The 52,975-nt window shown below is 69.0% G+C and carries 62 protein-coding genes and 7 pseudogenes (1 of these 69 cut by a window edge); 41 read left to right on the plus strand and 28 right to left on the minus strand.

Going from position 1 to position 52,975, the window contains the following annotated elements:
* Nucleotides 1–206 (minus strand): hypothetical protein (locus ABTY15_RS25870; RefSeq protein ID WP_350600025.1); only part of this gene is annotated, 206 nt, incomplete at its 3' end.
* 59 nt (nt 207–265) lie between these two features.
* Nucleotides 266–640: pseudogene (locus ABTY15_RS25875) on the minus strand (hypothetical protein); the annotation flags it as partial.
* Nucleotides 641–805: 165 nt separating this feature from the next.
* Between ABTY15_RS25875 and ABTY15_RS25880 the strand changes: the two are divergent.
* Both ABTY15_RS25880 and ABTY15_RS25885 read left to right on the plus strand, forming a co-directional pair.
* Nucleotides 806–1,462: a DUF6000 family protein gene (locus ABTY15_RS25880; RefSeq protein ID WP_350600029.1), complete on the plus strand. Its 657-nt coding sequence runs from the start codon at nt 806–808 to the stop codon at nt 1,460–1,462.
* A 53-nt stretch (nt 1,463–1,515) separates the two neighbouring features.
* A pseudogene (locus tag ABTY15_RS25885) lies at nt 1,516–1,864 on the plus strand (DUF5958 family protein).
* 71 nt (nt 1,865–1,935) lie between these two features.
* Here ABTY15_RS25885 and ABTY15_RS25890 read toward each other — a convergent pair.
* On the minus strand, nt 1,936–2,265 hold the full coding sequence (locus ABTY15_RS25890) for a hypothetical protein (protein ID WP_350600031.1): 330 nt from the start codon (nt 2,263–2,265) through the stop codon (nt 1,936–1,938).
* Nucleotides 2,266–2,422: 157 nt separating this feature from the next.
* Here ABTY15_RS25890 and ABTY15_RS25895 point away from each other — a divergent pair, with 157 nt between their 5' ends.
* From ABTY15_RS25895 to ABTY15_RS25910, 4 genes are all read left to right on the plus strand, one after another.
* Entirely contained in the window at nt 2,423–2,647 is a 225-nt protein-coding gene (locus tag ABTY15_RS25895) for a hypothetical protein (protein WP_350600034.1), read from the plus strand.
* 246 nt (nt 2,648–2,893) lie between these two features.
* Nucleotides 2,894–3,706: a barstar family protein gene (locus ABTY15_RS25900; protein WP_350600037.1), complete on the plus strand. Its 813-nt coding sequence runs from the start codon at nt 2,894–2,896 to the stop codon at nt 3,704–3,706.
* A gap of 182 nt (nt 3,707–3,888) precedes the next feature.
* Nucleotides 3,889–4,101 carry a hypothetical protein gene (locus tag ABTY15_RS25905; RefSeq protein WP_350600040.1) on the plus strand — a complete coding sequence of 71 codons (213 nt, stop codon included), beginning with the start codon at nt 3,889–3,891 and terminating at the stop codon, nt 4,099–4,101.
* 44 nt (nt 4,102–4,145) lie between these two features.
* Nucleotides 4,146–4,853, plus strand: a complete 708-nt coding sequence (locus tag ABTY15_RS25910; RefSeq protein ID WP_350600043.1) for a hypothetical protein — start codon at nt 4,146–4,148, stop codon at nt 4,851–4,853.
* Nucleotides 4,854–4,941: 88 nt separating this feature from the next.
* On the opposite strand, the gene ABTY15_RS25915 is transcribed toward ABTY15_RS25910, so the two are convergent.
* On the minus strand, nt 4,942–5,226 hold the full coding sequence (locus ABTY15_RS25915) for a DUF6221 family protein (RefSeq protein WP_350600046.1): 285 nt from the start codon (nt 5,224–5,226) through the stop codon (nt 4,942–4,944).
* 50 nt (nt 5,227–5,276) lie between these two features.
* A complete protein-coding gene (locus tag ABTY15_RS25920) occupies nt 5,277–5,639 on the minus strand; it encodes a transposase (RefSeq protein ID WP_502893587.1) in 363 nt (120 codons plus the stop codon).
* Between ABTY15_RS25920 and ABTY15_RS25925 the strand changes: the two genes are divergently transcribed.
* The 6 genes from ABTY15_RS25925 to ABTY15_RS25950 all read left to right on the plus strand — a co-directional run bounded on the left by ABTY15_RS25925 (nt 5,520) and on the right by ABTY15_RS25950 (nt 10,102).
* A complete protein-coding gene (locus tag ABTY15_RS25925) occupies nt 5,520–6,266 on the plus strand; it encodes a replication-relaxation family protein (RefSeq protein ID WP_502893588.1) in 747 nt (248 codons plus the stop codon). The two genes, ABTY15_RS25920 and ABTY15_RS25925, sit on opposite strands and share 120 nt — an antisense overlap.
* Before the next feature lie 97 nt (nt 6,267–6,363).
* Nucleotides 6,364–6,705, plus strand: a complete 342-nt coding sequence (locus ABTY15_RS25930; protein WP_350600052.1) for a hypothetical protein — start codon at nt 6,364–6,366, stop codon at nt 6,703–6,705.
* 312 nt (nt 6,706–7,017) lie between these two features.
* Nucleotides 7,018–8,010 carry an ISL3 family transposase gene (locus ABTY15_RS25935; protein WP_350600054.1) on the plus strand — a complete coding sequence of 331 codons (993 nt, stop codon included), beginning with the start codon at nt 7,018–7,020 and terminating at the stop codon, nt 8,008–8,010.
* Nucleotides 8,011–8,133: 123 nt separating this feature from the next.
* The gene (locus tag ABTY15_RS25940) at nt 8,134–8,637 is read left to right on the plus strand and encodes an ISL3 family transposase (protein WP_502893589.1); all 504 of its coding nucleotides are present in this window, start codon (nt 8,134–8,136) and stop codon (nt 8,635–8,637) included.
* A 45-nt stretch (nt 8,638–8,682) separates the two neighbouring features.
* On the plus strand, nt 8,683–9,249 hold the full coding sequence (locus ABTY15_RS25945) for an SMI1/KNR4 family protein (protein WP_350600059.1): 567 nt from the start codon (nt 8,683–8,685) through the stop codon (nt 9,247–9,249).
* A gap of 373 nt (nt 9,250–9,622) precedes the next feature.
* The gene (locus ABTY15_RS25950; RefSeq protein ID WP_350600061.1) at nt 9,623–10,102 is read left to right on the plus strand and encodes a hypothetical protein; all 480 of its coding nucleotides are present in this window, start codon (nt 9,623–9,625) and stop codon (nt 10,100–10,102) included.
* A gap of 230 nt (nt 10,103–10,332) precedes the next feature.
* On the opposite strand, the pseudogene ABTY15_RS25955 reads toward ABTY15_RS25950, so the two are convergent.
* Nucleotides 10,333–11,626: pseudogene (locus ABTY15_RS25955) on the minus strand (IS256 family transposase).
* Between ABTY15_RS25955 and ABTY15_RS25960 the strand changes: the two are divergent.
* From ABTY15_RS25960 to ABTY15_RS25975, 4 genes are all read left to right on the plus strand, one after another.
* Nucleotides 11,625–11,903 (plus strand): aminoglycoside adenylyltransferase domain-containing protein, encoded by a 279-nt coding sequence (locus tag ABTY15_RS25960; RefSeq protein WP_350600225.1) that lies wholly within the window; start codon nt 11,625–11,627, stop codon nt 11,901–11,903. The pseudogene ABTY15_RS25955 and the gene ABTY15_RS25960 overlap by 2 nt on opposite strands.
* Before the next feature lie 249 nt (nt 11,904–12,152).
* Entirely contained in the window at nt 12,153–12,899 is a 747-nt protein-coding gene (locus tag ABTY15_RS25965) for a hypothetical protein (protein ID WP_350600064.1), read from the plus strand.
* Nucleotides 12,896–13,234, plus strand: a complete 339-nt coding sequence (locus ABTY15_RS25970; protein WP_350600066.1) for a winged helix-turn-helix domain-containing protein — start codon at nt 12,896–12,898, stop codon at nt 13,232–13,234. The genes ABTY15_RS25965 and ABTY15_RS25970 overlap by 4 nt, the downstream gene beginning before the upstream one ends.
* A gap of 103 nt (nt 13,235–13,337) precedes the next feature.
* Nucleotides 13,338–14,543: an alpha/beta hydrolase family protein gene (locus tag ABTY15_RS25975; protein WP_350600069.1), complete on the plus strand. Its 1,206-nt coding sequence runs from the start codon at nt 13,338–13,340 to the stop codon at nt 14,541–14,543.
* Nucleotides 14,544–14,989: 446 nt separating this feature from the next.
* On the opposite strand, the gene ABTY15_RS25980 is transcribed toward ABTY15_RS25975, so the two are convergent.
* Nucleotides 14,990–15,127 (minus strand): hypothetical protein, encoded by a 138-nt coding sequence (locus ABTY15_RS25980; protein WP_350600071.1) that lies wholly within the window; start codon nt 15,125–15,127, stop codon nt 14,990–14,992.
* Here ABTY15_RS25980 and ABTY15_RS25985 point away from each other — a divergent pair.
* From ABTY15_RS25985 to ABTY15_RS39865, 5 genes and pseudogenes are all read left to right on the plus strand, one after another.
* Nucleotides 15,126–15,905, plus strand: a complete 780-nt coding sequence (locus ABTY15_RS25985) for a tyrosine-type recombinase/integrase (protein WP_350600074.1) — start codon at nt 15,126–15,128, stop codon at nt 15,903–15,905. The two genes, ABTY15_RS25980 and ABTY15_RS25985, sit on opposite strands and share 2 nt — an antisense overlap.
* Nucleotides 15,902–16,234, plus strand: a complete 333-nt coding sequence (locus tag ABTY15_RS25990) for a helix-turn-helix domain-containing protein (protein ID WP_350600077.1) — start codon at nt 15,902–15,904, stop codon at nt 16,232–16,234. Before ABTY15_RS25985 ends, ABTY15_RS25990 begins: the two co-directional genes overlap by 4 nt.
* Nucleotides 16,235–16,238: 4 nt before the next feature.
* Nucleotides 16,239–17,558 (plus strand): tyrosine-type recombinase/integrase, encoded by a 1,320-nt coding sequence (locus ABTY15_RS25995; protein WP_350600080.1) that lies wholly within the window; start codon nt 16,239–16,241, stop codon nt 17,556–17,558.
* An 87-nt stretch (nt 17,559–17,645) separates the two neighbouring features.
* The gene (locus ABTY15_RS26000) at nt 17,646–17,831 is read left to right on the plus strand and encodes a hypothetical protein (RefSeq protein WP_350600083.1); all 186 of its coding nucleotides are present in this window, start codon (nt 17,646–17,648) and stop codon (nt 17,829–17,831) included.
* 160 nt (nt 17,832–17,991) lie between these two features.
* Nucleotides 17,992–18,177: pseudogene (locus tag ABTY15_RS39865) on the plus strand (IS5/IS1182 family transposase); the annotation flags it as partial.
* Between the two features lie 40 nt (nt 18,178–18,217).
* Here the strand turns inward: ABTY15_RS39865 and ABTY15_RS26010 are convergent.
* The 3 genes from ABTY15_RS26010 to ABTY15_RS39870 form a co-directional block, all read right to left on the minus strand.
* Entirely contained in the window at nt 18,218–18,622 is a 405-nt protein-coding gene (locus ABTY15_RS26010; RefSeq protein ID WP_345515915.1) for a RidA family protein, read from the minus strand.
* 212 nt (nt 18,623–18,834) lie between these two features.
* Nucleotides 18,835–19,242 (minus strand): hypothetical protein, encoded by a 408-nt coding sequence (locus tag ABTY15_RS26015; protein ID WP_350600089.1) that lies wholly within the window; start codon nt 19,240–19,242, stop codon nt 18,835–18,837.
* A gap of 423 nt (nt 19,243–19,665) precedes the next feature.
* Nucleotides 19,666–20,732, minus strand: a protein-coding gene (locus tag ABTY15_RS39870; protein ID WP_502893590.1) for an IS630 family transposase whose coding sequence is annotated in 2 segments (ribosomal slippage) — nt 19,666–20,289 and nt 20,292–20,732 — 1,065 coding nt in all. Because the reading frame shifts where the segments join, the coding sequence is not laid out codon by codon here.
* A 319-nt stretch (nt 20,733–21,051) separates the two neighbouring features.
* On the opposite strand from ABTY15_RS39870, the pseudogene ABTY15_RS26030 reads away from it, so the two are divergent.
* Nucleotides 21,052–21,339, plus strand: a pseudogene (locus ABTY15_RS26030) (site-specific integrase); the annotation flags it as partial.
* 47 nt (nt 21,340–21,386) lie between these two features.
* Here the strand turns inward: ABTY15_RS26030 and ABTY15_RS26035 are convergent.
* Both ABTY15_RS26035 and ABTY15_RS26040 read right to left on the minus strand, forming a co-directional pair.
* Nucleotides 21,387–22,355 carry an alpha/beta hydrolase gene (locus ABTY15_RS26035; RefSeq protein ID WP_350600096.1) on the minus strand — a complete coding sequence of 323 codons (969 nt, stop codon included), beginning with the start codon at nt 22,353–22,355 and terminating at the stop codon, nt 21,387–21,389.
* A 103-nt stretch (nt 22,356–22,458) separates the two neighbouring features.
* Nucleotides 22,459–22,776: a putative quinol monooxygenase gene (locus tag ABTY15_RS26040; RefSeq protein ID WP_350600099.1), complete on the minus strand. Its 318-nt coding sequence runs from the start codon at nt 22,774–22,776 to the stop codon at nt 22,459–22,461.
* Nucleotides 22,777–22,920: 144 nt separating this feature from the next.
* On the opposite strand from ABTY15_RS26040, the gene ABTY15_RS26045 reads away from it, so the two are divergent.
* The 3 genes from ABTY15_RS26045 to ABTY15_RS26055 all read left to right on the plus strand — a co-directional run bounded on the left by ABTY15_RS26045 (nt 22,921) and on the right by ABTY15_RS26055 (nt 25,115).
* Nucleotides 22,921–23,814, plus strand: coding sequence for an AraC family transcriptional regulator (locus ABTY15_RS26045; RefSeq protein WP_350600101.1), 894 nt, complete (start codon nt 22,921–22,923; stop codon nt 23,812–23,814).
* 155 nt (nt 23,815–23,969) lie between these two features.
* Nucleotides 23,970–24,719 (plus strand): SDR family oxidoreductase, encoded by a 750-nt coding sequence (locus tag ABTY15_RS26050; RefSeq protein WP_350600104.1) that lies wholly within the window; start codon nt 23,970–23,972, stop codon nt 24,717–24,719.
* A gap of 249 nt (nt 24,720–24,968) precedes the next feature.
* Nucleotides 24,969–25,115, plus strand: coding sequence for a hypothetical protein (locus tag ABTY15_RS26055; RefSeq protein WP_350600107.1), 147 nt, complete (start codon nt 24,969–24,971; stop codon nt 25,113–25,115).
* A gap of 160 nt (nt 25,116–25,275) precedes the next feature.
* Here the strand turns inward: ABTY15_RS26055 and ABTY15_RS26060 are convergent, their stop codons facing one another.
* On the minus strand, nt 25,276–26,346 hold the full coding sequence (locus ABTY15_RS26060; RefSeq protein ID WP_350600110.1) for an epoxide hydrolase family protein: 1,071 nt from the start codon (nt 26,344–26,346) through the stop codon (nt 25,276–25,278).
* Nucleotides 26,347–26,413: 67 nt separating this feature from the next.
* Between ABTY15_RS26060 and ABTY15_RS26065 the strand changes: the two genes are divergently transcribed.
* On the plus strand, nt 26,414–26,992 hold the full coding sequence (locus tag ABTY15_RS26065; protein WP_350600113.1) for a TetR/AcrR family transcriptional regulator: 579 nt from the start codon (nt 26,414–26,416) through the stop codon (nt 26,990–26,992).
* A 261-nt stretch (nt 26,993–27,253) separates the two neighbouring features.
* On the opposite strand, the pseudogene ABTY15_RS26070 reads toward ABTY15_RS26065, so the two are convergent.
* Both ABTY15_RS26070 and ABTY15_RS26075 read right to left on the minus strand, forming a co-directional pair.
* A pseudogene (locus ABTY15_RS26070) lies at nt 27,254–27,451 on the minus strand (helix-turn-helix domain-containing protein); the annotation flags it as partial.
* A gap of 151 nt (nt 27,452–27,602) precedes the next feature.
* Nucleotides 27,603–27,980: a winged helix-turn-helix transcriptional regulator gene (locus tag ABTY15_RS26075; protein WP_350600115.1), complete on the minus strand. Its 378-nt coding sequence runs from the start codon at nt 27,978–27,980 to the stop codon at nt 27,603–27,605.
* A gap of 49 nt (nt 27,981–28,029) precedes the next feature.
* On the opposite strand from ABTY15_RS26075, the gene ABTY15_RS26080 reads away from it, so the two are divergent.
* Together ABTY15_RS26080 and ABTY15_RS26085 are read left to right on the plus strand one after the other, a co-directional pair.
* A complete protein-coding gene (locus tag ABTY15_RS26080) occupies nt 28,030–28,815 on the plus strand; it encodes an alpha/beta hydrolase (RefSeq protein WP_350600119.1) in 786 nt (261 codons plus the stop codon).
* 134 nt (nt 28,816–28,949) lie between these two features.
* A pseudogene (locus tag ABTY15_RS26085) lies at nt 28,950–29,378 on the plus strand (zinc-binding dehydrogenase); the annotation flags it as partial.
* 479 nt (nt 29,379–29,857) lie between these two features.
* Here the strand turns inward: ABTY15_RS26085 and ABTY15_RS26090 are convergent.
* Together ABTY15_RS26090 and ABTY15_RS26095 are read right to left on the minus strand one after the other, a co-directional pair.
* A complete protein-coding gene (locus tag ABTY15_RS26090) occupies nt 29,858–30,217 on the minus strand; it encodes a nuclear transport factor 2 family protein (RefSeq protein WP_350600122.1) in 360 nt (119 codons plus the stop codon).
* Between the two features lie 25 nt (nt 30,218–30,242).
* Complete coding sequence (locus ABTY15_RS26095) at nt 30,243–31,028, minus strand: SDR family oxidoreductase (RefSeq protein ID WP_350600124.1); 786 nt, start codon at nt 31,026–31,028, stop codon at nt 30,243–30,245.
* Nucleotides 31,029–31,127: 99 nt separating this feature from the next.
* On the opposite strand from ABTY15_RS26095, the gene ABTY15_RS26100 reads away from it, so the two are divergent.
* Together ABTY15_RS26100 and ABTY15_RS26105 are read left to right on the plus strand one after the other, a co-directional pair.
* Nucleotides 31,128–31,658, plus strand: a complete 531-nt coding sequence (locus tag ABTY15_RS26100) for a winged helix-turn-helix transcriptional regulator (protein WP_350600127.1) — start codon at nt 31,128–31,130, stop codon at nt 31,656–31,658.
* 439 nt (nt 31,659–32,097) lie between these two features.
* Nucleotides 32,098–32,181 (plus strand): CGNR zinc finger domain-containing protein, encoded by an 84-nt coding sequence (locus ABTY15_RS26105; protein WP_350600229.1) that lies wholly within the window; start codon nt 32,098–32,100, stop codon nt 32,179–32,181.
* A gap of 139 nt (nt 32,182–32,320) precedes the next feature.
* Here the strand turns inward: ABTY15_RS26105 and ABTY15_RS26110 are convergent, their stop codons facing one another.
* Both ABTY15_RS26110 and ABTY15_RS26115 read right to left on the minus strand, forming a co-directional pair.
* Nucleotides 32,321–33,523 (minus strand): alpha/beta hydrolase, encoded by a 1,203-nt coding sequence (locus ABTY15_RS26110; protein ID WP_350600129.1) that lies wholly within the window; start codon nt 33,521–33,523, stop codon nt 32,321–32,323.
* Nucleotides 33,524–33,750: 227 nt separating this feature from the next.
* Complete coding sequence (locus ABTY15_RS26115; RefSeq protein WP_350600132.1) at nt 33,751–34,674, minus strand: alpha/beta hydrolase; 924 nt, start codon at nt 34,672–34,674, stop codon at nt 33,751–33,753.
* A gap of 67 nt (nt 34,675–34,741) precedes the next feature.
* Here ABTY15_RS26115 and ABTY15_RS26120 point away from each other — a divergent pair, with 67 nt between their 5' ends.
* A complete protein-coding gene (locus ABTY15_RS26120; protein WP_350600136.1) occupies nt 34,742–35,218 on the plus strand; it encodes a MarR family winged helix-turn-helix transcriptional regulator in 477 nt (158 codons plus the stop codon).
* Between the two features lie 38 nt (nt 35,219–35,256).
* Here ABTY15_RS26120 and ABTY15_RS26125 read toward each other — a convergent pair whose 3' ends face one another.
* Together ABTY15_RS26125 and ABTY15_RS26130 are read right to left on the minus strand one after the other, a co-directional pair.
* Complete coding sequence (locus ABTY15_RS26125; protein ID WP_350600139.1) at nt 35,257–35,421, minus strand: hypothetical protein; 165 nt, start codon at nt 35,419–35,421, stop codon at nt 35,257–35,259.
* Nucleotides 35,422–35,531: 110 nt separating this feature from the next.
* The gene (locus tag ABTY15_RS26130; protein ID WP_350600141.1) at nt 35,532–36,407 is read right to left on the minus strand and encodes an AraC family transcriptional regulator; all 876 of its coding nucleotides are present in this window, start codon (nt 36,405–36,407) and stop codon (nt 35,532–35,534) included.
* A gap of 217 nt (nt 36,408–36,624) precedes the next feature.
* On the opposite strand from ABTY15_RS26130, the gene ABTY15_RS26135 reads away from it, so the two are divergent.
* Nucleotides 36,625–37,740 carry a serine hydrolase domain-containing protein gene (locus ABTY15_RS26135; protein WP_350600143.1) on the plus strand — a complete coding sequence of 372 codons (1,116 nt, stop codon included), beginning with the start codon at nt 36,625–36,627 and terminating at the stop codon, nt 37,738–37,740.
* A gap of 33 nt (nt 37,741–37,773) precedes the next feature.
* Here the strand turns inward: ABTY15_RS26135 and ABTY15_RS26140 are convergent, their stop codons facing one another.
* A complete protein-coding gene (locus tag ABTY15_RS26140; RefSeq protein WP_350600145.1) occupies nt 37,774–38,952 on the minus strand; it encodes a GDSL-type esterase/lipase family protein in 1,179 nt (392 codons plus the stop codon).
* 93 nt (nt 38,953–39,045) lie between these two features.
* The gene (locus ABTY15_RS26145) at nt 39,046–39,615 is read right to left on the minus strand and encodes a TetR/AcrR family transcriptional regulator (protein WP_350600148.1); all 570 of its coding nucleotides are present in this window, start codon (nt 39,613–39,615) and stop codon (nt 39,046–39,048) included.
* Nucleotides 39,616–39,843: 228 nt separating this feature from the next.
* On the opposite strand from ABTY15_RS26145, the gene ABTY15_RS26150 reads away from it, so the two are divergent.
* Together ABTY15_RS26150 and ABTY15_RS26155 are read left to right on the plus strand one after the other, a co-directional pair.
* A complete protein-coding gene (locus ABTY15_RS26150; RefSeq protein WP_350600150.1) occupies nt 39,844–40,383 on the plus strand; it encodes a Chromate resistance protein ChrB in 540 nt (179 codons plus the stop codon).
* Between the two features lie 33 nt (nt 40,384–40,416).
* On the plus strand, nt 40,417–41,028 hold the full coding sequence (locus ABTY15_RS26155) for a cation efflux transmembrane domain-containing protein (RefSeq protein WP_350600153.1): 612 nt from the start codon (nt 40,417–40,419) through the stop codon (nt 41,026–41,028).
* Between the two features lie 254 nt (nt 41,029–41,282).
* On the opposite strand, the gene ABTY15_RS26160 is transcribed toward ABTY15_RS26155, so the two are convergent.
* Nucleotides 41,283–41,789, minus strand: coding sequence for an ArsI/CadI family heavy metal resistance metalloenzyme (locus ABTY15_RS26160; RefSeq protein ID WP_350600157.1), 507 nt, complete (start codon nt 41,787–41,789; stop codon nt 41,283–41,285).
* Nucleotides 41,790–41,878: 89 nt separating this feature from the next.
* Between ABTY15_RS26160 and ABTY15_RS26165 the strand changes: the two genes are divergently transcribed.
* The 6 genes from ABTY15_RS26165 (at nt 41,879) to ABTY15_RS26190 (ending at nt 47,677) form a co-directional block, all read left to right on the plus strand.
* A complete protein-coding gene (locus ABTY15_RS26165; protein ID WP_350600160.1) occupies nt 41,879–42,262 on the plus strand; it encodes an ArsR/SmtB family transcription factor in 384 nt (127 codons plus the stop codon).
* Nucleotides 42,259–43,008 carry an aquaporin gene (locus tag ABTY15_RS26170; protein ID WP_350600162.1) on the plus strand — a complete coding sequence of 250 codons (750 nt, stop codon included), beginning with the start codon at nt 42,259–42,261 and terminating at the stop codon, nt 43,006–43,008. The genes ABTY15_RS26165 and ABTY15_RS26170 overlap by 4 nt, the downstream gene beginning before the upstream one ends.
* Nucleotides 43,009–43,043: 35 nt before the next feature.
* Nucleotides 43,044–43,463, plus strand: coding sequence for an arsenate reductase ArsC (locus tag ABTY15_RS26175; RefSeq protein WP_350600163.1), 420 nt, complete (start codon nt 43,044–43,046; stop codon nt 43,461–43,463).
* Complete coding sequence (locus ABTY15_RS26180; protein WP_350600166.1) at nt 43,460–43,960, plus strand: GNAT family N-acetyltransferase; 501 nt, start codon at nt 43,460–43,462, stop codon at nt 43,958–43,960. Before ABTY15_RS26175 ends, ABTY15_RS26180 begins: the two co-directional genes overlap by 4 nt.
* Before the next feature lie 268 nt (nt 43,961–44,228).
* Entirely contained in the window at nt 44,229–45,662 is a 1,434-nt protein-coding gene (locus ABTY15_RS26185; protein WP_350600169.1) for a glycoside hydrolase family 43 protein, read from the plus strand.
* Between the two features lie 74 nt (nt 45,663–45,736).
* Nucleotides 45,737–47,677: an autotransporter gene (locus ABTY15_RS26190; protein ID WP_350600171.1), complete on the plus strand. Its 1,941-nt coding sequence runs from the start codon at nt 45,737–45,739 to the stop codon at nt 47,675–47,677.
* Nucleotides 47,678–47,962: 285 nt separating this feature from the next.
* On the opposite strand, the gene ABTY15_RS26195 is transcribed toward ABTY15_RS26190, so the two are convergent.
* The 3 genes from ABTY15_RS26195 to ABTY15_RS26205 form a co-directional block, all read right to left on the minus strand.
* Nucleotides 47,963–49,336 carry a carotenoid oxygenase family protein gene (locus ABTY15_RS26195; protein ID WP_350600174.1) on the minus strand — a complete coding sequence of 458 codons (1,374 nt, stop codon included), beginning with the start codon at nt 49,334–49,336 and terminating at the stop codon, nt 47,963–47,965.
* A complete protein-coding gene (locus tag ABTY15_RS26200) occupies nt 49,333–49,962 on the minus strand; it encodes a TetR/AcrR family transcriptional regulator (protein ID WP_350600178.1) in 630 nt (209 codons plus the stop codon). Before ABTY15_RS26200 ends, ABTY15_RS26195 begins: the two co-directional genes overlap by 4 nt.
* Before the next feature lie 318 nt (nt 49,963–50,280).
* Nucleotides 50,281–50,613, minus strand: coding sequence for a recombinase family protein (locus ABTY15_RS26205; RefSeq protein ID WP_502893591.1), 333 nt, complete (start codon nt 50,611–50,613; stop codon nt 50,281–50,283).
* A gap of 48 nt (nt 50,614–50,661) precedes the next feature.
* On the opposite strand from ABTY15_RS26205, the gene ABTY15_RS26210 reads away from it, so the two are divergent.
* Nucleotides 50,662–51,912, plus strand: coding sequence for an MFS transporter (locus tag ABTY15_RS26210; RefSeq protein WP_350600181.1), 1,251 nt, complete (start codon nt 50,662–50,664; stop codon nt 51,910–51,912).
* A gap of 272 nt (nt 51,913–52,184) precedes the next feature.
* Here the strand turns inward: ABTY15_RS26210 and ABTY15_RS26215 are convergent, their stop codons facing one another.
* Nucleotides 52,185–52,975 carry the 3' portion of an MDR family MFS transporter gene (locus ABTY15_RS26215; protein ID WP_350600182.1) on the minus strand. Its footprint extends 772 nt past the window's final position, so only the last 791 of its 1,563 coding nucleotides appear in the window; its start codon lies off the right edge, out of view — the gene reads right to left on this strand; its stop codon occupies nt 52,185–52,187.

The following is a 52,975-nucleotide window of genomic DNA, read 5'->3' on the forward strand; positions in this document are numbered from 1 at the left end:
ACCCACCGGCCCGCTGTGGCCGACCAGCATTCGACTGCGGTGCAGGTGACAGGTAGCGTGCCGAAACGGTAGACGTCCTGGCAGGCCCAAACACCAGGCGTCCCGGTGAACGAGACGCACACGCGGCCGTCGACCAGCCAGAGTTGTTGCCACTCCGCGACGATCTCCCCGTGGGAGTTGCGGTGTCCTTGTGCCCGGACGTGCACCTCGCGCTGTTCCTGGCCCTCATGGATGATCGCCTCGGATGAGTCGGTGGGGGGATCTCGCGCAGGCTATAGGTGGCGATGATGCGGTCGTATGGCGCCCCAGACGGGTAACCGGGGGCGCCGTCCCCGCACACCGTCTCGGGCTGGTAGCCGGCGTGATGGAGCGCGGCACGGACCCGGCCGGCCACGGCGGCGTCGATCTCGATCGTGGTGACGTTCGCGTCGCCGAGACGGCCGAGCGGCTGCAGCAGCGGGGAGGACAGCGGTCGGGCCGGCTGAGCGCCGGAGCTCCCGCCGACGCGGCATGCGGGTTTGGGCGGGCGGTCACTGCCCGGGCGCCCAGCAGGGCGTCGCCGTGTCGCCTCCGAGCGGCGCCCAGCAGGGCGGCGACGCCCGTCGGCCCAACACCGCGTGCGGACACCCCAGTCCGGCAGCGACGCTGGCCCTGACCCGCCCCGAACGGAACGGCGGCGGGACCGGCTCGGTGAAGGAGGCTGTCATGGCCCGACCCATGTGGACCGGTGCGCTCACCTTCGGCCTGGTCACTTCTCTGAACCAGTAATCAAGGTCCGTTGAAGCAGTAGGCAAACCTGTGGCACATGCGTACCGTCTCGGGCCAGGATGCGGCTATGCGTGATATCAGGAGTGATCCCGAGTTGCAGGATCTGGTTCGGCGGTTCGTCACGCCTGATCGGCGATACCTTCGGTTGGGCGGGAGCGTTTTCCGGTTGAGCCCGGTCGAGCGCTCCGAGTTTGTGCGGGCTCTGGCTCAGGCTGCGTACGAAATCACTCCGGCGGAGCTCGGCGTCCTCTTCGAGGGTGGATGGCGGGAGCGCAAGACTGCCGCCTGGATGGTCGCTGTGGCCCACAGGTCCGAGTTCCGCGAGCTCATAGGCCGGCTCCTACTGGCCAGCGAGGGGCCGTACGCAGGCGCGTCATACTGCGTCGCCCTTGCGAAGTTCGGTACTGCAGCGGATGCCGAACTCCTCAGTGCATACCTCGATCACTACTTGTCGCGTCCCGACCTCGACTACGACCAGGCAGTCGTCCTTGGGACGCTCCTGTACCTCGATGAGATGCTCGGATCCGAGTACGCAGCACGGTTCCTCGCCCCAGGCGGCCCTTGGGGCCGATGGCTCGAAGTCCGGGCCGTGGCGGCCCTCGACCCGCAAAACTGCCAGCAGGCCGTGCAGCAACTTTGCGCTTTCGTCGACGAGACCGCTGAGGTCTTCGCCTCGCTGGATTCCGGTAGCTGATGACGACCGAGCGAGACATCATCCTCAACGAACTCGCCCAAGGCCTGCGCTCAATGTCACAGGGCATCGAGTGGTTCGACACTCACGGCCCGAAGGGGCAGGCCGAGATACTCCTGTTCCTGCGCCATCACTGCGTCCAGGCCCGCGCCGTCACCGAAGACGGACCTGAGAGCATCCGCCGTGCCGGGCTGCCCGACGCACACGCCTGCGGTTCTGATCACCCGCGGCCCGATCGACCAGCAACTGGGAAAAATCGCCGGCCTCACCCCTGCCGATGAGCGCCGCAAGGCGTTCCGGCTGCTGGTCGCGGTACTCGCGGTCGCGGACGAACGGCGCCGCAAACGCTTCTGCTCCGGCGGATGCGGTCACTGGTGGCACAACCTGCCCATCGCTGACGGGTGACGAAGAGTCCCAGCGCTGCTGTTCTCCGCCAGCTGCACTTCATCTGCAGCAAGACGGGCTAACGGCAGTGCTCATGTGCGCGTGCCGTCGGCGTCGATCACCGCACTCAGGGCCCGCAAGGCGTCATCGTATTGGTGACGGTCGAAATGAAACGGACCGAATGCCGCGTAGTCGCGGGTCTTGCGGTGCGGTTGCTCAAAGGTGTCCCAGCCTACGAGGTCCGCGGTCGTGGTAATGCGGGCCATGAGCGGCCAGCACCCCCACTCGCCGCATTCACAGCCGAGAACGGGTGTCTTCGCCCCCATCGCGCCACTGGACAGTCCGAGGAAGTGGTCCTTCATCGAGCCGAACCGGAAGAACCCCGGGATCAGACCACCGTAGGCATCACTTGCAGGCTGCATCCCAGCCGCGATCTCGAACGCGTCGATCAGCTCGGTGAGTGGCGCCCTGTCGATGACCCGCTGCGGCCGGGGAACCTGCGGCCGCGACTACGCGACCCCATGCCAGCATGAAAACGCCTGTGTCAGATGTCCTCTACTGCTCGTCGACCCGGCCCAGATGCCACGCCTCCAGGAGATCCACGCCAACCTCATCGACCGCTTCCAGGAGGCGAAGGACCAAGGCTGGCTCGGCGAGGTCGCCGCCATCGAGACCACCCTGGCCGCCGCCGCGCAAAAGCTGGAGGCCATGCGCGACCGGGCATCGCAACCGTCCACCGTCCACCTTGGCATGCCCGACTTCCGCCGCGATGCCGGACGAAGCAGTACCGAGTCCGAGGACTGAACGCCAGCGCGTTCCCGATCTTCGACCAGCGAAATACCGAACCTCTCATGGAGAGCCGGGCCTGGCAGGATGCCCGGATAGAGATCCTGGAGGAAATCGAAGGCTTGGGCTCGGGCGATGCCACCGCAATCAGTTACGTCGGCATCACGCTACTCGGCGACACTCCATGCCGACAGGAAGCACGGCGAGCTCGTTCGAAGGGCCCCGACCTGAGCTCCTGCAGGAACGGCAGATGACGAGGGTGAGATGGAAGCGACAGGCGCACGGGAGGAGTTCAAGTACTCCCTGACCGGCGACGACGACGAGGACACCCCTTGGGGTTTCGCTCACGATTGCACAGGCTTGTTCACGCCGCTCAAGGATGACCACCGGTTGGTCGACTTGCGCGGATGTGCACCGGAGGGTGGGCTGCTGGCCGCTGTCGACCGTGTCGGTGGACGTGACGCCTGCGCCGGGAACGCCTACTTGACCCTGCTCGATGCCGCTGGCGCCACGATGGGGTCTTACTTCGTCGGCGGCGTCACCGTGACCGCCGTCAAGCCGTCAGCTCTCGGTAAGGGCCTCTTCGATGTCACGGTCCGGCTCTGGTGCCAAAATGCGCTTCCTGGCTCCGCTGGGGTATGGGAACTGATTCGCACTGGACAGTTGAACCGAAATGGACTGTGGAGATCCATGGGCCCGGCGGGCCGCCTTGCATGGTTGTCCGTGGCCATGTCGTCCCGGGGATACCGGCACCGGACCAACAATGGCGACCGGGCACCGGGGCACGTGTTCAGGATGGACGGCCGTCAGGTCATCGACGTCGACAGCTTCTATTGTGCGCTGGGCGAAGCGGTCGACGGGCCCGGCGGGTACTTCGGATGGAACCTCGACGCCTTGGACGACTGCCTCGGCGGAGGCTGGGGTGCCTCTCCTCCGTTCACGTTGGAGTGGCAGCACTCGGAGGTAGCCAGGACACGGCTCGTGAGACAGCGTGCGCTGCACCAGGGCACTGCTACCTCGTTCGAGGTTCTCCTTGAGATCTTCGCCGACCACGGAGTCGAGGTCGTCCTGCAGTGAGGCGGCGACCGCCCGTGGCGCTCCGCACGCTGGCGGGCGGCCGGCCAGCAGTTGGCGGTGCGACACGCCCGGATACTCCCGGGCGCCAAGATTTCCAACCACTACTTTGAGCAACTCGACTGCGATCCGCCCCGCCAGACTGCCAGCTGGGCTAGTTCGGATAAGCCTGCGTCCGCTGCCCGATGCTCCGCCTCGACCTCGCCCAGGTTCCCCGGCTGCTGGAGATCGAAGCCAACACCCACCAACGGCTCGAAGAAGCCCACCGAATGCAGTGGCTGGGCGAGGTCGCCGCCCTGAAGGAGAGCTTGCGGCACATCAACGACAAGAAGAAGCAGGCTGACCGCCTTCGGGAGCAGGCCGAACAGGGAGAGAGCGGACCCGGCTCCCTCAGCTGAACAATCACATTGACCAGCGTGGGCGGGACAGAGATCGTAAGCCCATGACGGACAGCACCTGGCTCAACCGCGATCACCAGCTCGTCCCCGGCAAGGAGGTCTTTCGCAGCGAGCGCAGGTTCCACCTCTTGGCCTACACGGCGAGCCACGGCCAGCTCCTGCTGCGGAGCCTCGGCCGACCCGACGAACCCGGCGAGCCCGAGACAACGATTGACCTGCTGTTCAAGCCCGCCGCCGTGGTGAAGATCCGTGACGACTACCGCGGCTTGGCGATCAGATGCGCGACCGCGGCCGAGAGCGAGCAGGTCAAGACCGACCACGCCAGCATGTCCTTCAGCCGGGACGATCGAGTCTTCGTTCTGGAGAGCCAGGGTGAGTCCAACTACGTGGTCGCCATGGCCGTCGGTTGGAGGGAAGGGATGCTCGGCCGCACGCAACAGAGCTTCTTCAACGACTTCTACCCCGACAGGCCGATCTGGCCCAGCCAGCCTCTCTCCGGGGTCGACGCCGGCCTCAACATCGCCTCGTCCCAGGAGCTCATCGACGCGCTGCTGGCTGAAGACAACACCGCGGTCCGCCGCGAGCGTCACCGCCGCGTCTACGTCGTTATGACGCGGGTGATCCGCTCCGACGGGCCTGACGTCACCGGAGCGGGCGTCTTTCTGACCAGAGCCGAGGCCGAGGACGCCCTGGCCGCGATCACCACGAAGTCAGTCGACTGCTGGATTGAAGAGCTCCCGATCGCGATCTGACCAGGATCCGCTCATGCGCTGTCGGCGTACGAGTTGAAGTGCGGAGGCAAGTACGAGTGAACGGGCTCTGTCGCTGATCTTGTGACGCTCAGGGTCCTTCTGTTTGCTCAGGTGTCTCGGGTCGCCACTCCTCGCGGTAGTCGGGGTGTTCGGCGTACGACTGTGCGAGCACGCGGAGGGCATACCTGAGCCCGGCGAAGCGGGTATCGGAGGGATCCATGGCCTCGTAGTCGCGCGCCAGCATGTCGACCAGGTCAAGCATCGGCAAGTGACTGTCGAGGAGGGCGTCACCTCCGAAGCAGTGGGCCACGTAGGCATAGGCATGGTTGTCCGCCTCATTACGGGCGTGAAGGAACTTCAGAAGGTCGTCCACGAGATGACTTTCCTCCACTCTTGGGGATGCCGGCGAGGCTCCTACCTGTCTCAAGACCGAAGGAGGATACGGATGCGGAGGAGGTCTAGCTTGGCCCGGCCATAGCCGACGCGTTTGAGGAGCTTGACCCTGGTCACCTGGCCTTCGACCTGGCCGGAGCTCCAAGTGCTCGACAGACCCGCGACGACGGCCTCCCGGTCGTGGAGAAGGCCGTCTGCGAACTGCCGCATGGCCGGTAAGTCGTTCTTTCTGACCTGCTCGATCCATTCGTCGAGGTTATCGCCGCGGTGTTCGTGCATGAGCGAGCCGAAGGCTCGGACGTGGTCGACGGCGGCGTCGAGTTCGGGGCAGGCCGCCTGGATCTCCTTGAGGCCGACTGCTTCCTCGGGGCGAAGGTGCTCGGGGCGGGTCATCCGCCGAAGCTCGATGCCGATCGGGCACTGCTCAACGCCGACCACGCCAAGGACGTCGTGAGGGCGCACCTCCAGTTCGTCCGCGACACCCGCCGGAGAGGGGACGAGTACGGTCCGTTGGACTGGGTGCCCGAGGTCTACCACCGGCTTTCCGATGTGAAGCGGGATCCTCTGCGGCCGGACGCGCTCATGCGCTACACCGCGACGACTCCCGAGGGCCGGGTCCATCTGCGGGCGTTCGTCGAGCTGGACCGCTGCACGGAGGTCAGCGAGCAGCTCACCTCGAAGCTGACGACCTACGCGCGGTTCTTCGAGCTCACCCCGATCCCGCTGCGGCTGCGCGGCACCACCGCGGCTCAGGGCGCGCCACCGGCGTGGCAGGACTTTTACCCTATGTTCCCCCGGCTGCTGTTCATCCTAACCAACGGCTCGGAGACGACGATGCGCAACCGGATCGAGGACCTGCAGCTCGCTGCAGGCGACAACGCCCGGGTGGTCAACCTGCTGCGGCACGTCCCGGCAGGGGCCGCAACGCTTCAGGACATCGAGGAGCAGGGCCCGTCCGCTCCCGTGTGGAGCCCGCTTGCCAACCCCGAGCGCCCGCCGTGCGGCTGGGCCGACCTGTAGTGCCCGCCCTGCCACCGCTGCTCCTGCAGAGGAGCCGACAGCATGGTGGACCTGACGGTCGTTCAGGCACCTCCCGACGGCAAGGAGATTCGACAGCGTGGCCAGTGCACTCCAGCTCAACACCGACCTGACCATCGAGACCATCGAGCTGCCCGACGACCCCGCGTTGTGGAGGCGGGCGGTGACGACACGGCTGAGCGGCAGCCCCGACCGGGCCGTGTATCACCGGCGGGCATTGATGTGGCTGCACGGCAACGGCGCGAACGAACGCATGCCGGCGAACCTGGTGGCAACCGCTCTCGCCAGCGCCTGGCGCGGACTCGACATCGGCGCCTCGTACTTCCTCTACGGCCGCGTTCTGATCACCGGGCGGAGAACGGGGACGTCGCCCCGCTGGACGAGGATCTCGTCCGCGAGGCGCACGAAGTCGCCGGCGTGATCGCCGAGCGCCGCGCGGCCTGGCGGTCCTCGCCCCTGGCGTCCAACGAGTCCGCGTGGGCCGAGATCATCAAGCACACCTTCGACATCGTCTCCGTCGGCCGTCGCCCGGCCTAGGTTCCACACACACTCAGGCCCGTGCGCTCCCCAATTGGGGAGCGCACGGGCTTGTTGTTTTCGGCGGGATGTATGGGGGTCTGGCCCAGGTTCTGTGACTGGTAACACTGGGTGACAGATCCGGGGTGTTGGCGAGGTCTGGAGATCGTCCGGAACTGGTCGGCGGAGTCAGCTGGACGGCTGACAGTCGGCGGCTGTGTCGCAATCGTGGTCGTGGCTCGGTGAGTTGCTGTTCCCGTCGCTGCCCCAGGTGGAGGTCGTCGGTGTCGAAGCGTCCGGTGCGGTGGTGCGGATCGCTGCCCGCGTGGCTGCTCCGGGCGCGTCCTGCCCTGACTGCGCAACGTGGTCGGAGCGGGTCCACGGCTCCTACCTGCGCTATCCGTCGGACCTGCCCGGTTGCGGCCGGCCCGTGACCGTTGCCTTGCGGGTACGCCGATTCGCTTGCCCGTCCTTCGTGTGCCAGCGGCGGACGTTCGTCGAACAGGTCGACGGGCTGACACGTCGCCACGGACAGGTCACCGAGCGACAGCGTTCATCGGTCGCCGGCCTCGGCCTGGCGCTGGCCGGGCGGGCCGGTGCGCGGATGGCCGCACGGCTGGGCATCCGGACGAGCCGGAGCACGCTGCTGCGACGGGTGATGGAGCTGCCCGATCCGGCCGTCGGGGCTCCGATGGCGGTCGGGGTCGACGACTTCGCTCTGCGCAAGTGCCAGACCTACGGAACGGCGATCACGAACGCGGTCACCCACGAGGTCCTGGACCTGCTGCCCGAGCGCGACGCGGCCACGCTCGCCCCGTGGCTCGCCAGGCATCCCCAGATCGAGGTGATCGCCAGGGACCGCGCCAGCGCCTACGCGGAGGCTGCCGACCGCGCGGCACCGCAGGCCCGGCAAGTAGGAGACCGCTACCACCTGTGGGCGAACCTGGTCCGCGCCGTGGAGCGCGTCGTCACCGACCACCGCGTCTGCCTGCGCGTTCCCGAGTCCGAGCCGGAGCCTGAACCCCAGTGGGAGACTCCGTTGCCCGCCAAGAACGGCAGTACCGACGAGGGTGAAGGGGACCCAGCCGGGCGCGTCGCCGAACGGCGGCGCGCCAACCACGCGCTCGCCCACGAACTCCTGAACAGCGGTATGAGCCAGCGAGCCGTCGCGAAGCACCTGGGCTGGAGCCGCAACACCGTGCGCCGCTAAGCAGAGGCCGAGAAGTGGCAGGACCTGATGAAGGGCCCGCAGGCCCCGCGCACCGTCAAGCTCGACCCCTACAAGCCCTACATGCTGCGGCGCTGGGAGGAGACCGGCGGCAAAGTCAGCGGCATGGCGCTGCTCGGCGAGATCACCGCCCGGGGCTACCGCGGCGGATACACCCAGCTCGCCACGTGGAAGCAGCGCGAACTTCTCCCGGACGGCCCGCCGCCATCGCTCCCGCCCACGGTCCGCGAGGCCACCGACTGGCTCACCCGCCACCCAGACGGCCTCACGGCGGACGATGCCATCCGGCGCAAGGCCCTCCTGGCCCACTGTCCCGAACTGGACACCACCGCCCACCTGGTCACCACATTCGCCGAGATGCTCACCCTCCTCGACGGCGACCGCCTGTCCGAATGGATCACCGAAGCCAAAGCCGCATCCCTGCCCGGGATCAGCACCTTCGCCAACGGCCTGAACAGCGACTACCTCGCCGTCCACGCTGGACTGAACACGCACTGGAACTCCGGTCACGTCGAGGGCGCCGTGAACAGGATCAAAATGATCAAGCGCCAAATGTACGGCCGCGCTGGCTTCAGCCTGCTACGCAAGAGGGTCCTCCTTGCCCCTTGATCACGTGTCGGCGACAGATGACATGATCCGCAAGGAGGTGACGCCATGCGCACGGACGTGATGCACTTCGCTGAACTGGCCGACCTGACGGCCGAGCCGGTCGGGCCACCGCTACCGTGGGAGCGGTCGCGCGACGCATGCGGAGTTGAGTTCCCCGCGGACTACCGCGAGTTCATCGACCAGTTCGGGCCAGGAGAGGTCCGCAGCTACCTGGGTGTGAACGCTCCGTGGCTATGGCCGGGCGCATCGCAGGACGGGGCAATCTTCCGCGTCTTCACGTCGAGGACCATCGATGACCTTGGTCCGGTGTTCCGGGAAATGCGTAACGAGGACCCGGCCCTGTGCCCGTACCCGCTCCTGCCCGAGCCGGGGGGACTGCTCAACTGGGGCGGCACCGTACAAGGCGACCAGTTCTTCTGGCTCACCAGCGACCCGGACCCCATGGAGTGGCCGGTGGTGGTGTGGTTCCGAGGGAAGGACCTGAGGAACGCGTGGCGACGGTACAACATGCGCTTCGTCGCCTTCCTCGTCCATGCCTTGTCGGGCAAAGACCAGGACATGCATGACCTGCTCAACTGGCCCAACGAGCCGATCTGGCAAAGGACTGGCTAAGCAGTCACAGGGGGTAGTCGCCTCACAGAAGTTGGACCAGAACCGAGTTCGGGGGCCACTTCGGCGGGAATGGGAGCCACTGATCGGGTGACCGGGCGGGTCTGGGCGAAGTGTCCGAAAAGACCGGGTCAGCGTCGTCGATAACGTGTGGTCGCGGGCCCGGGTTGCCTCCCTGACAAGTCGTGGCCAGGGCCCGCCCCATACGAAGCGAGAGCACTGCGACAGCATGCCGTGATCGAGCCCGTTGGGTTCCTCGGAGTGCCTGACGCACCGGTCCAGCTGCCTGTCGCGTGGCGTACCCGGCCGTCCCCCCACCTTCAGCACCGCTGTAGCGTTGTCCGCAGACGATCAGGGGGGTTCAGTGACGAGGTCCTTGCATTTCAGCTGGGAACTGAGCGGCTCCGGCTGGGCGAGGTGCAGGATCTGGGACGGCTCGACGAAGCACCGGGACATCGTCAGCTACTGCACAAACGCGCTCGCCGACCTGTTGAAAGGCGTGTCGGGCCTCTACGGCCACCATGGCATCCAGCGGTTCTCGTTCGACCTTGAACCGGCAGAGGCACGGTGGATTCTTCATCGCCGAAACAGTGACGTGCGCATCACCATCCGTCGCTTCCCGGACATGTCGACGAGCTTCGACGCACCGGACGGGAAGGGCACCCTCGTGTGGACGTCCACACGTCCTCGCACCTCCCTGGCGCATGCGGTCCTGATGGCTGCCGAGAAGGTGCGGCGAACCCACGGCGAGGACGGCTACCTCCAGAAGTGGCAGCTGCACGCCTTCCCCACCACCGAACTGGAAACCCTTCGGCACCTGCACCTGGCAGCGGATGACTGCGCTCTCCAGCACTGAACCAACGGCGCCTCACGGCGCAAACAAAAGCTGAGCCAGAACCGCTTCTTATGCGCAGAGCCAGCCATCGGTGGGGGCCAGTCCTTCGTGCTGCCTGGCGGGTTGTCAGCTCTGAGCGCTGAAGAGGGATTCCTGAGTGGCCTGGTAGCGGTAGGACTCGGTGTCGGTCTGGATCAGCGTGCAGCGGAAGGGGGTCTGTCCATCGAACGGTGTAACTCGGGTGAGTTGAGTTAGCGGCGGCCGGCGGAGAGCCCGCCGTCGAAGGCGATCTCGAAGGCGTTGAGTGCGGCCTTCCATCGGGTCATCCAGCGTTTGCGGCCGGTCCCGGTCGGGTCGAGGGACATGATCGCCATGTAGACGCACTTCAGGGCCGCCTGCTCGTTCGGGAAGTGCCCGCGCGAGCGGACGGCCTTGCGGATCCGGGCGTTCACGGACTCGATCGCGTTCGTGGTGCAGATGACCCGCCGGACCTCGACGTCGAAGCTCAGGAACGGTACGAACTCGGCCCAGGCGTTCTCCCAGAGCCGCGCGATCGCCGGATACTTCCTGCCCCGCCTCGGTGAACTCGACGAACCGCTCGAGCGCGGCTTCCTCGGTCGGAGCGGTGTAGACGGGCTTGAGGGCCTTGGAGATCTTGTCCCAGTCCTGCCGGGCCGCGTAGCGGAACGAGGCCCGGATCAGGTGCACGATGCAGGGCTGGGTGACGGCCTGCGGCCAGACCGTGCCGATGGCGTCGGGCGGGCCCTTGAGGCCGTCGCAGACGACCATGCAGACGTCCGCGACGCCGCGGTTCTTGATCTCGGTCAGCACGTGGAGCCAGTATTTGGCGCCCTCGCCGCCGTCGCCGGCCCACAGTCCGGGGATCTCGCGGGTGCCATCGACGGTGACCGCGAGCGCGACGTAGATCGGCCGGTTGGCGACCTGGCCGTCACGGAGCTTCACGTGCACGCAGTCGATGAACACCACCGGATAGACCGGGTCGAGGGGCCGGTTCTGCCACTCGGCCATGCCCTCGATGACCTGGTCGGTGATGGTGGAGATGGTCTGCTTCGACACCTCCGCGCCGTAGACCTCGGCCAGATGCGCCGAGATCTCACCGTGCGTCAGACCGCGGGCCGACAGCGACAGCACCATCTCGTCCACCCCCGACAGCCGCCGCTGGCGCTTGCCGACCAGCTGCGGCTCGAACGAGCCCTCACGGTCTCGGGGGACGTCGATCTCGACCGGCCCGGCCTCGGTCAGCACGGTCTTCGAGCGCACACCGTTGCGAGAGTTGCCGCTGCCGGACCCGGCCGGGTCGTGCTTCTCATAGCCGAGGTGGTCCGTCATCTCGCCCTCGAGAGCGGACTCCAGGAGCTTCTTCGTGAGCTGCTGGAGCAGGCCACCGGCACCGGTGAGCTGCAGCCCGCTGGCGCGGGCCCGAGCGACCAACTGCCCGATCAACTGGTCGTCCAAGGCGTCCGGCTGCAACTCCACCGGCCGCACGGCCTCCACGGCCTCGGCCGAGACGGTCACGTCTGTCATCAGGTGCTACTTCCTTGATCGGGAGTTACACCGTTCTTTTTACAGACCCGCCTCATGGAAGACCTGCGGACCTGCCCGCTTCGACGTGGCCTGGAGTCAGCGCTATGCCGTGACCACCTACTGCCGGGCACTGTTCACCCTGCACACCGGCGAGGTGACCTCCAAGCGCGGTGCACTGGAATGGGCGCGCGAAACCCTTGACCCGCGCTGGCGCCCCCTGCTCACCCAGGTGATCCAGGACCGGGAGCTGGGCTGGGACCCGACCGACCCGCCATGACCGGGCAGCCTCGAAGCGATGTACGCCTTCGGTGCCTACGCGGAGTCTTTCGCCAGCTGAACGGAGCCGGGCCCGGCTGAACCCCTCCCGTCAAGGACGTGGGCCGGCAGGGCCCGGATCGACTTGGTGGCCTCTTGGGCATCGACGCGGGCCAACGGGGTCGGCCTCGGAGCACCGGGTTTCCCGGATCCGATCTCGGAGTGTCATGGATTTCTTGCCATAACTGGTTTGTGATGCAAAGCTGATGGCATGACAGATGCATCTGTGCCCTCGCCGGGCACGCCCCGTGAAGTCCTGACAGGCCTCGGCGACCTGACCCGCAAGGTCCGGGCCGCGCAGCGCGGCACCTGGTTCCCCCTTCTGCTGCTGGGGGTGCTCACGCTGGGCGGGATCCTGGTCGGCCGGTTCACCTTCAAGGTCGAGACCGTGACCTGCCCGGCGCGTGAAGGCGCGGTCGGCAGCGGCTGCACCCTGGTCACGCAGGGTTCGGCGCTCTACTGGCCCCTCGGGCTCGCCCTGGCCTACGCCGCGACTGCGTTCTTCTACATCCGCCGCTCCCGCAACCGCGGTGTCGGGACCCGGGTCCGGCCCTACGTCCTGACGGGGATCGTCCTGGTCGCCCTGGCGAGTGCCACCGCACTCTGGAGCCTGCGCCACGGGATGCCGCAGCTCGGCGAGCGGCTCGACTTCTGGGGCCTGCACCTCGACCCCACTTCCGGAGTGACGAGGTTCCTCGAACGGCTCGCCGGGAACGCCATGGCTGTCGGGCTGCCGCTGCTGGTGCTGGCCTGGGTGGAGCGCAGCCGCGCCTTGCTGCTGCTCGCCGCGGTCTACCTGGCCGTCGAGCTGGTGCCGCTGTCCACCGGTTGGTCGGGAATCCCGTTCACCTCGCCGTGGTCCGCTCTGCCCACCTTCGGCGTCCCCGGCGTGCTTCTCCTGCTCGGCGCCCTCGGCTTCGGCCTGGCCGAGCTGTCCGGCCGGCGCGACCCGTCATGACCGATCAGCCCGAGCAGCACCCCGTCACCGGCCTGGACGACGTGGTCCACCAGCGCGTGCGCCTGGGCATCCTCACGGTTGCCCACCAGGCGCGCCGGGTCGAGTTCGGCTTCCTACGCACGGCGCTCGGCCTCACCGCCGGAAACCTCAGCCAGCACCTGTCCGTGCTGGAGAAGGCCGGGCTGGTGGAGATCGAGAAGGGCTACGAGGGCAAACGCGCCCGCACCTGGCTCTCCCTCACTCCTGCGGGCGACCGCGCCCTGCGCGAGGAGGTCGCCCAGCTCAAGCGCCTCATCCACCAGATCGAGCACGGCAGCTCAGCCCCGGAGTCCTGATCCGCACCCCGGCGAACCACGGTGAGCCCTGAGCGGTTCCCACCGACGTCCGGCGGGCCCGGACAGCACGCCGAACACCGTCCAAGAAACCCAGGGAGGACACGTGACCATCACACCGGTCACCACGACGGACGTGACGCGCCGTCGCTTGCTCGCAGCCGCGCTGGTGACAGGGGTCGGGGCCGCCGTGCCGATCAGCGCAGCGCGCCAGGCGTGGGCTGCTCCGGCCACCCCCGGTCCGTCGCAGCTCACGCTGCCCGTGCCCACCGGGCCGCACCCAGTGGGCATGGTGCCGCTCCACCTCGTCGACACCTCGCGTCCGGATCCTGTGGCTGGCCCGGGGCATCACCGTGAGCTGATGGCCAGCGTCTGGTACCCCGCTTGCAAGACGAAGGATCTGCCGCGTGCTCCCTGGATGACCGAGGGTGCGCTGCGGGCGTTTCTGGCGGACGTCGGCTTCCCCCTCGATCCCGCCCTCGGCCCGCTCACCGCCGCACACGTGGGCGCGCCCGTGCACCGAACAGGCCATCGCCTGCCCGTCCTCGTGTACTCGCACGGCGCGGGCAGCCATCGCGGCGACCACACCATCATGGTCCAGGAACTCGCCAGCCACGGCTACGCTGTGGTCACCGTCGACCACACGTACGACGCGTTCAGCGAATTCCCCGACGGCCGACTCACCGTTCCGGCAGAGGTCCCGCCGTTCCTGGGGCCCCGGGAGTTCGCCACGGACATCCGGTTCGTGCTCGACGTCGTCGAGGCCATGGCCGCCGGGCACAACCCCGACGCCGACGGCAGGCCACTGCCCCAGGGACTGCTCGGCGCCCTCGACCCTCAGCGCATCGGCGCGTTCGGCTGGTCGAAGGGCGGCACCGCCACCGCGCTCACCATGCTTGCCGACCAGCGCATTGGCGCCGGGCTCAGTATCGACGGTCCGATGCAGCCGACCATCACCACCGACCTGGACCGGCCGTTCATGATGATGACCGCCTCGTTCACCCGGGCCGCCATGCCGGACGTCGCCGAGTTCTGGACACACCTTCGCGGCTGGCGGCTGAGCATCCAGGCCGACGGGGCCATCCACACGACGTACGGCGACGACGCGACACTGATCCCGCAAGCGGGCACGATCCTCGGCATGACCAACCAGCAGATCCAGGACATGATCGGCACCCTCGATCCGGCTCGGGCGGTCCGGATCCAGCAGGCCTACCCGCTCGCGTTCTTCGACCTGCACCTGCGACACCGCCGGGGACATCTGCTCGACGGCCCGAGCACGGCCTTCCCAGAGGTGAAGTTCATCCCATGAGAAGCGTCGGACCGCGCAATGCGCGGTCCGGCGATCCTGCGAGCCAGACGATGGCGTGCCTCGGTGATGTTCAGCTGCTTGCCGATCATGCGGCGGTAGCCGTCGTCGGAGTGTGCGACATTCCGTGAGTTCCCCTGAGCCCGCTGAGTTCCTGGACCTGTGGCCAGGGGGTTCTTCCCCCTTTGTGTGCTCTGCTTGCTTGTGACGTAACTTCGGGATTCTTGAAGCGTTCTCATCTCGTCCGACTGATTCGCAGTCGGGTCGAAGGCGAGGAGGCTCGGGTTGGCGGCGCTGGCAGTCGTACGGGACCTGCGTGAGCACTGGGCGCCCGCGTCGGCGGAGGAGCTGGAGCGGTTCGAGACCGATGTGCTGTCCGGGTTCGTCCTGGCACGAGCCTCAGCAGGGCTGGCGGACGGCACCATCCGCGGGGACGTCGGTCACTTGGATCAGATCAGGACCTGGTTCGGCCGGCCCTTGTGGGACATGGAGCCTGCTGACGCGGACATGTACTTCGGGAAGGTGCTGCGGGACTCGCCCAGCGGCACCCGGCTGGGCCGGTCGCAGGCGTTGAGCACGTACTTCATGTTCCTGGAGCTGCGGCACAAGGTCGAAATCCACCGGATGACCGGCCGGGTGGTCGAGTGCCCGATCGACGAGATGAACCGGCCGCGCGGGGCCAAGGACGCGCAGCTGCGGATCCCGCCGAGTGAGCCGGAGATCCGGACGTTGTTCACCGGCTGGGGCGGCGAGCTGGCCACTTGCCGGAAGTTCGCCCCGACCGCACGGAACTACACCGCCTCGAAGTTGATGTCCCAGGTCGGCCTGCGGGTGAGCAAGGCGTGTGGGCTCGACCTGGGCGACATCAAGTGGGACCTGGGCCGCTTCGGCAAGCTCCACGTCCGCCACGGCAAGGGGGCCCGCGGCTCGGGGCCGCGCGAGCGGATGGTTCCGCTGATCAATGGTGCCGACCGGACACTGCGGTGGTTCATCGAGGATGTGTGGGGTCAGTTCGACGACGATCACACTCGCCCTGGTGCCCCGCTGTTCCCGAGCGAGCGCAAGAACACCGACGGCTCTGCCCGCCGGGTCGGCGACGACGCCCTGCGTAACGGGCTCGACAACGCGGTCCAGGCTCACCTGCCGAGCTGGACGGACAGGTTGACACCGCACGTCCTGCGGCATTTCTGCGCGTCCCAACTCTACGGAAACGGACTGGATTTGCTCGCAATCCAGGAGGTCTTAGGACATTCCTGGATCGCCACGACCATGCGGTATATCCACGTGCAGCAGACCCGGGTCGAGGACGCCTGGGCCGCCGAGATGGAACGGGCCGCGAAGCGGCTGGAAGGACTGGCCCGATGAGGTGGAACCTGCGGCTGACCGCCGCGCACAAGGGTATCTGGAAGGCGTCCGAGCTCCAGCGGAGCCTGGCCGAGCACGGCCTGGTGATCTCGGCCGGCAAGATGTCCGGGCTGTGGTCCGGCCAGCCGGTCTCGCTCAAGCTGGAGGACCTGGACGTCATCTGCGTGGTCCTCGGCTGCGAGATCGGCGACCTGCTGATCCCCGAACCGGAGAAGGTCAGCCGCCCTGGTTGGGCCGAGGAGACGGAACGGGCCGCGGTCGGTGCGAGAACCGGCGCACCGAAGGTGATCCCCAAGCGCCGGGACGGCCGGTCGCTGCCGCCGGAGTGATCCAGTGGCACGGTTCCCGAAGAGCTACGTCAAGCCCACCGACTCCTGCGACAGCTGCCTCGCCTGGGGAAACTTCAGCGGCCGCCTCTGCCCCACCTGCTACATGTTCGGCCGCGGCCACGACGCGGCCGCATGCACCGGCTGCCGTCGCGTCCAGCCGCTGAAGTGGAACTACTGCCGCCTGTGCTGGTGCCAGGCCCGCCTCAGTGCGAAGGCCGTCGTCGGCCAGCCCACGGACGAGACGGACGTGCGGGACCGGCTCGCCGCCGTCCGGCATCACCAACTGTTCTTCGTCGGGATGCACTACCGCAGGAGACCGACCCCCACATTTCGGACGCGGGGAGGACGGCGGGGAGCCCCGCGCAAGCCGCCTCCTGCACCGGCCTGGCACCCGGATCCCGGCTGGCAGCAGCTACCGCTGTTCGCACAGATCCCCCGTGACTACAGCCAGCTCGCCCTGGCCGACGCCGACCTGACCAGCCCGTGGCTGGCCTGGGCAAAGTACCTCGCCCACCGGCTCGCCGAGACCCGAGGCTGGGGACGCAACATCCGCTTCGCCGTCAACCGCGGCCTGGCTCTCGTCCTCACCGGACACGTCGAGGGCGACGTCACCCGGCACACGGAGATCTTCACCCCGCTGCGGGCCCTGGACCTGCCGGTCGGCCACACCGTCACGGTCCTGGACGAGATGGGGATCTTCGAGGACGACAGCGAACCCTCCTTCGAACGCTGGCTCGCCAAAAGGCTGGAGGGTCTCGCACCCGGCATCCGCTCGGAGGCCGAGCGCTGGACCCGCGTCCTGCACGACGGCGGCCCCCGCAGCCTCCCGCGACGGGAAGGCACAGTCTGGCTCTACCTCAACCGAGTCCGCCCGGCCCTGCTGGAATGGTCGAACCCCTACGACCACCTGCGTGAAGTGACCCGCGACGACGTCCTGACCTACATCAAGACACTGCACGGCCACCAGCGCCACGACCAACTCGTCGCCCTGCGCTCGCTATTCACATGGGCCAAGCGGAACGGGCTGATCTTCCGCAACCCCACCAGTCGGATCAAGGTCGGGCAATACGAGTACGCCGTGCTGCAACCGCTCGTCCCCGAGCAGGTCGACCGCTCCGTCGCGGCGGCCACCACGCCGGCGACGCGGCTCATCCTCGCCCTCGCAGCGGTCCACGCCGCCCGGGTCGCCCAGATCGCCAACCTCATACTCGACGACGTCGATCTCGGCAATCGCCGGCTGACCATCGCCGGACGCGTCCGCCCGCTCGACGATCTCACCCGGAAGCTGCTGCTGGACTGGCTAGAGCACCGGCGCCGCCGGTAGCCGAACACCGCGAATCTCCACCTGCTGATCAACAACCAGACCGCCACGAAAACCAGCCGCGCCAGCAACCACTGGACCAGCGTCGCGATGCGTGGGCAGGACGCGACGCTGGAGCGGCTCCGCGTCGACCGACAATTCGAAGAGGCCCTGACTCACGGGCCCGACCCGCTCCACCTCGCCGAGGTGTTCGGGCTCGACGAGAAGACCGCGATGCGCTACGCGGACTCCGCACGGGCGCTGCTGCACCAGGCCGCTGAACAGCCACTTCAGTGAACCTCTTTCGTCCTGTGCTGGAGGATGAAATGGGCTGGTCAGCGGGCGTGGTGACGGGGCAGGGCCCCTCGTCGTTGGCGTGGTGATTCCACTCATCACACCGGCGGCCGAAGGGGCCCTGTTGGTTCGGTATCCTGCCCCGCTCGACGTCCCGCATGGCCACCGCGAACAGCCCCCGCATTACCAGCAGTTCATCCGCGATCACGCCCGGCTGAGAGCCCCCGGCGAACGCGCCTTCGCCCAGTTGAAAGCCTGGCGGCTGCTACGACGAGCCAGATGCTCCACCCGCCTTATCAGCACCATCGTCCAAGCCGTCCACACGCTGCTGACCTGCAACTATTCAGGATGTAAGAGGTTCACTGAAGGAATCAGGCCGGCCTCCTCACCTATGGCTTCACATCGAGACGCACGAGCGCGCCGATCTCCACGAGTTGGTCCGGCAGTGCCAAGTCGGAAACGCCCATGACCGTGCTGGCGGGCCGGTGCTCCCCGAAGTACTCGGCGTGGAGGCGTGCTGTCGTGTCGAAGTTCTCCCGCAGGTTCCTCACCAGAACCGTGGTCTCCGCTATCTGGCCACGCTCGGCCCCGAATTGCCTCAGCACCAGGTCCAGATTCTCCAGCGTGGTGCGGACCTGCAGTTCGAAGTCGCCGGCACCCACGAAGTTGCCGTGACGGTCATGAGACAGCTGCCCCGACACATAAACCGTGTCACCGACCTGAGTGGCCTGACTGTACCCGTACAACGACTCCCACGGCATGCCGAACCCGAATGCCTTCACCTGAGAACTCATGACTCACTCCCTTGATACAGCGCGCAGGACCGTCAGTTACAGACAGGCCCCTTGCACGTAGAAGTTACGGGTCCGTACAAACGATGCTTGTCTGGCAGCGCCGTCGAAGTGTTCTCTGCGCGCACAAACACCCTCCAGCAGAGGATGAAAGAGGCTCAGTGAAATCTGCTTAACGTCCACGCCTTTGCTGAGGATGAGCACGCCAGGCACAGTCAGCATCCGCGGCTGATCGGCGGAGACGATGTCAGGGCGAGGGCAGCGTTCCGCAGCTGGGCCGCCCACGTCTGCTGGTCAAGCCCCAACCTGTACTCGATGCAGCAATCGCACTGCGGGATCAGCGCCACGAACGATTGCTCCGCCGCGGTCTCTACATCCGTCTCCCACCAATCGTCCGTCGCCAGGTCAGCGGGAGTTATCTCTCCATCGATGAATCTCGCCGCCATCCGGCGCAGAGCGTGGCGCCGCGCCAGGCCCCGATCCGGCAACCGGATCCCGGACTCGGCAAGTGCTTGCTCGAACGCGTCACGAATGTCGCGGGCATCCGCGTTGCGAGGCCAACCGGCGAGCTCGCACAATGTCGGGGTGTCCAGTCCGGCTGCGAGCGCCTCAGTAGCGATCATCAGCAGATCTTCCGGGGGTATCTCATCCGCCTGATAACGGCACGCTACCTCACCCAGAGATGTGAGCCCACTCTGCATAGAGGTTTCCGGTTCCGGTGTCATTCCTTCTGCTCTCATGACTCCTACGGTGTCAGGACCGTTCCAGGGAAGGCACCCAGGGGCGGGCCCGCTCAGCACCTGCCCCGCGTGTTCGCCTGAACCCGGAAGCCGAACCCACGAGAACACGACCATCCATCCTCGGGTTCCCGCGAAAAGACCTTCAGTTTCCGCGAACTCGCGGGCCTCATGGGGGTTGAGGAACATCGGAACGAAAACCGGCGCCAAGCCCGGATCGTTGCTGGTGGGCGGCTGACGGGCCGTCGACGCCGGGACGGTGCTGAAGTCGTTCCGCAGCTACTCAGGTTGAACTCGCGATGTCGGTGGTCAGGTTGGGGTGATGGCCAGCCCGGTCCCGGCCAGGCAGCCGTCGATGAGGTGTGGGCGGTACTGGATCTTTCGTAGCCCTCGTCTGACCGTCCGCATCAGATGGTCCGGGTTGGCGAAAGCGACGTTGGCCAGGAACCCCTGCCGCAGCAGTGACCAGATGCCCTCGACCGGGTTGAGATCGGGGGCGTACGCCGGCAGTTGGTAGACGGTCAGCCAGTCCTGGGCGGCGATGAACTCCTTCATCCCGGCGGCCAGGTGGGTGTTCAGGTTGTCCCAGATCAGGACGATCGGGCCGTCGAGCTGGTTGTGTGCGGCGACGATCAGGTCGCGGTAGTCGGTCCAGGCGAAGCTCTTGCGGCCTTTGGCCTGGCCTTGACTGTCGTCCGGTCGGGGCCGGTAGATCAGCCGCGACCGCTCACCCGGCTTGTAGCAGGTCAGGGCGGCGATCGAGACCCGTCGGCGGGAGCGGCCACGCACCCGAACGACGGGTGTGCAGCCGCGGCGTCCCCAGGTGCGGGCCCGAGCTGGTGTCATCGACACTCCGGCCTCGTCCTCGAACACCAGCCAGGCCCCGATCGCCGCCACTAGGCTTTTGCCTGCGGCCACACCTGCTTCTTCCACACCTCGACCGCGCCCTCGTCCCGCTCGACCGCCCGACGAACCGGCTGCTGACAGGACCAGCCGTTACGCCGCAAGAGCTTCCAGACACCCTGGACCGTGTACGAGACATGGAACCGGCGCCCGATCACCGTCTTAATCCGCGCCAGCGTCCACCGCTGGTCCTCCCAGCCATGCGCCAGCGGCCCCTTCTCCAACTCCCGCTCCAGCTGAGCGAACTGTCGCTCGCCCAGCCGCGGTAGTGACTGAGGCCCCTTCGACTCCAGCGCCGCCGAGCCGCCTTCCCGCCAGGCCCGGCGCCACCGTTCGACCGATCGCACCGTGACCCTCAGGTCGCCGGCGATCATTCCGTTGCTGTCACCACGCTCGAACCGCTCGGCGGCATCAAGCCGCACCCGCTCCCGGCGCTGCTGTTCCTGGGCAGTGAACCCGCCCCCTGCGCGTATCGCACAGCCAGGGCATACCCACCGATCGACAGCTCTCAGCACCTACGACAAGGCGAGTTCAACCTGAGTAACGCCCTATTATCTGCGGGATCACTGAGCGCGACCTGCGGGGACTTCTTCCGCACGTTGCGTGAAGCGACCCTGTTATCCGTGGCAAGGGAGAGACGGTGCCTGCGGTCCTGCTGCTGCCGACCGGGAAGGCGCTGACCGTCCGGACGGCGGCCGACGCCTTCCTCGACTCGCTCGGCAACCCGAACACCGTCCGAAACTACGGCATCGCCGTCGGGAAGACCGCCGAGCGGATCGGCGAGGGCCGCCCGCCCGCGACGTCTGCCCGGACACTGGCCTGGCCCGCCACTCATACGGGCAGGCCCGCGCGCTGCTCGACCAGCACACCGCGCCGGCCGGGCCCGGCACCGGCTAGGATTTGCACGAGTACCGCCACTCCTCCCTGACCCACCTCGGCGAAGCCGGGGCAAGCGAGCTGATGCTGATGGCGAAGTCCCGGCACAAGAAGCCGGAGAACGTACGGCGCTACTTCCACCCCTCGGCGGAGGCGATCGCCGAGGTCACCAGCCTGCTCGCGCCCGGAGACAGCAGACGCTGAGGTCTTTGCCAAGGCTGAAGCGTACGACCGAAACTCGTCGACTTCCCCTATGCGGCGGGGTTCGTGGGCAGGAGTCGGGCGAGCCAGTCAGTGCGGGTTCGGCGGGCTGTGGCCGAGATGTGTGCCTGCGGGTACAGGGCGTCGAATCCGTGGAAGCCGCCTGCCCAGACGTGGAGTTCGGCCTGGCCGCCGGCCGCCCAGATGCGGGTGGCGTAGTCGGTGTCCTCGTCGCGGAAGACTTCGGCGGAGCCGGTGTCGATGTAGGTGGTCGGCAGGCCCGCGAGGTCGTCGGCCAGGGCGGGTGAGACGTATGCGGGTACCTCGTCGTCGGTGAGGTCGCCGAGGAGGCAGCGCCATCCGAATCCGTTCATCTCGCGGGTCCAGACGCCGGGCCCGTTCGAGTACTGGAGGCTGGAGGCGGTGGTGTTGCGGTGGTCGAGCATGGGGCCGATCAGGACTTGGGCGGCGATCGGCGGGGTGCCGAGGTCGCGGGCCAGCAGGGTGACGCCGGCGGCGAGGCCGCCGCCCGCGCTCGCGCCTGCGACGATGATCCGGGCGGGGTCGATGCCCAGTTCTTCGGAGTGTTCGGCGATCCAGAGCAGTCCCTGGTAGCAGTCGTCGACCGGGATGACACCGGTGGACTCGGGCGCGAGCCGGTAGTCGACGGAGACCACGACGGCGCCGAACTCGTCGAGCCACTCCAGCGGGATGTCGATCTGTGAGAAGCGGTCGCCCATGACCATCCCGCCGCCGTGCATCCAGTAGACGCAGGGTGCGGCGGTGGCGCGATCGGTGTTCGCGGGGCTGAAGACGGACAAGGGGATCGGGGTGCCGTCCGGACTCGCAGCGGTGACCTCGCGCCGGTCGACAGCGCGACCTTCCAGGAGGGGTTCGACGGGCATCGAGGAGAAGGGACGTACCTGCGCCAGCACTTCCGGGCTGAGCTGGGACATCAGCGGCATGTCGGCCAGGAGTTCATGCAGTTCGGGGTCGAGGGAGGGGCGTGCTGTGGTCATGGTCGTTGCCTTTCATGGGTGGTGGCGGACGGTCGGGCGAGGACAGGGGTCGCCTCTGCGGGCACCGCGGCGGCAGGGACTGGGGTGTGGGGTGTTCGGCGGGTCAGAAGGCGGCCTTGCCGCGGACCGGCACGTAGTCGGTGTACTCGGACTCCTTGGCCAGCAGTCCGCCGATCTGCGCCACGATGGCCTGGGCGGCCTCGCCGGCGAAGATCCGGTGGTGGTCCTCCTCGCTGGTCCAGCCCTCGGTGACGTGGACGACGTCGGGGGCGGACGCGGAACGGGAGACGAGGTAGACCACGCAGTACTCGCTCGCGCCGGGGCTGCCCTCGTGCAGGCCGGTCAGCAGCAGGTCGACGAGCCGGTCGCCCATTCCGGGCCTGGCGGTCAGCGTGGCGTTGAAGCCGTACGTGGCAATCATGGAGGCCTTCTTCTGCGTTGATGGAGTGAGGTGATTCCATTCAATCGCCGTGACCTGCGTAAACGTTAGAACGATGCTCGCTGGTACTTGCACGATCCTCGCGGGTACGGGAATTTCAGCACAGAACAGTGCTGCAATGGACGCATGCACCTCGAAGAGCTCCGCACCCTGCTGGCCCGGCATGCCCGGCCCGACTGGACCACCGCCATCGACGGCGTCCTCATCTCCAAGGTCGACCGGCCGGATCCGCCGGCGCCCTCGATGTCCGGCACGGTGCTCGCAGTCATCGCCCAGGGCGCCAAACGCCTCGCCCTGGGCGACCGGGTCTACGCGTACGGCGCCGGGCAGTATCTAGTCGCATCCGTCGACCTGCCCGTCACCGGACAGTTCACCCAGGCCGCCCCCGAGCAGCCGGCCCTCGGCTTCGGCCTCACGCTGGAACCGTCCGCCGTCGCCGAACTGCTACTGCAAGCCGGTCCCGGCGACATCCCCCGCCCCGCCGGAGGCACTCCGTCGGGGATCGCCGTCAGCGACGCCCCGCCCGCGTTGCTCGACGCGGTGGTCCGGCTGCTGCGCCTGCTCGACGAGCCCAGCGACCGCGCCGTACTGGCCCCGCTGGTCAAACGCGAGATCCTGTGGCGCCTGATCACCGGCGAGCAGGGCGCGACGGTGCGCCAGCTCGGCCTCGCCGACAGCGGCCTCAGCCATGTCGCCCGGGCCGTGCGCTGGATCCGCGAGCACTACGCCGAGCCCTTCCGGGTCGAGGACGTGGCACGGCTGTCCGGGATGAGCGTCTCCGCGTTCTACCGCAACTTCCAGGCGGTGACCGCGATGAGCCCCATCCAGTTCCAGAAACAGATCCGGCTCCAGGAGGCCCGGCTGCTGCTCGCCACCCACCCGGGCGACGTCACCGGAGTCGGCCACCGCGTCGGCTACGACAACCCGTCGCAGTTCAGCCGCGAGTACCGCCGCCAGTTCGGCGCACCCCCGAGCCAGGACGCGGCCCGCCTGCGGAGCGCTGCAGGCGTCCTTCCTTGAGCGGCCGGCCCATGAGGGAGGATCGTGCAAGACGAAGCGACGATAGTTCTACTATTCCAGCAGGTCAGAGCGATTCAATGGGATCACCCGTTCTTCCGCGGGGCAGGAAAATGCCTGTCCATCCGCGGATCCCACTACATCGCAAGGATCACCGCATGAAGACAGTTCTGATCACTGGTGCCTCATCCGGATACGGACGGGAGACCGCCCTGTACTTCCACTCGCAGGGGTGGAACGTCATCGCCACGATGCGGACGCCGCGTGCGGGCGTCCTGCCCGAGTCGGACCGGCTCCGCGTCGTCGAGCTCGACGTGACCAAGCCCCAGAGCATCACCGCCGCGTTCGAGGCGGCCGGGCCCATCGACGTCCTGGTCAACAACGCGGGCGTCCCGTCGATCAGCGTGTTCGAGGGCACCCCCATGGCCCGAGTGCGGGAAGTCTTCGAAACCAACACGTTCGGCGTGATGGCGACGACGCAGGCGGTGCTGCCCCAGTTCCGCGAGCGCGGCTCCGGCGTGGTGGTCAACGTGACCTCCAGCGTGGTGCTGGGCCACATGCCGCTCTCGGCCGTCTACAAGGCAAGCAAGATGGCCATCGAGGGGTTCACCGCATCCCTCGCGCTCGAGCTCGCGCCCTTCGGCGTGCAGGCCAAGACGGTCGAGCCGGGCGCCTGCCTGACGACGAACTTCGCGGCCAACGCGACGAAGGGCGCCTCGCTGGACGAGCTGGTCCCGGCGCCCTACGCATCATGGGCGAAGAAGGCCATGGGCGACTTCACGGGCCAGGACCTGTTCACCAAGGAGAGCGACGTCGCCGAGACAGTGTGGCGAGCCGTGCACGACACGACCGGCCAGCTGCGATTCCCCGCCGGCCCCGACGCGGTCTCGCTCTCCCAGGCGAAGTGATCAGCCAGCAGGCAAGGTCACGCCGCACTGACCGCCAGGAGCCGACCCCGCGCCCACGCACCGGGTCGGCTCGCCGTCGGGCGCTCACCCCGATGAACGGGAACCTGACCAACGACGAGAAGCGGACCGGTTCGCCCTGGGCCACGGTCACCGCCGGGACGCCGTCCACGCCCTGGGGCACAGCGGCACAGCGTTCGCCCGCAGCTACACGAGTGCCGACCGACAAGGAGCGGTCAGTGGTGCTGGTCGGTGCCGGGATCGCGCAACGGCCGCATCACCAGCATCTTCGGCAAGCTCGACGCCCGGGACCGCGCCCAGGCCGTCATCGCCGCGTCCGAATCCGGTCCGGTCACCGCCCGCACCGGTAACGGTGACCGGACCGGTCGGAACGGCTAGTACTCCAGTCGAGCTGTTTCGCCCTCGAATACCGTCCCGAGGAGGACGCCCGCGCCGTCTTCGAGGCCGGGCCCGCCGTGTCACCGTTCGCCACCGACCACACCATGGAGAACCTCGGTCCCGCGGTATCGCGGGCGGCACTCGGGCCGCCGTCTGCGGGCTACCGATCCGCGAGTCCGACGGCCCGGCGGAGATCCTCCGCATAGTGCCGCGGCTGCTCCCAGGCCGCGAAGTGGCCTCCGTTCTCGTGCTCGATGAACTCCTGCACGTTGACGAAGCGGGAGGCGAAGCGGCGGGGGGCGGGCTTGGTGTCGTGCGCGAAGGCGCTGAGGACGGTCGGTGTCGCCACGTACGGCACCGGCGGCGTGGCCTCGGCGTACGGCGTGAACGACGTTCCGATCGTGTTCGTGAACCAGTAGGCGCTGATCCAGGTGAGCAGGACCTCCTCCTCGAACGGGGCATGGGACCAGCTCCACAGCTTCTCGCAGATCCAGGCCGCCAGCCCGGCCGGCGAATCCGCCAGCGCTGGCGCGAGCGTGTGCGGTTTGGTGGACTGCTGCGCGATGTACCCCCCTTCGGCGCGCTGCCACGCCGCCGCGGTGTCGAGGTAGGCGAGCTCCTCCGTGCCCAGGGCGGAGCGGTCCGCGAAGACCGCGTGCAAGGGCGAGACGTTCGTCAGGTGCAGGGCCGCGACCCGGTCCGGGTGCATCGCGGCGAGCTGCTCGGCGACGTCCGCGCCGACATCGCCGCCGGAGACGACGTACCGCCGGTATCCGAGCGCCCGGGTTGCGTCGGCCACCAGCGACGCCATCGCAGCGGCCGTCATCCCGGGCCGTACCGGTTCGTGCGAGAACGGGAAGCCCGGAAGGGCGGGTACGACCACGTTCAGGTCTCCGAGCAGCGGGAGCACCCGCTCGAAGCGAAGCACCGAGTCGGGCCAGCCGTGCAGCAGGACCACCGCAGGGGCGTCGGCGGCGGCGCGCCGGTGCACGAGGTGGAGCGTGCGGTCGCCGGAGCCGACGTTCTCCCACGGCAGGTCGAGGATACGGGCCTCGTGGGCCCGCCAGTCGTAGCGCTCGCGCCAGGAATCGAGCAGGCGGGCGAGGAAGTCCGCATCCGTTCCCCGCTCCCACCCGGCACCCCCGGCCAGGAGCGGCCTGCGCGTCGCGGCGAGGCGTCGGCGCAGGTCATCCAGAGCGGAATCGGGCACGGGACTGAACGGCAGAGTCATGTGTACAACCATACACATCATGTGTTCACGCGTATACATCGCGGCGGGCCGCCGATACCCTGGCGACATGGAAACCGCGACGCCACGACCCAAAGACGCCTCGCAGACCCGTGAGCGGATCCTCGCCGCCGCACGACGCGAGTTCGCGCGCACAGGGTTCGCCCGTACGACGGTCCGTGCCATCGCCGCGTCCGCAGAAGTGTCACCCAACCTCATCACCCGCTACTTCGGCGGCAAGGACGGGCTCTTCGTCGCCGCCACCGAGGTCCACCTCGAACTCAACCGCATGTTCGACGGACCGCGGCACTCCCTCGGCCACCGGATGGCCCAGGGCATCGTCGACCGGTGGACCGGCATGGAGGGCGAGGACCCGCTCCTCGTACTGCTGCGCGCCGCGGGCGAACGCGGCGAGGCGGCCGAAGCCCTGTCGACGTTCCTCGACCGGGAATCACTGGAGCCGCTGCGGCAGTTGCTGCTGAACTACGGGATGACCGAGGATGAAGCCCACGCCCGCGCCCGGGCGGTCGACGTCTTCGTCCTCGGCATCTCCGCGCGGCTGCGCGTGCTGCGCGACGACCTCGGCGACAGTGAGGCGCTCAAACGCTGGATCGCCGACACCATCCAACGTCTCGTGGACGCGCCGTAACACGCATTGCGGTCCCGCCCCGATCCGCGCAGCGCCCTGTCCGGGTGAGTCCGGGCGCGGCGCCGATCACGGGGACTCGTGGCGTCGAACGGGTTGTGTGACAGGCGAATGCGCCTTCCGCCCAGCAGCTCAGTCCGGCGGTGGCACGGCGCGCCCTTGGACGTCATCCGGCCCCCGGTCTCCTCGGTCCTCGCGATCGAGAGCTCGCCGGCGCCCGGCGTCCGACCGCTGTGTCGCTCGCTCCTCTCGGGCGGATAGCGATCAGCCCAGTTGCGCGTAGGTCCCGGCCGTGGTGAACGCCTCGTCGACGGGCTTGAGGAGCTCGGCCAGACGGCGGGTGCCGGTCGCGCCGATCGGCGCCCAGAGCCCAGCGCAGTGTTCGTCGGTCTCGACCTCTATCCGCTCGCGCGCCGCACTGCCCGCGCCGGTCGCGGTTCCGTCGGCCTCCAGCCAGCCGCGCCCTGTCTCCGGCCACGGATACCTCCAGCTGACACGCACGGATCCGCCCGGTCTGGCCGGGAAGAACTCCGGACCGCCCGCGCCCAGGCGCGTCAGTTTCACCCGCCGTGAACGGCTCGGCCTGGCCCGATGCCACCCGTGGCCGCCGCGATCACGCGCCTGACGTCGGGTCGTTCTCTGCCGCTTCCTGGAAGCCGACGACGGCCTCACCGTACGACCGTGCCCAGTCCGTCAGAGCGGCGATCGGCTCGGCGAGGGTCAGACCGAGACCGGTCAGGCTGTACTCGACCCGTGAAGACGCTTCGGCGTGCGCGCGACGCTCGACCAGGCCGTAAGCCTGCAGCTTGCGCAACGTCTGAGTGAGCACCTTGCGCGAGACACCGCCGATGAGATCGACGAGTTCACCGTGCCGGTACGGTCTGCGGCTGAGCGCGAACAGGACGACAACCGCCCACTTGCTGGTGATGATCTCCACGGCGAGCCGGGCCGGGCAGTCGGCAAGGAAGACGTCTCCCGCTGAGTCACGCATGGGCCGAAGGTACCAAGAGGTACCCGTCGAATCAGTAGCGTCCTGGTTCATGAGTACGCCGCGAACGAAGAATTACGTCCTTGTCCATGGCGCCTGGCACAACGGGCGCGTCTGGGACCGGGTGACACCCCTGCTGACCCGGGCCGGGCACCGAGTGTTCGCCCCCTCCCTCACCGGCCACGGTGAGAAGGAGCACCTGCTCGGCCCGGAGGTGGGACTCGACACCCACGTCGCCGACGTCGTCGCCCTCCTCGGGGAGGACCTCACCGACGTGGTACTGGTCGGGCACAGTTACGCCGGAATGGTCATATCCGCTGTGGCCAACCAGGTCCCGGACCGGATCTCCGCCCTGGTCTACGTCGACGCGATGGTTCCGGTCGACGGCGAGAGCGCGCTCGACGTCATGCCCCTGACCCGGCACCTGATCGAACAGGCCGCCAGCACCGACACTCCCTGGCGCATCCCGCCCCTGCCGGAGGGACCGCCCCCCACAGGCCTGTTCGGGGTCACCGACCCGGCGGACGCGGCCTGGCTGCGCACCTTGCTCTCGGACGAGTCGACGCGCTGCTTCCAGCAGCCGGTCCGGCTGGACAACCCCGCCACGACCGCTATCCCCCGGACGCACATCCACTGCGTCGGCGACATGCCGGAGGGCGTCGCCCGCCGTCCCGTTCCCGCGACCCAGCCCGACGGCACTCCGTCGCGGGTGTGGCAACTGCACAGCGGTCACGATTGCATGGTCATCGTGCCGGATCAGCTGGCCGGACTCCTGCTGAGGGCCGCCGATGGCATCGAGCATGAGGAGCCCGCGGACGCGCCGGGCATGCCGTCCTGACGTTCGTTCCGCCGGCGGTCCCTCAGGTGTGGCCGCCCTCCTGACCGTCTCGAAGCTGCGCTCCCTGCTCGAACGGAACCGGATCGGCACACCCGCAGGTTGACGGACAACACCCCCGCTTTCGGCCGGTCGGTGGCACCCGCCTCCGAGATCTGGGCGCCACCCCTGTCCTCGACCGCACCGGCGAGGGCGGCCCGGACGCATTGGTGGGCTTCGACGTGGTGATCGATGTCGTGGGAGGCCCCCTGCTTCCCCTTTTCCTGGACAGGCTGAACCCCAACGGGCGGTTCGTGGCTGTCGGTGTGGTGGGCGGGCAGCCGCCGGCGGACTTCGGAACGCGGCTGATGGATGCCTTCCGCAAGTCGTTGTCGTTCGCCACTTTCAGCTCTGAGACCGTGCCCACCTCCGACCGGCAGACCGTGCGGTCGTCCCAGTTTGCCGCTGCCGCACACGGGGACCTGCGCACGGTCGTGCACGAGGTGTTGCCTCTGGACCGGGCGGCGCTGGCCCACCACCGGATGGACACGGGGGAGGTGTTCGGCAGAGTCGTGCTGGCGCCCTGACCCGGGCCTCGGCGGCCGGACTACGGTGAGGACCGTGCACGGCAGACGTCACGCGGCCACGCGAAGCCGGCCGAAACCGCAGCCGGCCAGCCTCCCGCTCGGTGAGGTCGCGTGCTTGCCCCAGGCTGCTTCCGGGGACGGGACGCAGGCCGATCTCCTCAGCCCGGAGCCCGATGGCCTGATGCATCGTCATGACAGGACGGCGCGTGGCGTCGCCGGATGGCCCGGACCTTCGACGATCTCGCCGCGGATATCACGCTGATGGAGATCTTTGAATCCCCTCACCCTGTGCTGAGGATGGCACCGGAGTTGCTCGCCTTGATTCCTCAGGCGTGCAAGTGCTGAGCTGCGGGTGGATGGCGAACTTGAGGGCTGGCTCTTGGTCGGGTGGCTGGGTGGGCGCGAGGGCTGGGACGGGGCGGTCTGGGGTGGGTGGGGTCTCTCTCTCGTGGGCGGGAGCAGGTGGTGTGGGGGCGGGTTCAGGGTTCGATGGCGAGGTGTTCGATGAGGTCGTCGCGCAGCGTGAACCGATAGCGTAGATCGATGGTGCCTCCGGGGAAGTCGCCTTCGAGGTGGTGTGTGGCGATGTAGTGGGCCGTGTCGGTCTCCTGAGCGTTCGTGAGGTGGATGGTGTAGGTGAATTCGCTGGCGGATCGGTCCAGCCACCGCTCGATCTCGGCGCTGCCCTGGTAGGTGTTGCCGTCGTCGATCACTGTGGCGTCGTCGGTGAACGTCGCGACCGCGGTGGCGGTGTCATGGACGCGGTGCGCTGTGAGGTAGCGGGTGATCACCTCGGGCAGGTCGTCCGGGGCGATGGTCCGGGGCTGGTTGTCGTGCATGACGCTCCTGATGGTGGTGGCGGGTTCAGACGGTGGGGGTGGTGCCGCCGTCGATGACGTGTTCGGCGCCGACGATGGCCGAGGCGCGGTCGGAGACGAGGAAGGCGACGAGCTCGGCGACCTCCTCGGGCCGGTTGGGACGGCCGAGCGGGATGCCTCCCAGGGAGTCCATGAGCCGGCCCAGCGCCGCTTCCCGGCTGATGCCGGCCTCGTGGGCGATCCGGGCGACGAGGTTGTCGGCGGCCGAGGTCTGGACGAAGCCGGGCGAGACGGTGTTGACGCGGACACCGTGCGGGGCGACCTCGTTGGCCAGTCCTTTGCTGTAGGTGGTCAGGGCGGCCTTGGCGGCGGCGTAGGCCAGGGTGCCGTTCCACAGCGGCATGCGGCGCTGGATCGAGGTGACGTGCACGACCGCGCCCTTGCCTGTGGCGATCATGTGCGGGAGGAGCGCGCGGTCCAGGCGGACGGCGGCCAGCAGGTTCGTGTTCAGCTCCCTTGCCCAGTCGTCCTCGCCGAGCGTGGCGAATCCTCCTGCCGGCGCCTCGGAGCCGCCGAGGGTGTTGACCAGGATGTCAACGCCTCCCATGCGGGCGTCCACCTCGGAGGCGACGTGGGCGGCGCCCTGGGCGGTGGACAGGTCGGCGGTGATGAACGTCTTCTCCTCGACGTCGTCGGGGCGGCGGCGGGCGGTGACCAGCACGGTCGCGCCGGCTTCGGCGAGCCGCCGGGCGATCGCGGCTCCGGTGCCCTTGGTGCCGCCGGTGACCAGAGCGCGTCGGCCTTCGAGGGATTCACTGATGGACGTGGTCACGTTGTGCTCCGTTCCCGGGCGCGGGTATGCGAGGCGCCGCTCCCGTCACGACTGCTAAAATAGAAGCTACTAACTTCGACATTAGCAGTAACTGAGGGGATGGTCGCCGTGGCGAGCCGGATCAGGCTGGAGGACCGGGAGTGCCCGCTGTCCACGACGGTGGAACACGTCGGCGAGTGGTGGACACTGCTGATCCTCCACGACGCCTTCGACGGCTACACCCGCTTCGACCAGTTCCAGGAGAGCCTGGGCATCTCCTCCAGCATGCTCACCACCCGGCTGAAGACCCTGGTCGCGGACGGTCTGCTGGAGCGCCGGCCCTACCAGACCAGCCCCGTCAGGCACGAGTACGTCCTGACCGAACTCGGGCGCTCCCTGCGCCCGGTGATCGTCGCCCTGGCCGCGTGGGGCAACCACCGCCTCACGCCGACGGAACGCAGCATGATCCTCGTCGACGCGCACACCGGCGAGGAAGTCGAGCCCGTCGTCGTCGACTCCAAAACCGGCCGCCGACTCGACGACAGCGCCGCCTACGTCTTCACCGCGGGCCCCGCAGCCAGCGACGCGATGCGCAGCCGCTACGCGGCACGGCCGGCCGTTCCCGCGGAAGAGGCGAAAGTAGGCCCGTAAGTGGGTGACCTCGATGACCAGCTCGGCGTCATCGCGCGGCCGGGGCAGGAGCGGGGCGGTCCACTGCCGCGGCTGAAAGCGCCCCGCTGACGAACCGCGCCGACGAACCGCGCGGTGCCGTTCGTCGTGCGCGATGGTGCGCTGCCACTAATCGCTGAGGCCCTCTCAGGCGATCTCTCTTAAATGAGTAGTTCTGAGACCGTGTCCGAGATCTACAGCGGGCAGACGGGTAGGCCGGCTGCCAGGAAGGCGCGGTGGTCGTCGGAGAACTGGATGCCCGCGGGCCGGCCGGGGCCTCGGCGCACCGCCGCCATCCTGGACATCAAAAACGAAGACCAGGCCGCCGACGCCATCAACGCCCTCCTCGACCAGTACCCCGCCAAGCCCCGACTGGTCCGCCTGCCCGAACGCCGCTGGTCACTCCACGCCCAGGCCCCCGTTGACGCACAGCCAGCGCTACTGCTCCACCCGCTGCGGCACCCGGGTACGCGTCGCCACCCACAGAAACCGGAACGGGCGATGAGCCGAAGCAGAGAGAACCTCCGCCGACCAGGCAAGTCGCCACCGTGTGCAGTCGCCGGCAGGTGAGGTGGCCTCAGCGGCAAGGCCCCGGTCTCGAGGAGTTCGACGGCCCGTCCCCGGGTCATCCGCGGCCGGGGGCCTCAATCCACTTCCGACACCACGCCGTCCGTGTCCATGGCCCAGCTTCCGCTGTCGACGCCGTAGACCTTCTTGTCGTCGAGCCACTTCCAGGACATCTGTTGCAGGACCTGGTTGGCCCGGCGTTCCCAGACCGGACTGTGGTCCCAGCCCTCGACGCGGATCATCAGCTTGTCGGCACCCGGAATCGCCTTGTAGAGCTCCGGAACCGAGAAGTGCAGCACCGACCCCAGCTGCTCCGACGTGTTGGCGGTCGTGTCCTGGTCTCCGTAGACGATGCACACCGGCACAGCGGTGCCGAGCGTGGAGCCGTACGGCACGGTGCTCGTGTTCCAGCCCCACCAGTAGGAGTTGCGCCACCGCATGACGCCTTCGGGTGCCCCCGCGGTGGGGCCGCCCCACTTCTGGCCGGTGCTGTCGCAGTCCATGATGAGCTGCCACACGTGGTCGGCCAGCTCCTTGTCACTGATGGTGGCTTGCAGGCCCGCCTTGCTGGTCAGGTTCATCGGGAAGCCGAAGACCGCGGGCGGCTTGGACTCGGGCTGCGTCGGCAGACCCGTGCCGGGAGGCGGAGCGAAGGGCGCTTCGGGGTGCGTCGACCATCGGCCGGCCGGCGGGAAGATGGGCGCGAGAAGGAACATTCTCGCCACGTCCCCGGGATTCTGCAGCGCGTACGGACCCATCACGAACGCGGCCGCGGACCAGCCGACGAAGGAGACCTTCTCGTTGCTGCTCCGCGCCCTGATGAACTTGACGACGGTGGCCAGCTCGTCCCATTCGCTCTGGGAGTTGCCCAGTTGGTGCGGGTAGGGCGCGGTCGGGGAGCAGGTCCCCGTACCGGGATTGGTCTCCAGGAGGCCCCGCTGGGCGGGGTTGGCGTTGCACGGGTCCTCCATCTTCGGGCGGGGGGAGAGCCCGGAGCCCTGGAGGTCCATGACGAACACGTCGTAGCCCTTGCCCGCCAGGAACTGCGCCCAGCTGTAGCTGGTGTCCGGGTGCGGGGAGCCGCCCTTGGGAGGGAGCACGAGGTCGAAGCCGGGGAGGGCCGGAACGCTCCTGCCGTGGAGCATGAGCACCGGCTTGGGGGTGCCGCTGGATCCGACGGCCTGGTACTCCCGTACGAAGAGCTCGATCTCGTCGCCGAAGTTCGCCGGGATGGTCGACTTGTGCTTGACCTTGTGGTCGACGGTAGTCAGTTGCGGCATGGTCGCCTCCGATGGCTGTTCGCCCTGGGGAACGGCTGTTCCCGGGGGTGGTCAGCATCTCCGCCGTCCCAGGGCCGTACGGGGAGCCGGGGCGGTGGGGCGCTCGGATGGTGACTGATCGGGTGGGCGCCGCTCCTCCGATCGGCGGGGCGCACCCGGGGGAGCACTCTTCTCACTGCGCAGCGCGGCGCCGCCCAGCCTGCTGTACGGCCGGACGGCTCCGTGCTCTACCGGGCTGACGTGGCCGCCGTGTCGGGAGCGTGGACGTGCTGCGTGAGGAAGAGGGCTGCCCGGTCCAGCGCCTGGTCGGCCTCGTCGAGTACACCGGCGAAGGACTGGAACACGTGGGGTACGTCGGCGGTGATGTCGAGGATGACGTCCACCCCGGCCGCACGGGCGCGGGCGGCCGTGCGGGTGGAGTCGTCCAGGAGCATTTCGTCGGTGCCCGCCTGGAGGAGCATCGGCGGGAAGCCCGTCAGGTCGGCGAGGACGGCGGGGCTGAGCGTGGGCTGGTGCGGGTCGGCTCCCGCCAGGTACATGTCCCCGGTGTGTCCCAGGCTCTCGCGGGTGAAGAACGGGTCGATGCCCGCCTTGGTGTCCATGCTCTCGCCCGTCCGGGTGGCGTCGAGGCCGGGTGAGAAGGCCACGATGGCGGCGGGCATCGGGAGGCCGGCGTCGCGGGCGGCGAGGCAGGTGGTGACGGTGAGGCCGCCGCCGGCGGAGTCCCCGGCGAACGCGACGGTCGAAGGGTCCTCGCCGCTGTCGAGGAGGGCGCGGTAGCCGCTCAGTGCGTCTTCGATCGCGGCCGGGAACGGGTGCTCGGGGGCGAGCCGGTAGTCCAGCGAGTACGACCTGAAGCCGGTCCTGGCCACCAGGTGCCCCGTCAGTGACAGTGCGGTCTCGGGGGACCCGAACACGTAGCCGCCGCCGTGGAAGTACAGGATCGTCCCGGTGCGCGGGCCGTCTTCCGGCTCGATGTGCAGTGCGGGCCGGCCGCCGAGCGTCGTCTGCGTGATGCGGATGCCGTCCGGGACGGCCATCCGGGCCATCATCGCCCTGAATCCGGCTCGGATCGCCTCGACCGACTGGGGACCCTCGGGTCGGGGCTGCCGCAGCATCACGTTGACCTGCGCGCGCTGTTCCTTGCTCATGTGTGCTCCCACCGTCAGTAGATTCCTCGGCACTATATGCTGAGGCATGTAATGTAGACTATATGCCGTGGCATCTAAAGCAGGCGATGAGACGGTCGACCTCCCGGGCTTCTTCGCCGACCTCGTCCGATGCGAGACGCGTCTGTACAACGCCCTCAGCGACCGTCTCCGAGAGCGGCACGGGATCGTCACCTCGCAGTTCGAATTCCTGCGCTACCTCCGCGACCGTCCCGAATCCCGGGTGGCAGACCTGGCCGCCGAGTTCGCCGTCGGCATCGGGGCCACCAGCAAGGGCATCGACCGCCTGGAGAGACAGGGATGGGTTGCCCGCCAGCCGAATCCGTCCGATCGCCGGTCGTCACTGCTGACCCTGACCGACGACGGCCTGCAGTTGGTCGACGCGGCAGAACGGACCTTCACCGAGCGGTTGGCCGAGTTGATCCCGGATGCGCTCGCGGCGTCGCCCCTCACGGCCGCAGCGCAGGCCCTCTCGGAGCTGCGCTCCCTCCTGGAACGCGACCAGATCGGCACACCCACAGGCTGACGCGTTTCACCGCCTGGTCGAAACCGGCCACGTCCTGGTCAACCCCGGCGCACCATCAGGGCCCGCCCCGGACCGACGCCTCTTCGCTCCTCGGCGGACGGCTGCCCGTACGCCGTGACGACGGTGGCGGAGGGAACGCCGGGACGCACGATCCCGAGGCGCCCGGTGACGCCGATCGCGGCCGGCTCGGTCGTCAGTTCCACGCCCGCGAGCATGGCACACGCGCCGGCGAGCCGAGCCTTCCCGGGGCGTGGGCTGCCGGTGTTCCCGCCTCGGTGTTCACGCCTCGGTGTTCAGGCCTCGATGTTCCCGCCTAGGCGTTCCCGCTGCCCCGCTCGACCGGGATCCACAGCTGGGAGTCGGTCTCGGCGCCGATCTCGACCGGCTGCGTCCGCAGGAGCTCCGGGCCTGGCCGGCTCGTGTACCGGTTCGAGGGGAACCACTGCGTGAACACGTCTCGCCACAGCTCCTGAAGGGCACTCGGATAGGGCCCGTGGTTGTCGAAGACCGCCCAGGTCCCGGCCGGCACGTCGAGGGCGTCGAGCTCCTCGGCCGCCACCTCGGGACCGGTCACCACGCCGACCCAGTAGTCCGCCTCGGCGCCCTCCTCCCGGCTGTCGGTCAGGTACACCACCGCCGACAGGATCCCGTCCGGCTCCTGGCCGGCCAGCTCCTTCATCCGCGCGATTGCCTGCTTGTCCAGGCTTTCCAGGTGTGCCGCGGCGGCCGCGTTGAGCCCCTCGTGCACGAGCGGGACCTGGGCCTTCCTGCCGAGGACCCGGAAGGGCTCCTTCTCCACGATCCGGTAGCGCATGGGCGTACTTCCCTCGACGACGACCCGGAAGGACATGCGCGGCTGCGCGGTGAGCACCGCGCCCGTGCGCCGGGCCTCGCCCGGCCCGATGCCGTGCACCGACCGGAACGCCCGGGCGAACGCCTCGCCCGAGCTGTACCCGTACCGCACCGCGACATCGAGCAGCGACAGCTCCCCGGCCGACACCTCGGCCCCGGCGAGCGTCATCCGTCGCCGCCGCACGTAGACCGGCAGCGGCATCCCGGCGAGCGCGGAGAACAGCCGCCGGAAGTGGTACTCCGACACCGCGGCGATCCGGGCCACCTCCGCCATGTCGATCTCCCGGTCGAGGCATGCCTCCAGGTGGTCCAGCGCCTGATTCAGCCGCTCCAGCACGCGGATCCGTCCTTCCTTCTTGCGTCTCCACTGAGGAACGCCCACCCTGCCAAACAGAGACGAAGACAGGAGCGGCCGACCGAGGGGTCCGACAGCCCGACCGCGCAGCGTCGAGCCGCCCTGCTGGAGTAGAGAGGATCCGAGCGCGCCCCGCCCGACAGAACCGGTACGGGAATTGTCGGGCTGGAAGCCCCAGCCTTGCACGAGGCTGACGCCCATGACTGACGTTGAGGGGTTGTGCGAGCCGCGGTTCGAGGCAGTCCGGGCGGCCCTTGCGGCTTTGCTCGGCAAGGGCGACGTGGGTGCCTCGGCGGCCGTCTACGTCGACGGCGAGCCGGTGGTCGACATCTGGGGCGGGTACGCCGACGCGGACCGCTCCGTCAGCTGGGAGCGCGACACCATCACCGGCGTGAACTCGACGACCAAGAACATGACCGCCCTGTGCGCGCTGATCCTGGCCGACCGGGGCGAGCTCGATCTGTCCGCGCCGGTCGCCGCCTACTGGCCCGAGTTCGCCGCGGCCGGCAAGGAGAACGTGCTGGTGCGGCACGTGCTGTCGCACACCGCGGGGCTGCCGGACCTGTCCGGGCCGACGACGGTCGAGGAGCTCTACGACTGGGAGCGCGTGACGGCCGGGCTGGCCGCGCAGGCGCCCGCATGGGAGCCGGGAACGGCCGCCGGCTACCACGCGCTCACCTTCGGCTTCCTCATGGGTGAGATCGTCCGCCGCATCACCGGCCGCGGTCTCGGCGAGTTCTTCGCCGAAGAGGTGACCGAACCGCTCGGCGCTGACTTCCACATCGGGCTCTCCACCGAACACGACCACCGCGTCGCACCGCTCATCCCGCCGCCGTCACTGACCGACGAGTACGCCGCCGGCACACCGCTCGGACCGGACGGTACACGCCGGGAGAACACCGGTGTGGCGATCCGGGTCAAGCACGCCAACTCCCTGGCCTGGCGCCGTGCGCAGATCCCGGCGGTGAACGGTTTCGGCAACGCTCGCTCCGTCGCCCTGGTGCAGTCGGTACTGGCGAACCGGGGTTCGGCCGGCGGCGTGCGACTGCTGTCCCCCCGAGGTTGCGAGCCCGCGTGGCAGGAGGTGTTCCGCGGTGACGACCGCGTCCTGCGGACGCCGATGTCCTGGACGGTGGGCTTCGGCAAGTTCGGCAACACCTTCGGCTGGGGCGGCTGGGGCGGCTCACTGGTCGTGAGCGATCCCGGCTCACGCATGACGGTGGCCTACGTCATGAACCAGATGATCGACCGGGACCGGCAGGAGGACAACCGCGGCATGGAGATCGTGATGGCCGCCTACAGCGGACTGCGCTGAGCCGGTCACGCTCGACGGCCGCGGGTGTCCGGGTCAGTCGGTCGTGAGGGCGAAGGGGCCGTTGTTCCCGAAGACGAGCTCGGCGAAGTTCTCGCCGATGCGGCGGTGTCCTTCGGGGCTGGGGTGGATGGCGTCCGGCAGGGGGAGCTCGTCGTGGTCGTGCTCGCCGTAGAGGTCGAGTCCGTCGAGATAGTGGAGGTTGGGGTCCTCGGCGGACCGCTGCTCGACGATGCCGGCGACGACATCGCGGACGATCGTGAGCGTCAGCCGTCCGGCGGCGGTCTCGGCCGGATCACCGGTGGCCCTGAACCGGAGGGTTCCGCTGGAGAGGTCCGGCATGAGGGGGCCCGGGGTGTTCTCGTGGGTCGGGCACAGGATGGGGGAGACCAGGAGCAGGGGGGTGGTGGGGTGGCCCTCGCGGATGGTGTCGAGGAAGCCGTGGATGGCGGGGGCGAAGGTGCGCAGGCGCATGGCGTCGCCGTTGACGACGTTGATGCTGAGCTTGACGCTGATCAGGTCCGCGGGGGTGTCACGCATCGCGCGCGCGGTGAAAGGGTCCACCATCGCGCTGCCGCCGAATCCGAGGTTGATCAGCTCCACCCCGCCGGCGGACGCGGCCAGGGCGGGCCAGGTGGTGCTGGGGAAGACGGCGTTCGAGCCGTGGCTGATGGAACTGCCGTGGTGCAGCCACACCCGGCGCCCGGTCTCCTGGGCCGGCTCCACGGGGCTGTCGGTGCGCAGGGCGATCACCTCGGTGATCTCGGCGTGCGGGAGCCAGATCTCGATGTCCTTCTCGCCGACGGGCAGGTCGGTGAAGCGGGCGACGCCCGCGGGGCCCGGGGTGAATTCCGCGGTCTGGGTCTGCATGTCGGTGATCGTGTGGAGGTTCCCGCCGTCCACGGTGGCCCGGGCGGTGATCCGGCCGTCGACGAGCAGGTCGTAGACGCCGTCCGGCGGGGGCGGGAAGCCCTGGTAGACGCGCTTGGTCGGCAGGGTGACCAGGTCGACGGTGGTGGCGCTGGTACGGAAGGCCAGCCGGACACCGGAGGGCTGGGCCTCGGCCACGGCCAGCCGGTCGTCGGGAATCTGGCGGCGCGCCCAGGCCGGTAGCCGGTGCGGCAGCAGGCCGTGGGCGGTCTCTTCGACGTCGAGGTGTCCGCGCAGGAAGTCGGCGGTGAGGGGGGTGGTGATCAGGGTCTGTTCGGTGCTCATTGCCTCACGCCTTTTGCTTCCGGGGTGTCGGGTCGGGGTGGGGTGGGGTGGGGTGTCGGGGTGGGGAAACCGTCGTGGGTGCCAGCCGGCCGGTCAGGGGGTGGACCGGCTCCGCAGTGCGGTGTCGAGGAAGTCCAGGGTCCAGGCCCAGGACTGCTGTGCGGCGATGTCCGTGTGGTCGAAGGCGCCGGCCGCCTCCAGGGTGGCGTAGCCGTGGAAGACGCTGCCCAGCATGCGGACCGCGTGCGTCTGGTCCGGCTCGGCCAGGTCGTAGCCGCGCAGGATCGCCCGTGTCATCTGTGCGTGCCGGACGCCGGCGCTGGCTGCGGCGGTCTGCGGGTCGAGTCGGTACCGGGCTGCTTCGTACCGGCCGGGGTGTGCTCGGGCGTAGTCCCGGTAGGCGTTCGCGAAGGCGGTCAGGGCGTCCCTGCCCGCGCGCCCGGCCACGGCGTCGGCCACCCGGTCGGCGAGTTCCTCCAGCGCGAGCAGCGCGATCCGGGTCTTGAGCTCGTGGGAGTTCTTCAGGTGCGAGTACAGGCTCGCCGGCTTCACGTCGAAACGCCGGGCGAGCGCGGACAGGGTCACCTGGTCGAAACCGGCCTCATCGGCGAGCTCCGCACCAGCCAGCGTCAGCCGCTCCGGGCTCAGTCCTGCCCGAACCATCACCATCGCCTACTCTCGGCATCCCTATGGCCAGTACACATCTACCTATAGACTATAGGCAAATGCCGTATCACTTTAGGATTTGCCGCGCTGGCCTCCGAGAAGGATCGGAACGGCCAGTAGCAACAACAGGCCGAGCTCACCTCCGCCCTGCACGGCGCCTACCATCCGCGCCTGGCGAGTAGGCCGCGTGCCGGGCTCCGATCCCCGGGCGGGCAGACTGGCGGCATGGCGGATGCGATCGAATGGCTGCTGCTCAGCTACCGGATTCCCACCGAACCGACCCGGCTGCGGGCCGGGGTGTGGCGGCGGTTGAAGGCCTTGGGTGCGGTGTACCTGCAGAACTCGCTGGCGGCCCTGCCGGCCTCCCCGGAGGCGGAGCGCGCGCTGCGGGTGCTGCGCAACGACATTGGCGAGATGGGCGGCACCGCTCAGCTGCTGCGGGCCGAGGCGCTGGCCGGGCAGGGCGAGGTGGTCGCCGCGTTCAACGCGGCCCGGGACGAGGAGTACGCCGAGGTGCTCGGCCGCTGCCGGGACTTCCTGGCGGAGATCGAGGAGGAGACCGCCGAGGAGCACTTCACCTACGCCGAGCTGGAGGAGAACGACGAGGACCTGGCGAAGCTGAAGTCCTGGTTCGACAAGATCCGTGCCCGTGACCGATTCGGCGCCACCCGCCAGCAGGAGACCGCCGAGCAGCTGCAGGCGTGCTCGGCCGCTCTGGAGGGCTTCGCCGAGCGCGTCTACGCAACTGAGACCGATTATGCGTGAGAGAAGAAATCTAACGGTGGTTACTCTCAATGCGTGACGAGAGAAGAATCTGAGGGTGTCGGGGTGCCCCGCGCGGCGCTGCTGCGGCGGGGCTTCGCCCTGGAGTACGCCACGCTGGGCTGGAACGTGGTCGGCATCGTGGTGCTGGCCGTCGCGGCGATCGCCGCGAAGTCGGTGGCGCTGGCCGGCTTCGGCCTGGACTCGCTGATCGAGATCGGCGCCTCCACGGTGGTGGTCTGGGAGCTGTCCGGCACCGGTGAGGAGCGCCAGAAGCGTGCGCTCAAGCTGATCGGTGTGGGCTTCGCGCTGCTGGCGGTGTACCTGCTGGTGCAGTCCACCTGGGTGCTGGTGGCCGGCTTCCGCCCGCACCACTCGGTGCTCGGGATCGTCTGGACCGCGATCACCGCAGTGGTGATGTTCACCCTCGCGTTCGGCAAGGCCCGCACCGGCGCGGCCCTGGACAACCCGGTCCTGAAGACCGAGGGCCGCGTCACCCTGATCGACGGCCTGCTGGCCGCCGCCGTGCTGGTCGGTCTGGTTCTCAATGCTCTGGCCGGGCTCTGGTGGGCCGATCCGTTGGCCGGGTATGTGCTGGTCTACTACGCGGTGCGCGAGGTGAAGGAGATCTTCTCCGGCGACCACTGAGCGCCGCCGACCGCGCGCGAAGGGCCCCGGCGACCACCGGGGCCCTTCGGCGTCCCGGGGCCCTTCGCACCACCACAGTGATCGCCTGCAGGGCCGGGTTTCGGCGGAAGATCGGATGAGCCGGTCGGCTGGGGACTACCGTCCGCCGCGTGCCGGTGGAGTTTCTGACTGATGGGCAGGCCGGGGCTGACGGCCGGTCAGCACCCGGTCCGGCGCCGCCCCCGTGCTTGCCCGCCTCCCGGCCGCCCTGGGCCTCAGCTGCCGCACGCGCAGCCGGCGGCGGCCTTCGCCTCGGCCGGGCCCTGGGCCGGGTCGATGGCCTGCTCGTCGGAGGTGCAGCAGGCGGTGGTGCCACAGCAGGCGTCCGGCGCGGCGGCGCCCTTGCCGAGGGTGTCGGCGTCGCCCTTGACGACGTACACCTCCCACAGCTCCTTGCCCGGTCCGTGGACCCAGACCTTGTCCTGGAGCGCATAGCAGCAGGAGGTGTCGTTCTCCTCGAAGGTGGCCAGGCCCGCGTCCTTGAGGCGGGTGGTGGCGGCGGTGACCTGTTCGGTGGTCTCGACCTCGACGCCGAGGTGGTCCAGGCGGGTGTCCTCGCCGGTCTCGCCCTCGATGAGGACGAGCTTGAGCGGGGGTTCGGCGATGGCGAAGTTGGCGTAGCCGGGGCGGCGCTTGGCCGGCTCGGTGCCGAACAGCTTGGAGTAGAAGGCGATCGAGCCTTCGAGGTCGGCGACGCGCAGGGCGAGCTGAACACGGGACATGGCGGTCTCCCCGATCCGAGATCCTTGTTTCGACGTCTGTCGATACAGCGAGCTTGCCTCTCTGAATAGATGACTGTCAACATAGGCGTATGTCGAATCTGGAATTGCCGGTGCTCGGCCAGGACGATGCGTCGGCGTGCTGCTCGCCGATGGTCCGCGAGTCACTCGGGGAAGAGACCGCCGCCGACCTGGCGAAGATGTTCAAGGCCCTGTCGGACCCGGTCCGGCTGCGGCTGCTGTCCCTGATCGCCTCGCACGAGGGCGGCGAGGCCTGCGTCTGCGACCTGACCGGCCCGTTCGACGTCTCCCAACCGACCATCTCCCACCACCTCAAGGTGCTCCGCGAGGCCGGCCTGGTCGGCTCCGAGCGCCGCGGCACCTGGGTCTACTACTGGGTCCTGCCCGCCGCGCTCGCCCGGCTGTCCGCCCTGCTCCAGGCCCCGGCCGACAACACCGCGGGGAGCGCGAGATGACCGAGATGGCTCCGCTCGGGCGCCGGGCCGCGGTCGAGCTCGTCGGCACCGGCGCCCTGGTCGCGGTCGTGGTCGGCTCCGGCATCCAGGCCACCAAGCTCTCCCAGGACGTGGGCGTGCAGCTGCTGGCCAACTCCCTGGCCACGGTGTTCGGCCTCGGGGTGCTGATCGCTCTGCTCGGCCCGGTCTCCGGCGCGCACTTCAACCCGGTGGTCACCCTGGCGGCCTGGTGGACCGGCCGCCGTGACGGCGACGGCCCGACCCTGCGCGAGGTCGCCGCCTACCTGCCCGCGCAGATCCTCGGGGCGATCGGCGGGGCGGTGCTGGCGGACGCGATGTTCGCCGAGCCGCTGGTGCACTGGTCCACCCACGACCGATCGGCGCCGCACCTGTGGCTGGGCGAGGTCGTCGCCACCGCCGGGCTCGTCCTGCTGATCTTCGGCCTGGCCCGCGCCGGCCGCGCACACTTCGCCCCGGTCGCGGTCGCCTCCTACATCGGCGCCGCGTACTGGTTCACCTCCAGTACCTCGTTCGCCAACCCCGCCGTAACGATCGGCCGCGCGTTCACGGACACCTTCGCCGGCATCGCCCCCGCCTCCGTGCCGACGTTCATCGGCGCCCAGCTCGTCGGCCTGGTGGTCGGTGTCGCCCTGGTCGCCGTGCTGTTCGGCCGCCCCACCGTGGCCGCCGCCGAGGACGTCGTGGTCCCGCACGGCGAGCACCACCCCACGGCCACCGGCCGCTGAATCCCCGTCCCACCCCTGCCCCGAAGGAAGAACCCGTGAGCACTCCCGCCGTCCCGTCCGTGCTGTTCGTCTGCGTCCACAACGCCGGCCGCTCCCAGATGGCCGCCGCCTTCCTCACCCGCCTCGGCGCAGGCCGGATCGAGGTCCGCTCCGCCGGCTCCGCCCCGGCCGACGCCGTGAACCCGGCCGTGGTCGAGGCCCTGGCCGAGGTCGGAATCGACATCTCCGCCGAGGTGCCCAAGGTGCTGACCGTTGAGGCGGTGCAGGCCTCCGACGTGGTGATCACCATGGGCTGCGGCGACGCCTGCCCGTACTTCCCCGGGAAGCGGTACCTGGACTGGAAGCTGGAGGACCCGGCCGGCCAGGGCGTCGAGGCCGTGCGCCCGATCCGCGACCAGATCGAGCAGCTCATCCGCGGCCTGCTCGCCGAACTCGGCATCGAGGCCGCCGCATGACCACCCCCTCGGTGGCCGTCGCCGCGATGCTCCCCGAGCACGCCGACCAGGTGCTGGCGATCTACCAGGCCGGCATCGACGGCGGCGACGCCACCTTCGAGACCACCGCGCCGACCTGGGAGGCCTTCGACGCCTCCCGGCTCGCCGAGCACCGCCTGGTCGCCCTCGACGGCGACCGGGTGCTGGGCTGGGCCGCCGTCGTGCCGGTCTCCGACCGGTGCGCGTACGCCGGGGTGGTCGAGCACTCCGTCTACGTCCACCCCGACGCCCGGTGCCGCGGTGTCGGCCTGGCGCTGCTGGAGGCACTGCTGGCCTCCACCGACGCCGCCGGGATCTGGACCGTGCAGTCCGGCGTCTTCCCGGAGAACACCGCCAGCCTCGCCCTCCACGTCAAGGCGGGCTTCCGCGTGGTCGGCACCCGCGAACGCCTCGGCAAGCACGGCGGACGCTGGCGCGACGTCGTCCTCATCGAGCGACGCAGCCCCGCCGTCTCCTGACCCGCCGGACCGCTGGGACGGACGGCGGTGCGGCCACCGCCAGGACGGCGAAGAACATCGCGCCCGTCCCGGTGGGGTCGTAGATGCCTTCAGGAGACTTGTGCGCGACCCGTCAAGGTTGGGTAACGGCCGACCCGACTTCTTGTCCGCTGAATTGTTAGCGTTAACACTCTCTCCAGAGCGAAACAGTGACGCCACCTCCGGTTCAGCCCACACCGCTGCCCGGACCCACCCGCCCGGTGGCACTGCAGATCGACAGGAGATGTCCATGCCCGCGCTTCGCGCACGGCTGTCGGCGATGGCACTCGCCGTCTGCCTGCTCTTCACCGGCCTGGCCGCGGCCGCCTCCCAGCAGGCCGCGGCCGCCGCTCCCGGCTACCTGATGGTGCACTTCATCGGCGAAGGTTCGACCGGTCAGCAGATGTACCTCTCGCACAGCACGGACGGCGTGCACTGGAACGACCTCAACGGCGGCGGGATGGTCCTGCGCTCCACCGTCGGTACGCAAGGCGTGCGCGACCCCGCACTGGTGCGCTCGCCCGACGGAAGCCGGTACTGGATCATCGCGACCGACCTGTGCATCGGCTGCGGGCAGAACTGGGACCAGGCCGTGAACAACGCCAGCCGCAACCTGGTGGTGTGGGAGTCCACCGACCTGGCCACCTGGTCCCAGCCGTGGCTGCTCAACGTCGCCGGCGCGATCCCCGACGGCCGCAACGCCTGGGCGCCCGAGGCGATCTGGGACCCGGCGAGCAGCAGCTACGTCCTGTACTGGGCGACCAACGCGACCCTCAACGGCGTACTGAAGCACCGCATCTACGCCGCCCGCACGTCGGACTTCCGCACCATCACCACCCCGCAGGTGTACATCGACCGCCCCGGCACCCAGAACATCATCGACACCCAGATCATCGAGGTGCCGTCAGGCGTCGGCTCCTTCCGCTACGTGCGGGCCTCCGGTGACGGGCAGATCACCCTTGAGGGCAGCGACTCGATCCTCGGGACGTGGACCGACCTCGGCAACCTCTCCGGCATCGGCCTCACCGGCTCCCAGGTGGAGGGCCCGATGTGGATGAGGTTCAACGGCACCGACAAGTGGGCGCTCTACCTCGACCAGTACGCCAGCAGTGGCGGCTACATGCCGGTCCTGACCACCGACCCGTCCAACCCGGCCGTCTACCAGCGGCAGGCGTCGGGCGACTACGACATGGGCGGCACGAAGAAGCGCCACGGCTGGATCCTCAACCTGACGGCCGCCGAGGAGAGCCGCGTGCTCGCCCGCTGGACCGACACCCCCGCCCAGCGGCTCCAGTCGTTCAACTTCCAGGACCGGTACGTGCGGCACACCAACTTCGACGCGCGCATCGACCCGAACGTCAGCCCCGTCGACGACTCCCGGTTCCGGCTGCGCCCGGGCCTCGCGGGCAGCGGCACCGTCTCGTTCGAGTCGGTGAACTTCCCCGGGTACTTCCTGCGGCACTCCGACTACGACTTCCAGTTGGTCCACAACGACGGCAGCAGCCAGCTCGCCGAGGACGCGACCTTCCGTCAGGTCGCCGGGCTCGCCGACCCGACCTGGTCGTCGTTCCAGTCGTACAACCACCCCGACCACTACATCCGGCACTACGCGTACGAGTTGAAGCTCGACCCGATCACCACCGCGACCGGACGTGGTGACGCCACCTTCCGCGTGACCAGCTGACCCGACCGGGATGCCGGCGCCTCCGAGGAGAGCGCCGGCATCACCCTTCTCTGCCCGCACCAGGAAGCACCCCGATGAAACGTTCATGGCATGCCCTGCTGGCGTCCGCGATCGTGGCGGCGACGACCGTGCCCGTGGCCCTGGCGCCGACCGGCGCCGTCGCGGCCGACGGTGACATCACCGCGTCGATACTCGCCAACAGCGACGTGGTCCTCGGCGGAAACGCCGTCGTGAACGTACCGCCCGGGTCGCACACCTACTCAGGGGTGATCAGCGGGCAGGGGTCCTTGCGGGTCTCCGGCACGGGCACCTTGATCCTCACCAAGGACAGCACCTTCACCCTGCCCGGCTCCCAGCAGGGCCAGTCCGTCAGCATTCCCGGCGGGAACCACCCCTATGTGGTCGTCAGCAACCCCGACCGTCCGGCGATCACCGTCGACGCCGGCGCCACCCTGCAGTACGGCAACGGTGGAACCACGGGCCTGATCGGCGCCTTCCCCTACAACTCGCCCGGATACCCGCAGAACCAGGACAACATCCGGGTGGACGGCACGCTCAACCTGTCGCTCACGCGGCTGTTCAACCTGGGCACCATCAGCGGCTCCGGGACGATCTTCCAGCCCCGCAACATGTGGGGGACGCTCCAGCTGTGCGGAAGCAGTCCCTTCTCCGGGGTGCTCGACATCGGCACCGGCGCCAACTACGCCGCCACCACCTGCGCGGCCGACCTGCCGAACGCCAAGGCCGTCCTCAACCGCGGCTCGTGGATCATCGACACCCCGCTGAACCAGACGGTCGTCCAGCGCCAGAACTTCTACAGCCGCGAATACGGCAACGACGTCAACGTCCACTCCCGGCCCGGCAGCAAGGTGGTCCTGACGGGCACCTACAGCTACAGCGACAACACCGGCACGGCCTCGCCGGGGCTGAGCAACGGCAACCTCAACCTGGTACCGGTCGCCCACCAGTTGAACAAGCGCGGCACCAACATCGAAGGTGCGGACGTCCAGTGGGGGGACGGCACCACCCACCAGATCTTCATGCCGGGCACGGCCGAAACCGCGTACATCAACCTGCACGCCAACTCGCAGCGCTCGCGGCTGACCTTCGACTACAACGGCCCGGTCACCCTCGGCCTGCCCATCGGCGGCGGGAAGTACCACGACACCCTCGCCGCCCCCGGGGCGGGCGACATCGTCATCGCCGGCACGTCCGGGAACGACGTCACCTTCGCCGCCGCGCAGTTCTACGACGGCTCCACCACCGTCCAGCGGGGTGCCACGCTGCGCCTCGGATCCGGGACGGCAGGAGCGGACGGAAGTCTCTACACGAAGGGCGCTCTCGACGCGATCAGCGACGAGGGCTCGCTGATCATTCAGAACGTCCGGACGCCCGTCACCCTCCCGGCGGTGTCCGGCTCCGGATCGGTCACGCAGAACGGCACCGCGACGACGACGCTGACCGCCGCCTCCTACACCGGCGCCACCACCGTGGCCAAGGGGACGCTCGCGGTGGCCGGTGCCTCGCTCGCCTCGTCCAGCGGGGTCGCCCTCACCGATGCGTCCGCGGTCCTCGACCTCGGCGCGGCGAAATCGACGACGCTGCGCAAGCTGGAGGTCGTCACCGGCGCGAAGATCATCCTGCCCGGCGGGGTCCAGAACTTCACCGTGGGCTCGCAGGACACCGCGCTCTCCGGCGACACCCTCAGCGTGGGAGGAACGGCCTTCTCGGTCGCCCGCACGGCCGGTCACATCGAGCTGACGGCCACGACGGCGGCCGTCGAATCCGCCTCTCCGCCGACAAGCTCCACGAACGGGGTCCCCGTCCAGGCCGACCCTTCGGCCCCGACGGGGTCCACCGACAGCACGGCCGCCACCCGCCCGGGCGGTACGGCCTGGGGGACGCTCGCTCCGGTCGCCGCCGCCCTGGCGGCCGCGGCCGGTCTCGTCCTCCTCGCCCTCAGGATCCGGCGCAGACACGGGCCCATCGGCCGCCACCGCCCGCGCGGCCACTGACACCAGCCCACCAAAAGCACTTCGCACGGGTACGCGGGTTGGTAACGGCACATCACCCTCGCCATGCTCGCCCACGCGTTCCTGGCCGTGATGGCCGGCCACGCACTGAGCTGGTCGCGGTGGCGCCGCCGTCACCAGGCACAAGCCCGCCACTGTCACTACATGCGGCGCGGTCACCCGGTGGTGGAACGGTCCGGCAAAGACCGCCCCCACCCTCCTCCGCATCACTGCACTCCCCACTCCCAGAGCGTTGACCAGCAGGAATGGAGATACCCGGCTGGAATGCTAGGAGCAGGCGTTCCACGGGTCTCCGGGGACCCAGTTGCCATGGAGGCCGAGAGGGATTCGTACGGGAAGGTGGATGCGGGCGACCGGTTCGCCCGTGAAGTCCTGGGCCGAGAGGATCACCAGATCCGCCGCGCCGCGCTCGGCGTCATGCGCGTACGCCATCACGTATCCGTCGTCCTCGGCGAGGGACGACTCCGCGGGGACGAACACGCCCTCGCCCACAGCCCCGAACCGGCCGAACTCATGCGCCTCAGTCGTGCCGCGTACCAGGTCGTGCTTGAGCAGTGCACTGCTGAACCCCTCGTTCGGCCGCGGGTCCCCGGGGCCGGTCGGCGGCGCGTAGAGCTCGACCGCGGCCGAGTACCCGTACCGGTGGGAGCGGGCGACACAACGGGAGTCGACCCGCGGAAACTCCTGGATACGGTCGTCCAGCCGGTCTTCCCGGACCTTTCCGGCGACCAGGTCGACCCGCCAGCGGTCCAGGGTGGGACGGCTGGTACCGAAGTCCCTGATGTTGAAGCCCTCGGGGTGCCGGACGATATCGATGACCACGTCCGTGCCGTCGTCGTAGGCGTTGAGCGTGTGCCCCACCAGGCTGGGGGCGACCTCGAACCAGCGCACCTCGCCGCCCGTGCGTGGCATCACGCCCACCCGTGCCTGGTGGGATTCGTCCCAGACGAAGGGGACTCCGGTCGGCAGCTGGGCGGCGCTGAACACCACGGGCGCGTCGAAGAGGACCACATGGTGTTCGGTCAGCGCGAAGTCGTGCATGTAGGGATTCCCGGGCGTATGGATCAGAGTGGTCCGCTCCACCGTGCCGGATTCGTTCATGACGATGTGCTGGACGTACTGCGAGCCGTACAGGAAGGCGAGCGAGTGCAGCTCCCGGGTGTGCGGGTCGAAGACGGAATGGGCGTTGGAGCTGTAGCCCTCGGGAGTCGCCCCCAGGTCGCAGGGGCCTACCGTGTCGAGGTCGTAGCTGAGTTCGTAAGGGCGGATCCCGCCCTCCAACAGGGCGAACGTGCGGCCCGCGAGCCCCGCGACCTGTACATTCGGCGCCATGTCCAGCCGCTCGTCGACGGGAGTCCCCCGGCGTGGCTCCCCCAGCCGGTCGGCGACGGAGGATGATCGCACCCAGCGGTTGCGGTACCACTCGGCACGGCCGTCGCGGATGCGGACGCCGTGCACCATGCCGGGGCCGAGCGTCCAGATGTGGGCGACAGGGTCGTCGATACCAAGCGGATTGGGACCGTTTCGCAGATAGCGGCCGTTGAGGTGGGCCGGGATCCGGCCGGTGACCGGCAGGTCGAACGCGGTGACCTCCTCGGTGACCGGTGCGAAACTTCCCGACAGATAGCGGTTGATCGTCATGGCGTCCGTCCTTGTCCCTGCTCGGCGGCGAGGAATGCCCGTCCCACCGCCGTCATCAGTGTGTCGAAGCGGCGGGCTGCGGCCTCCGGCGGGAAGTGGCCCGCGATCTCCAGGCTCACCGCCCCGTGTGCCGCCGCCCACAGGATCTTTGAGATCTCATACGCGTCTCCCGGCCCGAACACGCCGGAGTCGATGCATGCCTGAACAGCAGCCACGGAGGCGTCGAAGGCGCTCTCGGCCGCACCCAAGGCCTCGGCACTCGGCTGGAATCCGGGGACCGCCTGCTCGAACATCACCCGGTAGTAGGCCGGCTCGGCAAGTGCGTGTGCGCGGTAGGCGGCCGCGAGATCGTTGAGTCGAGTCAACGGGTCCTCTGCCCGCGAGGTTTGCTGCTGCACCCGCCGCAGGCGGGCGAACCCCTCCCGGTAGAGCGCATCGACCAGGCCTTCCTTGCCGCCGAACATGGTGTACAGGACCTTGGTCGAGGCGCCGATCCCGGTGGCGATCCGCCGCATCGTCAGCGCGGCCGGCCCCTCCGTGACCAGCAGGTCTATGGCGTGGTCAAGGATCGTGGTGCGTACGGCCGTTTGCCCGGTGCGTTGAGCTTCCTGGTAAGGCGTGTTCACGGAAACACCGTATCCCATGGGTAACGTTGTTACCCAACTTTTTGAGGAGCTCGCCGACGGCCCCACGCACCACGGAAGTACTCGACCACATCGACGTCTTCCTCGACGACCGGCCGTCCTCCTTCGACCGCCGGCTGGAGTCCAAGCTCGACGGCCTCGCGGCCGGCATCCGGCGGGACGTCCAGGACTGGGCCCGGACCCTGCACGACGGCGGCCCCCGGTCCCAGCCCCGGGACGTGGCAACCGTCTGGGGCTACCTCAACCGACTGCGGCCGGTACTGCTGGAATGGTCGAACCGCTACGACCACCTGCGCGAGGTCACCCGCGACGACGTCCTCGCCCACCTGGCCACCGTCCACGGCTCGCGGCGCAAGCACACCCTGGTCGCCCTGCGGTCGCTGTTCGCGCGGGCGAAGAAGAACGGCACGATCTCCACAGGGTCCGCAGGTCGGGGGTCATTGCCGGCGGGCGACCCAGTCGGGAGCCGCGGGCGCGGGCGGCGGCCAGGCCCTCGTTGGTGCCCTGGACGATGAGTTCGCGGATGAACTCTGCCAGGGCGGCGAAGACGTGGAAGACGAGGCGACAGATGACAGATTCCTCGGGGGTGGCGCGGTCCTGGTTCGGGCCCCTGGCGGAACCAGAGCACGTGATCTCGGTGCTACTTCCGCCGGATCAGCGACCGCTGTTAGCGTGCCATCCATGATCAAGGGCAACTTAGCGAGTCGAATAGGCCGGATGGCGGGGGACAGTAGGCCGGAGCGCGTGCTGGTCGCCGCCAGTTTCGTCAACCGAGTCGGCAATGGTCTGTTCAACGCGGCGTCAGCGCTCTATTTCACCTTGGTCGTGGGCCTGCCCGCGGTGCAGGTCGGTGCCGCGCTCACCATCGCCGGAGTGATCGGTCTGTGCGCGGGGATACCAGGCGGGCATCTCGCAGATCGGCGAGGGGCTCGAACGATCATGATGTTGGCCCTCGCGGTCCAGGCCGTGTCGATGGCGGCCCTCGTCCTCGTCGAGAGCTGGGCCGCGCTCACGATCATCGCGACGGTCGACCAGATCGCCGCGGCGGTTGGTGGGGCGGCGTGGGGCGCGCTGGTGGTCCGGGTCGGGGGTGAGCGCCCGGCCCTGTTCCGTGCCAAGCTGCGCACGTTCGTCAACCTGGGCGTCGTCCTGGGAACGGTGGGTGCGGGGCTGGCGCTGGCCGCGAACACCCGCGGCGCCTATGTCACGCTGATCCTCGGCAACGCGGCGAGCTTCGCCCTGTGCGCGGTGCTTCTGCTCCTGCTGCCCCGCTATCCGGTACTGGCAGCACCACCGCAACAGCGGCGCTGGCCCGTCCTCGCGGATCGTCCCTTCCTCGCGTTCACCGCCCTCTACGGGGCCATGGGACTGCAGTACCCGGTGGTCTCACTACTCCTGCCGATCTGGATCTCCGAGCACACCGAGGCGCCGCGCTGGACGGTGGCCGCGCTGTTCGCCGTCAACTCCCTGTTCTGTGTGCTGATGCAGACCAGGATCGGCTCGCGTATCGAGACCCCGCACGATGGCGGCCTGGCGTTTCGCACGGCGGGGCTGCTCTTCCTCGTCAGCTGCCCGATGATGGCACTGGCGGCGTACACCCCTGTCTGGGCGGCGGCGGGACTGGTCCTGGCCGCGATCTTCGTCCACAGTCTGGGAGAGGTTTGGGAGTCATCGGCGGCCTTCGCCCTGGGCTTCGGTCTTGCCCCCGACCACGCACAGGGCCAGTACCAAGGTGTCTTCGGTCTCGGCTTCAGCGCGGGCCAGGCTCTCGCCCCCGCGATCCTCACCACGGTGGTACTCGGCCTCCGCACGACAGGCTGGCTGCTGCTGGCGATGTTCTTCGCGGCACTGGGCGCTGTCGGTCCATCTCTTGCCCGCTGGGGCATGCGGACCCGGCCGCAACCAGGTGTTGCTGCGGAAGTGACGGGATGACCGCGAGTTAGGTGTCAGAAGCCTTCTACCTCGTCGTCCTCGTCCAGCTCCGGCGCGTCCGGGTCGCGCAGCGGGCGCAGGCGCCGACGGACGGGACGCCGGCGGTGACGCTGTAGCGGCCGAGCAGGTTGACCAGCGTCGCCACCAGATCGCCCGGCAGTGCCGGGTCCGCTCGGCGGCGAAGTGGATCACTGTGCTAGCCGATCATGATCGCTCTCGCCGATAACCGCTGTACCGATGTTCCCCGAGGCCGGATGCACACCCGGCTACTGCTATCGGCTTGTCTGTTCCTGAGTCACCTCGGGGGCTGAGCCTGCTCGTCGATCCGTCGCCTCGGCTTCGGATGCGGCCTCGGATGCGGCCTCGGATGCGGGGGCCTGCGTCCCCGGGCGGCCGGGCAGGAGCAGGCACAGCGGGAGGGCAAGGGCGGTGAGGGCCACCGACCACCGGAAGGCGTCGTCGAAGCCGTTGGCCAGAGCGGCCGGCGCGGCCAGGGCCGCCGGGGCGTGGGCGTCGCCGGTGGTGTGCTGGAGGACGACGGTGAGGACGGCGATGCCCACGGAGCCGCCGATCTGCTGGGCGATGCGGGTGATGATGCTGGCGTCGGGGATCTCCTGGTGGGCGAGGCCGATGTAGGCGGCGCCGCTGAGCGCGATCATGGCGGCGCCCATGCCGATGCCGCGGACGAGCAGGGCGACCATGAGCGGGATCGTGCCGGTGCCGGCGGTGTCTGCGGTGACGAAGGCGAACGGCACGGTGGCTGCGGTCACGACGGCGAAGGCGGCGAGGGCGACCGGGCGGGGGCCGAAGCGGTCGGTGCAGGTGCCGGCCAGGGTGCGGGCGAGGAGCGCACCGACGCCCTGGGGGATGAGGAGCAGTCCGGCGCCGAGGGCGTCCTGGCCGCGGACCTGCTGGAAGTACAGCGGCAGCAGCATCATCGGCCCGTACAGGGCGACGCCGCCCAGGAAGAGGAGGGTGGCGGCGGCGGCCGGCGTGCGGTGGCGGAGGAGTCGCAGGTTGACCAGGGCGCCGGTGGGGCGGGTCAGGGACCGGGCGGTGAAGC

It is taken from the genome of Kitasatospora sp. NPDC097643, assembly GCF_040302625.1.
Lineage (GTDB): Bacteria > Actinomycetota > Actinomycetes > Streptomycetales > Streptomycetaceae > Kitasatospora.

Excerpts from the sequence above, each read along its gene's own strand:
- ABTY15_RS25880 (WP_350600029.1), top strand. The coding sequence starts at position 806 with ATGCGTACCGTCTCGGGCCAGGATGCGGCTATGCGTGATATCAGGAGT.
- ABTY15_RS25890 (WP_350600031.1), bottom strand. The coding sequence starts at position 2,265 with ATGCAGCCTGCAAGTGATGCCTACGGTGGTCTGATCCCGGGGTTCTTC.
- ABTY15_RS25895 (WP_350600034.1), top strand. The coding sequence starts at position 2,423 with ATGCCACGCCTCCAGGAGATCCACGCCAACCTCATCGACCGCTTCCAG.
- ABTY15_RS25900 (WP_350600037.1), top strand. The coding sequence starts at position 2,894 with ATGGAAGCGACAGGCGCACGGGAGGAGTTCAAGTACTCCCTGACCGGC.
- ABTY15_RS25905 (WP_350600040.1), top strand. The coding sequence starts at position 3,889 with ATGCTCCGCCTCGACCTCGCCCAGGTTCCCCGGCTGCTGGAGATCGAA.
- ABTY15_RS25910 (WP_350600043.1), top strand. The coding sequence starts at position 4,146 with ATGACGGACAGCACCTGGCTCAACCGCGATCACCAGCTCGTCCCCGGC.
- ABTY15_RS25920 (WP_502893587.1), bottom strand. The coding sequence starts at position 5,639 with ATGACCCGCCCCGAGCACCTTCGCCCCGAGGAAGCAGTCGGCCTCAAG.
- ABTY15_RS25940 (WP_502893589.1), top strand. The coding sequence starts at position 8,134 with ATGGCGCTGCTCGGCGAGATCACCGCCCGGGGCTACCGCGGCGGATAC.
- ABTY15_RS25945 (WP_350600059.1), top strand. The coding sequence starts at position 8,683 with ATGCGCACGGACGTGATGCACTTCGCTGAACTGGCCGACCTGACGGCC.
- ABTY15_RS25965 (WP_350600064.1), top strand. The coding sequence starts at position 12,153 with ATGACAGATGCATCTGTGCCCTCGCCGGGCACGCCCCGTGAAGTCCTG.
- ABTY15_RS25970 (WP_350600066.1), top strand. The coding sequence starts at position 12,896 with ATGACCGATCAGCCCGAGCAGCACCCCGTCACCGGCCTGGACGACGTG.
- ABTY15_RS25985 (WP_350600074.1), top strand. The coding sequence starts at position 15,126 with ATGTTCCTGGAGCTGCGGCACAAGGTCGAAATCCACCGGATGACCGGC.
- ABTY15_RS25980 (WP_350600071.1), bottom strand. The coding sequence starts at position 15,127 with ATGAAGTACGTGCTCAACGCCTGCGACCGGCCCAGCCGGGTGCCGCTG.
- ABTY15_RS25990 (WP_350600077.1), top strand. The coding sequence starts at position 15,902 with ATGAGGTGGAACCTGCGGCTGACCGCCGCGCACAAGGGTATCTGGAAG.
- ABTY15_RS26000 (WP_350600083.1), top strand. The coding sequence starts at position 17,646 with ATGCGTGGGCAGGACGCGACGCTGGAGCGGCTCCGCGTCGACCGACAA.
- ABTY15_RS26010 (WP_345515915.1), bottom strand. The coding sequence starts at position 18,622 with ATGAGTTCTCAGGTGAAGGCATTCGGGTTCGGCATGCCGTGGGAGTCG.
- ABTY15_RS26015 (WP_350600089.1), bottom strand. The coding sequence starts at position 19,242 with ATGATCGCTACTGAGGCGCTCGCAGCCGGACTGGACACCCCGACATTG.
- ABTY15_RS26035 (WP_350600096.1), bottom strand. The coding sequence starts at position 22,355 with ATGACCACAGCACGCCCCTCCCTCGACCCCGAACTGCATGAACTCCTG.
- ABTY15_RS26040 (WP_350600099.1), bottom strand. The coding sequence starts at position 22,776 with ATGATTGCCACGTACGGCTTCAACGCCACGCTGACCGCCAGGCCCGGA.
- ABTY15_RS26045 (WP_350600101.1), top strand. The coding sequence starts at position 22,921 with ATGCACCTCGAAGAGCTCCGCACCCTGCTGGCCCGGCATGCCCGGCCC.
- ABTY15_RS26050 (WP_350600104.1), top strand. The coding sequence starts at position 23,970 with ATGAAGACAGTTCTGATCACTGGTGCCTCATCCGGATACGGACGGGAG.
- ABTY15_RS26060 (WP_350600110.1), bottom strand. The coding sequence starts at position 26,346 with ATGACTCTGCCGTTCAGTCCCGTGCCCGATTCCGCTCTGGATGACCTG.
- ABTY15_RS26065 (WP_350600113.1), top strand. The coding sequence starts at position 26,414 with ATGGAAACCGCGACGCCACGACCCAAAGACGCCTCGCAGACCCGTGAG.
- ABTY15_RS26075 (WP_350600115.1), bottom strand. The coding sequence starts at position 27,980 with ATGCGTGACTCAGCGGGAGACGTCTTCCTTGCCGACTGCCCGGCCCGG.
- ABTY15_RS26080 (WP_350600119.1), top strand. The coding sequence starts at position 28,030 with ATGAGTACGCCGCGAACGAAGAATTACGTCCTTGTCCATGGCGCCTGG.
- ABTY15_RS26090 (WP_350600122.1), bottom strand. The coding sequence starts at position 30,217 with ATGCACGACAACCAGCCCCGGACCATCGCCCCGGACGACCTGCCCGAG.
- ABTY15_RS26100 (WP_350600127.1), top strand. The coding sequence starts at position 31,128 with ATGGTCGCCGTGGCGAGCCGGATCAGGCTGGAGGACCGGGAGTGCCCG.
- ABTY15_RS26110 (WP_350600129.1), bottom strand. The coding sequence starts at position 33,523 with ATGCCGCAACTGACTACCGTCGACCACAAGGTCAAGCACAAGTCGACC.
- ABTY15_RS26115 (WP_350600132.1), bottom strand. The coding sequence starts at position 34,674 with ATGAGCAAGGAACAGCGCGCGCAGGTCAACGTGATGCTGCGGCAGCCC.
- ABTY15_RS26135 (WP_350600143.1), top strand. The coding sequence starts at position 36,625 with ATGACTGACGTTGAGGGGTTGTGCGAGCCGCGGTTCGAGGCAGTCCGG.
- ABTY15_RS26140 (WP_350600145.1), bottom strand. The coding sequence starts at position 38,952 with ATGAGCACCGAACAGACCCTGATCACCACCCCCCTCACCGCCGACTTC.
- ABTY15_RS26145 (WP_350600148.1), bottom strand. The coding sequence starts at position 39,615 with ATGGTTCGGGCAGGACTGAGCCCGGAGCGGCTGACGCTGGCTGGTGCG.
- ABTY15_RS26150 (WP_350600150.1), top strand. The coding sequence starts at position 39,844 with ATGGCGGATGCGATCGAATGGCTGCTGCTCAGCTACCGGATTCCCACC.
- ABTY15_RS26160 (WP_350600157.1), bottom strand. The coding sequence starts at position 41,789 with ATGTCCCGTGTTCAGCTCGCCCTGCGCGTCGCCGACCTCGAAGGCTCG.
- ABTY15_RS26165 (WP_350600160.1), top strand. The coding sequence starts at position 41,879 with ATGTCGAATCTGGAATTGCCGGTGCTCGGCCAGGACGATGCGTCGGCG.
- ABTY15_RS26170 (WP_350600162.1), top strand. The coding sequence starts at position 42,259 with ATGACCGAGATGGCTCCGCTCGGGCGCCGGGCCGCGGTCGAGCTCGTC.
- ABTY15_RS26180 (WP_350600166.1), top strand. The coding sequence starts at position 43,460 with ATGACCACCCCCTCGGTGGCCGTCGCCGCGATGCTCCCCGAGCACGCC.
- ABTY15_RS26185 (WP_350600169.1), top strand. The coding sequence starts at position 44,229 with ATGCCCGCGCTTCGCGCACGGCTGTCGGCGATGGCACTCGCCGTCTGC.
- ABTY15_RS26190 (WP_350600171.1), top strand. The coding sequence starts at position 45,737 with ATGAAACGTTCATGGCATGCCCTGCTGGCGTCCGCGATCGTGGCGGCG.
- ABTY15_RS26195 (WP_350600174.1), bottom strand. The coding sequence starts at position 49,336 with ATGACGATCAACCGCTATCTGTCGGGAAGTTTCGCACCGGTCACCGAG.
- ABTY15_RS26210 (WP_350600181.1), top strand. The coding sequence starts at position 50,662 with ATGATCAAGGGCAACTTAGCGAGTCGAATAGGCCGGATGGCGGGGGAC.